This window comes from Acetobacter indonesiensis, assembly GCF_000963945.1.
Classification (GTDB): Bacteria; Pseudomonadota; Alphaproteobacteria; order Acetobacterales; family Acetobacteraceae; genus Acetobacter; species Acetobacter indonesiensis.
Genome location: NZ_BAMW01000015.1, coordinates 173,015 through 230,317, shown reverse-complemented (window position 1 = coordinate 230,317; position 57,303 = coordinate 173,015). Strand labels below are relative to the sequence as shown.

The window sequence follows — 57,303 nt, the reverse complement described above, 5'->3', positions numbered from 1 at the left end:
GACCCACGCGCCACTTCGGCCCGCAGCATATCGCCAGTAGAAATCTGAACCAGTCCGTAGCGTTCTTCCAAACGCTTGGACTGCGTTCCCTTCCCGGCACCAGGCGGTCCCAGAAAAATAATGTTCATCTGCGGATGATCCTTTGTTTTTTACCACCCCGCGAACGACGCATCAGCCCCTGATACTGGTGCGCAACAAGGTGAGACTGCACCTGCGTGACCGTATCAATCGTCACCGAGACGATAATAATCAGGCTGGTACCACCAAAATAGAACGGCACATTATAACGGCTGATAAGGATCTGAGGCAGCAGACAGACCAAGACCATATAAGCAGCGCCGATTGTGGTCAGACGCGTCAGAATACGATCAAAATATGTCGCCGTAGCTGCACCAGGACGAATCCCGGGAATAAAGCCACCCTGCTTTCTCAGATTGTCCGCTGTTTCCGTGGGGTTAAACGTAACGGCCGCATAAAAATACGAAAAGAAGACAATCATGGCTGCATAAAACAGCATATAGAGCGGCTGTCCCTGCCCTAATTCCTCACCCAAAAAGGAAAGCCATCCAGGCATGGATTTGCCGTTCATGAAACCGGAGATCGTGACCGGGATCAACAAAACGGAAGACGCAAAAATAGGTGGGATAACACCCGCCGTATTAACCTTCAGAGGCATATGGGTGGAGTCACCACCAAACATTCTCTGCCCCATCTGACGCTTCGGATATTGGATCACAACGCGGCGCTGCGCTTGCTCCATAAAGACAATGAACGTGATGGTAATGGCCGCAAGAACCAGAAACACCAGAACAAAGAAGGGAGAAAGTGCACCCGTGTAGCCAAGCTGAAAAAGACTTGCGAGGGCATGAGGCAGGTTCGCCACAATACCAGCAAAGATAATCAGCGAAATCCCGTTACCCACGCCGCGTGACGTAATCTGTTCACCCAGCCACATCAGGAACATGGTGCCCCCGACCAGAGTGATTACGCATGACGCAAGGAAGAAAACGCCAGGATTTACAACCGCCGCACCCGCTGCGCTATGCATACTTTCAAGGCCGACTGCAATGCCATAAGCCTGAAATAACGCAATAAAAACAGTAAGGTAGCGGGTATACTGATTAAGCTTTTTACGCCCCTGTTCGCCTTCTTTTTTCAAAGCTTCCAGAGAGGGAACTGCCGTAGACATCAACTGCACGATAATAGAGGCAGAGATGTAAGGCATAATATTAAGGGCAAAAACGGTCATACGCCCCAGCGCGCCACCCGTGAACATGTTGAACATGCCCAGAATGCCACCCTGATGCTGTGCCAATAACTGGCCCATCACCGTTGCATCTACGCCAGGAACAGGAATGTAGGTACCGAGGCGATAAATAATCAGTGCACCCAGTGTGAACCAAATGCGCTTCTTGAGTTCTGTCGCCTTGGCCAAGGAGCCTACATTAAAGTTGGCAGCCAGCTGTTCGGCCGCGGAAGCCATGCATCCGTCCTTTCACACAAACAGCGTCACCACAGACTGCGGTGACGCTGGCATGATAGTCTAAGAGTTAACCCAGAAGAATTCTGGAAACACAGACCAGGTGAGAGCAGCTATGACCCTGCCCTCACCTATTCGCATCAGGATGCGCTGGCTTCAGCCGCTTTCGGCGCAAGGATCTTTACAGAACCTCCAGCCTTTTCGACTGCTGCCACTGCAGAAGCAGAAGCACCAGAAACTTCGAACGTGACAGCGCGTGTCAGTTCGCCTTCGCCCAGAATGCGCACGCCAGCATATTTGCCTGTACCAACCAGACCAGCCTGTTTCAGCAGATCTTCTGTTACAGCCGCACCAGCGTTCAGCTTACCGTCAGCAAAAGCTTTTTCAACTGCACCAAGGTTAACTGGCGCATACACCTTACGGAAGATGTTTTTGAAGCCACGCTTTGGCAAACGACGGTAGATAGGCAGCTGACCACCTTCAAAGCCGTTCAGGGACACACCTTCACGTGCTTTCTGCCCCTTAACACCTTTACCGGATGTCTTGCCTTTGCCTGAGCCGATACCACGACCCAGCCGCTTTTTACGATAACGAGAACCCTCGTTATCGCGAAGCTCGTTCAGATTCATATCAATCCTCCACCTTCACAAGGTGGGCCACTTTGCGGACCATACCCCGTGTGGACGGTGTATCTTCAAGAACCCGTTCCCGACCGATTTTATTCAGACCGAGACCAATCAGGGTTTCTTTCTGCCCAGGCTTGCGTCCATTAGCGGACGCAATCTGGATAACCTTGAAGGTTTTTGTTTCAGGCATCTACACCCTCCCCGGCTGAAGCAGCCTGATCGCGCTTACCGAAGATTTCAGCAACTTTCTTGCCGCGACGGTTTGCAACAGAACGTGGGCTGGCACAATTGGACAGAGCGTCAAACGTCGCCTTGACCATGTTGTGCGGGTTACGTGTGCCAAGTGACTTGGCAACAACGTCGTTAATACCCAGGCTTTCAAAAACTGCACGCATCGGACCACCAGCGATGATCCCGGTCCCTGCTTCTGCTGAACGCAGAACAACTTTACCAGCACCAAAGTGACCAGCAACATCATGATGCAGTGTGCGGCCTTCTTTCATCGGCACACGGATCATGCCGCGTTTGGCACGTTCCGTAGCTTTCCGAATAGCTTCAGGCACTTCACGGGCTTTACCAGCGCCGTAACCGACGCGGCCCTTCTGGTCGCCAACAACAACCAGCGCTGCAAAAGCAAAACGCCGACCGCCCTTAACAACTTTAGCAACGCGGTTGATGGTAACCAGCTTATCGACCAGTTCATCACCTTCGCGTTCGCGATCACGGCCGCCTCGACCGCCTTCTCTTGGTTCACGAGCCATTACGTGATCCTTTCCTCAGAAGGAGAGACCGCCCTCGCGGGCAGCCTCCGCCAGCGCCTTCACGCGCCCATGATAAAGATATGCCCCACGATCGAACACAACCTGAGAAACACCAGCGGCAACAGCGCGCTGTGCTACCAACTTACCAACAGCGTTAGCGCTGTCTTTGTTGGCACCTGTCTTCAGGCCTTCACGCAGTTCTTTATCCAGGCTGGAAGCAGCGGCGAGGGTACGCCCTGCAACGTCATCAATGACCTGCGCATAAATGTTCTTGCCAGACCGGAAGACCGACAGACGCGGACGACCACCAGCCTTGCGACGGAGCTGAAAACGGAGGCGATCGCGCCGCCGATTCCGCAGTTCCTGCTGAGTGCTCATTATTTCTTCTTGCCTTCCTTGCGGCGAATGGTTTCCGTCTCATAACGCACACCCTTGCCTTTGTAAGGCTCTGGTTTGCGATAGCTGCGAATATCAAGAGCAACCTGCCCTACGCGCTGCTTGTCGATACCTTCGACAACGATAGCGGTCGGACGCGGCGTGGAGATCTTGATACCCTGCGGAATCGGATAGACCACGTCGTGAGAGAAACCGAGGTTCATCACAAGGTTGGAACCCTGAACAGCAGCACGATACCCCGTGCCGTTGATTTCCAGAGTTTTAGAGAACCCTTCAGAGACGCCCTTAACAGCCGTAGCAATCAAGGCACGCGTCGTGCCCCACATCATGCGAGCCTGAGAGGCATCGTTCACGGGGCGAACCGCAACCTTACCATCTGCAATCTCAGCTTCGATATGAGAGGAAAGCGGAAGAGAAAGCTCACCCAGCTTGCCTTTTGCCTTAAAAACACCGTCTGCAATCGAGACAGTCACTCCCGCGGGTACATCAACGGGATATTTGCCTACACGTGACATGTATCCCTCCTCAGAACACGCGACAGAGGACTTCACCGCCAACATTGGCAGCGCGAGCCTCGACATCGGAAAGAACACCACGCGGTGTGGACAGGATGGAAACACCCAGACCGGCACGCACACGCGGCAATTCTTTAATTTTAGAATACACACGGCGACCAGGACGGGACACACGGTGAATTTCTTTGATAACCGGTTCGCCTTCAGCGTATTTCAGCTCGATATGCAGCTGAACGATGCCCTTGCGGACTTCTTCACGCTTGTAGCCACGGATGTAGCCTTCACGCTGAAGTGCATCAAGAACGTTTGAACGCAGATTAGAAGCCGGAGACACACAGGCGGTATGACGCGCACGCTGTGCGTTACGGATGCGGGTGAGCATATCACCCAGCGGATCAGAAAGTGACATTGTGCGCCCTTACCAGCTAGCTTTAACCAAGCCCGGAATCTGGCCGGTAGAAGCCAGATCACGCAGTGCAATACGGCACAGCTCAAACTTGCGGTAGTTACCACGAGAACGGCCCGTAAGCTTGCAACGGAGACGCACGCGAACGCGCGAACCATTACGAGGCAGTTCAGCCAGCTTCAAAGACGCATCAAACCGATCTTCTACAGGAAGCGAGCGGTCCATCACGATGTTTTTCAGCGCCGCACGCTTTTCCTTGTCACGCGTTGCCATGCGAGCACGCTTGGCATTACGCGTGATGGCAGAAGTCTTAGCCATATATTTTTATCCTCCGGAACCCTTCGAAAACCTTCGATGGTTTTCCAAGACAACAACACCTGGTGACAGGTAGACGATTTTCCTCAGGCTGCAAAGGGAAGATCGAATGCTTTAAGAAGCGCTTTTGCTTCAGCATCCGTCTTTGCACTGGTCACGAACACAACGTCCATACCACGGATTTCGTCAACTTTATCGTAGTCGATTTCCGGGAAAACGATCTGTTCTTTCAGACCAAGCGCAAAATTGCCACGCCCGTCAAAACCCTTGTTAGCCGGCAGACCACGGAAGTCGCGAATACGCGGCATCGCAATCGTAACCAGACGATCAAGGAATTCGTACATCTGCGCACGGCGCAGTGTCACTTTACAACCAATTGGCAGACCTTCACGAATCTTAAACCCAGCGATTGCTTTCTTTGCCACTGTTTTAACTGGTTTCTGACCAGCAATCAGTGTCATTTCAGCAAAAGCAGCATCAAGCTTCTTCTGGTCACCCGCAGCTTCACCAACGCCCATATTCAGGACGATTTTTTCCAGCCGCGGAACCTGCATGATATTTTTGTAACCGAACTGCTCACGCAGCTTGGCACGCAATTCGCTTTCATAGCGTTCCTGAAAACGAGGAACGGAACGAACGTTCTTAGAGTCACTCATTCTCGCCCCCTCAGCCTTCAATGACTTCGCCGGTTGCTTTAGCAACACGAACTTTGCGCCCATCTTCCAATACACGGAAGCCAACACGAGTTGGCTTCTTGGAAGCTGGATCAACCAGCTTCAGATTGGAAAGGTGAACCGGGGCTTCACGAGAAATAATGCCACCTTCTTCACCCATACGGGTCGCTTTCTGGTGACGCTTCACAACAGCAACACCACGCACAATGGCGCGATTTTCTGCCGGACGCACAGAAAGAACTTCACCTTCGATTCCCTTTGAGGAACCGCTGATGACAACGACTGTATCGCCTTTTTTAATACGCGCAGCCATTTATAGCACCTCCGGCGCCAGAGAAATGATCTTCATGAACTTGCGCGCACGCAGTTCACGAACAACCGGTCCGAAAATACGGGTGCCGATCGGCTCCTGCTGCTTGTTGATCAGCACAGCTGCGTTCTTATCAAAACGGATTGCACTGCCGTCAGGGCGGCGAACCGGATAAGACGTACGGACGATAACAGCTTGGTGGACGTCGCCTTTTTTCACCTTCCCACGGGGGATGGCTTCTTTGACAGACACGACGATCACGTCGCCGACCGAGGCAGACTTCCGCTTGGAACCGCCCAGCACCTTGATGCACTGCACCTGACGCGCACCGGAGTTATCGGCAACGTCGAGGTTGGTCTCGGGATGGATCATGTTTCGATATCCTTACCTTACGCCGAAACGCCAGCAGCGGAGGCGTCTACGACCTCGCCATTGCGAGAAACAACAGCCCACGTCTTCCGGCGGGAAATCGGAGTGCACTCGATAATGCGCACCGTATCGCCCATCTTGCAGACATTTTCTTCATCGTGCGCTGCATATTTCTTAGAGCGACGGATGAACTTCTTATACAGCGGATGCATGACGCGACGTTCGACAAGAACCGTAACGGTCTTGTCCATTTTGTCGCTGGTCACACGTCCGGTAAGGACGCGCCTTGGCATCGTCCAACTCCCTTCAGGAAATGGCAGCAGATGTTTTCGCACCTGCCGCAGTCTTCTCATTTTGCGCCACAATCGTCTTGATGCGCGCAATTTCACGACGGATCACCCGAACGCGGCTCTGCCCTTCGGTCTGCCCGGTTGCCTGCTGGAAACGCAGATTAAGCTGTTCACGCTTCAGCTCAAGCAGAAGCGCGTTCAGTTCGTCTGACGTCTTGGCACGCAGATCAGCTGGCTTTGTTGCCTTTGCCATCTCACGCATCTCCAATTCGGGTCACAAACTTTGTCTTGATCGGCAGCTTCGCTGCACCGAGAGCCAACGCTTCACGCGCAACTTCAGGCGGCACGCCTTCGATTTCAAACAAAATACGACCAGGCCTCACGCGGGCCACCCAGTATTCAGGTGATCCCTTGCCGGAGCCCATACGCACTTCTGCAGGCTTTGTCGAGACCGGAAGGTCAGGAAAAATACGAATCCACACGCGACCGGCACGTTTCATGGCGCGCGTGATGGCGCGACGTGACGCTTCGATCTGACGTGCAGTGATACGTTCGGGCTGAAGAGCCTTCAGACCGAACGTGCCAAAGTTAAGCGTGGTGCCGCTTTTGGCGAGGCCGTGAATACGACCTTTATGCGCCTTGCGGAATTTAGTACGCTTTGGAGAAAGCATTGTCTTCTATCCTTCGCCTCAGCGCTGAGGGGCCTGTTCGGCCGCCCGGCGGTCCTGAGCCAGTGGGTCATGCGCCAGGATTTCACCTTTGAAGATCCAAACCTTAACACCGCAGGTGCCGTAGGTGGTCTTCGCTGTGGCTGTTCCGTAATCGATGTCGGCGCGCAGAGTGTGAAGCGGCACGCGGCCTTCACGATACCACTCGATACGAGCGATTTCCGCACCACCAAGACGACCGGAGCAGTTGATCCGGATACCCTGTGCGCCAAGACGCATAGCAGACTGGACTGCACGCTTCATGGCACGACGGAATGCAACGCGGCGTTCAAGCTGCTGTGCAATGTTGTCAGCAACCAGTGTCGCGTCGATTTCCGGCTTGCGGATCTCAACGATGTTGAGAGCCACTTCTGTGCCAGCCATACGGGTCAGCTCTTTACGCAGAGCGTCAATGTCCTGACCCTTCTTGCCGATAACCACGCCAGGACGTGCTGCGTAGATCGTCACGCGCGGCTTCTTGGCCGGACGTTCGATAACAACGCGAGACACACCAGCGCCAGAAAGCTTGCGACGCAGGAATGCGCGCAGCTTCAGGTCTTCATGCAGCAGGCGAGAATAGTCGCCATCAGCATACCAGCGGCTATCCCAGGTGCGATTGATACCGAGCCGAAGCCCGATCGGATTGACTTTGTGTCCCATACCTCAGGCCGCCTTCTGCTCAGTAGAAGCTGCTTCTGGCTCAGGAGCCCGTTCAGCAACAACGATCTTCAGATGGCTGAAGAATTTTTCAACACGGGCAGAACGACCACGACCACGCGCATGGAAGCGACGCATCACGATGGACTTCCCAACTTCAGCCGTCTTAACCACCAGCTGGTCAACATCCAGCTGATGATTGTTCTCTGCATTTGCAATCGCGCTTTCCAGAGTCTTTTTGACCTGCTGCGCAATGCGGCGCTTGGAGAACGTAAGAGTGGCTACTGCCTGAGACGCAGACTTGTTGCGGATAAGACCAGCAACAAGGTTCAACTTGCGGGGACTAACCCGAATGTTGCGCGTAACGGCCTGCGCTTCTGTTTCCGCGAGCGTGCGCGGCTGTTTCGGCTTGCTCATTTTAGCCCCGCTTCGACTTCTTATCAGCCCCGTGCCCGTGGAACGTACGGGTGGGAGAAAATTCACCGAACTTGTGTCCGACCATATTCTCCGTCACCTGCACAGGCAGGAACTTGTGACCATTGTAAACACCGAACGTCAGTCCAACGAACTGCGGAAGGATCGTGGAACGACGTGACCAGATCTTGATCACTTCGTTACGACCCGACGCACGGGACGCTTCAGCTTTGCTCAGCAGATACCCGTCGACGAACGGGCCTTTCCAGACGGAACGTGCCATCTTCTATTGCCCCTTACTTGCCGGTCTTGCGACGACGGATAATCAGACTGTCCGTACGCTTATTGACCCGAGTTTTGTAACCTTTGGTGGGCTTGCCCCACGGCGTAACCGGATGACGACCACCAGATGTGCGGCCTTCACCACCACCATGTGGATGGTCAACCGGGTTCATCACAACGCCGCGGTTGTGCGGACGACGACCCAACCAACGGGCACGACCGGCTTTACCCAGATGCTGGTTCATGTTGTCCGGATTGGACACAGCCCCAACAGTTGCCATGCATTCACCACGCACAACACGAAGTTCACCAGACTGCAGTTTGATCTGCGCGTAACCGGAGTCCTTACCAACGAGCTGGGCATAGGTGCCTGCAGAACGGGCCAGCTTACCACCAGCTCCCTGCTTCAGTTCGATGTTGTGCACAATGGTGCCGACCGGGATAGAGGCCAGCGGCATTGCGTTCCCTGGCTTAATGTCAACGCGCGTGCCAGCGATGACATTGTCACCCACTTTCAGACGCTGCGGAGCCAGAATGTAAGCCAGTTCGCCATCTTCATACTTCACCAGCGCGATGAAGGCGGTACGGTTGGGGTCATATTCCAGACGCTCAACCGTGCCCAGCACGTCAAATTTGCGACGCTTGAAGTCGACATAACGGTAAGACTGCTTGTGACCACCACCACGGAAACGCGACGTGGTACGACCGTTATTGTTACGGCCGCCAGTCTTGTTCTTACCTTCGGTCAGCTGCTTGACCGGCTTGCCTTTCCACAGATCGGCGCGATCAATCAGAACCGTGCCGCGAAGGCTCGGCGTGACGGGATTAAAGTGCTTCAGTGCCATTTGTTCCTACCCCACGTCACGCCAGTTTGGCGGTCAGGTCAATTGACTGACCTTCCGCAAGCTGGACGAACGCCTTCTTGATGTCAGAACGCTGCCCCATACGCCCTTTGAAGCGCTTGGTCTTGCCCTTCTGGACAAGGGTGTTCACACCAACAACCTTGACGCCGAACAGTGTTTCCACTGCAACCTTGATTTCAGGCTTGGTTGCCGTAATGGCAACTTTGAAAACAACCTGATTTTTTTCAGAAAGCGCAGTTGCCTTTTCCGTCACCAGCGGTGCACGAACAATGTCGTACATCGCTTCACGGGAAAGACGCTCGGCTTTCTTGCGCAGAGCAAGAATGTTGGTCATGCCAGGCGCTCCTTCAGACCTTCGAGACCTGCCTGGGTGATGGCCAGAACCTCGTGGTTAAGAATATCATACACGTTGGCGCCGATCGTAGGCAGAACGTCGATCTTCGGCAGGTTGCGCGCAGCGCGAACGAAGCCTTCATCAACAGCAGCGTCAACAATAAGGGCGGATTTCAGGCCGAGGTTTTTCAGCTTGACTGCCAGTTCGCTTGTGCGGGCAACGCCAGAAGCAGACTGCAGAACAATCAGCTTGCCGTCCTGTGCTTTCTGGGAAAGCGCAGAGATCAAACCCAGACGACGCACTTTCTTGGGCAGGTCGTAGCCATGATCACGGGAAACCGGGCCATGAACCACACCACCAGTGCGATACTGAGGTGCACGCAAAGAGCCCTGACGAGCACTACCCGTGCCCTTCTGCTTGTACGGCTTCTTTGTTGTACCAGACACAGCGCCCATGCCTTTTACAGCATGCGTACCAGCACGGCGTTTTGCCAGCTGCCAGTGAACAACACGCGCCATGATGTCTGCGCGCGGGGCAACAGCAAAAAGTTCGTCCGGAAGAGTAGCGGAACCTGCAGTGCCGTTATCAAGCGTTTTGATTTCGATTTCCATGACCTCAGCCCTCCGCCGTCACGAGAGCTGCCGGATATGGCGCGTCGACATGGCGGGCTTTTTTGATCGCATCGCGAACCAGAACGACCCCGTTTTTGGCTCCAGGAACGGAACCACGGATCATGATCAGGTTCTTTTCCGGATCAATCGCAGCGATTTCAAGATTCAGAGTAGTAATTCGCTCATCACCAAGATGACCAGCCATCTTCTTGTTCTTGAAGGTTTTACCAGGATCCTGACGGTTACCGGTAGAACCATGAGAACGGTGAGAGATGGACACACCGTGGGAGGCTTCCAGACCAGCGAAGTTCCAGCGCTTCATTGCGCCTGCAAACCCCTTACCTTTGCTGGTGCCTGTCACGTCCACTTTCTGGCCAACAACAAAGTGAGCAGCAGAAAGAGAAGCGCCAGCTTCCAGCGTAGCATCGTCAGCTACACGGAATTCAACCAGCTTCTTTTTTGGCTCAACCTTGGTGCGGGCAAAATGGCCGCGGTTCGGCTTGGTGACATTTTTTACCTTGGCGTTGCTCATACCAAGCTGAACAGCTGTATAGCCGTCCCGCTCCTGGGTACGAACATCAACCACCTGCACGGCATCAACATGCAGGACGGTAACAGGCACATGCGTGCCATCTTCCTTGAACAGTCGGGACATGCCCAACTTCTTTGCGATTAATCCGGTGCGCATCGTCTGGACCTTAAAGTTTGATCTCGACATCCACGCCAGCGGCGAGGTCGAGTTTCATGAGAGCGTCCACGGTCTGCGGAGTTGGCTCGACAATATCGAGCAGGCGGCGATGAGTCCGAATTTCGAACTGTTCGCGGCTCTTCTTATCCACGTGGGGAGAGCGGTTTACAGTAAACCGTTCGATATGCGTCGGCAGCGGGATAGGACCCCGAACCCGCGCACCCGTACGCTTCGCCGTGTTTACGATCTCTTTTGTGCTGTTGTCCAGCACGCGGTGATCGTACGCCTTTAGGCGAATGCGGATGTTCTGGTTGTCCATTGTTTCTTAGTCCAACACTTTACTTGTCCGGGGAAACCCGGCCGCCAAGTAAGACCCCGGCTGATTGACTCAGCCGGGGCCATACAGTCCTAGGCTACTATCCGAATTATTCGGTGATAGAAGCCACAACACCTGCACCAACGGTGCGGCCACCTTCGCGAATAGCGAAGCGGAGACCTTCATCCATGGCGATCGGTGCAATCAGTTCAACATCCATGGCGCAGTTATCGCCAGGCATAACCATTTCCGTGCCTTCCGGCAGGTGCACAACACCCGTTACGTCAGTCGTACGGAAGTAGAACTGCGGACGATAGTTGGTGAAGAACGGCGTATGACGGCCACCTTCTTCCTTCGTCAGGATGTAAGCTTCTGCCTTGAACTTCTTGTGCGGGGTGATTGAACCCGGCTTTGCAAGAACCTGACCACGCTCAACGTCTTCACGCTTCGTGCCACGAACCAGCGCACCAATGTTGTCACCAGCTTCACCGCGATCAAGCAGCTTACGGAACATTTCAACACCGGTAACAGTTGTCTTCACGGTGTCTTTCAGACCCACGATTTCAACTTCGTCACCAACGTTCACAACGCCACGCTCAACACGACCGGTCACAACAGTACCACGACCAGAGATGGAGAACACGTCTTCGATCGGCATCAGGAACGGACGATCAACAGGGCGTTCCGGCTGCGGGATGTAGGAGTCAACCGCATCCATCAGGTCACGCACGCGGTTTTCACCGATTTCCGGGTCACCATCTTCCAGCGTTACCAGAGCAGAACCCTTGATGATGGGGATATCGTCGCCAGGGAACTGATAAGAAGACAGAAGCTCACGAACTTCCATTTCAACCAGTTCAAGCAGTTCCGGATCGTCAACTTGGTCAACCTTGTTCAGGAAGACAACCAGCGCAGGCACACCAACCTGACGAGCAAGCAGGATGTGCTCACGAGTCTGAGGCATTGGGCCGTCAGCTGCAGACACAACCAGGATCGCGCCGTCCATCTGCGCTGCACCCGTGATCATGTTCTTCACGTAGTCAGCATGTCCAGGGCAGTCGACGTGTGCGTAATGACGGTTCGCGGTTTCGTATTCCACGTGTGCGGTGGAAATGGTGATACCACGAGCGCGTTCTTCAGGAGCCGCATCGATCTGGTCGTATGCCTTGAATTCGGCACCACCAGCCTTAGCCAGCGTCTTAGTGATTGCAGCGGTCAGAGACGTCTTGCCATGATCAACGTGGCCGATCGTACCGATGTTGCAGTGCGGTTTATTCCGCTCAAATTTAGCCTTAGCCATTTCTCTACTCCATGCCCCACGAATTTATCGGGATGCAGTTTCTAATAAGTGTGCTCTCACTCACCAGAGAGTGAACGCCATACCCCTGAGAAGATTACCAGCGATAGTGACTGAATGCTTTGTTTGCTTCAGCCATACGATGGGTATCTTCACGCTTCTTTACAGCAGCGCCACGGTTATTCACGGCGTCCATCAGTTCGTTGGACAGCCGGTCCTGCATGGTGTTTTCACCCCGCTTACGGGAGGCATCAATCACCCAGCGGATAGCAAGCGCCTGACGACGTTCTGCACGAACTTCAACAGGAACCTGATACGTCGCACCACCAACACGGCGGGAACGAACCTCTACAGCAGGCTTAACATTATCCAGAGCATTGTGGAACAACGCTACCGGATCAGCTGAAGCCCCACTCCGACGCACCAGCGCCTCGAGAGCTCCATATACAATCCCTTCCGCAGTGGATTTCTTGCCATCGTACATCAGGGCGTTCATGAAACGCGTGATAACGATGTCTCCAAACTTCGGATCAGGAAGAATCTCACGCTTAACAGCGCGGTGACGGCGGCTCATACCTTAACCTTCCCTTACTTCGGACGCTTAGCGCCATAAAGCGAACGCCGCTGGCGACGCTTAGCGATACCCTGGGTATCGAGTACACCGCGAAGGATATGGTAACGCACACCCGGAAGATCCTTTACGCGACCGCCACGGATTAGCACGACACTATGTTCCTGAAGGTTATGGCCTTCACCCGGAATATAGCTAACCACCTCATAACCGTTCGTCAGACGCACCTTGGCAACTTTACGCAGTGCGGAGTTCGGCTTTTTGGGCGTCGTCGTATAAACACGGGTGCAAACACCACGTTTCTGGGGGCAGCCCTGCAGTGCAGGCACCTTGTTGCGCTTAACCGCAGGCTTGCGCCCCTTGGCAATGAGCTGGTTGATGGTCGGCATGCGCCTTTCCCGATCCTTACACAGTTCGGCCGGCTAACCTTTTTATCGGCTGCCGACTGTCATTTAAAAATCCCACCGAGCAACAACACCCGTGTGGGGCTATCTTTACATCCGGCGTTACTTCCTGCCGGAAGCCTACCGCATGCTTAAACAGAGAATTAGATTTGCCCCTGCCCCTGCAATGGAGCGGAGCTGAGGGCTGCTACCTAACCCCGCACCCGCATGAAGTCAAGCATGGATGCGCGATTCTCTAAGGTTAGAGCCAATAAGACCAAAAAAGAAAAGGGACCAAGGCGTTAGCCCGGTCCCCCTTCGTTCTCATTAATAGTCTAGAAGACTATTTTATTCAGCAGCTGAAGACCGGCCAACACGCTGACGATCCTGAGACGCTGCAATCGCACGCAGACGGTTCATGACGCTACCTGTTCCGGCAGGGATCAGGCGACCGACAATCACGTTCTCTTTCAGGCCGTTCAGGGTATCAACCTTGCCGGCCGTCGCTGCTTCCGTCAGAACACGCGTGGTTTCCTGGAAGGAGGCAGCAGAGATGAAGGACTGCGTCTGCAAGGAAGCTTTGGTAATACCCTGCAGAACCGGCATGGCGAGAGCAGGACGCTCACCCGCATTCAGGCACTTCGTGTTTTCGATATCCAGCTCAATCCGATCAACGGTTTCGCCAATCAGGTAAGTCGTGTCACCAGGCTCCAGAATTTCCACTTTCTGAAGCATCTGGCGAACGATAACCTCAATATGCTTATCGTTAATCTTCACACCCTGCAGACGGTAGACATCCTGAATTTCATTAACGAGGTAATCGGACAGAGCCTCTACCCCCATGACCTTCAGAATATCGTGTGGCACGCGGGGACCGTCGACCAGCGGATCGCCTTTTTCTACAAAGTCGCCTTCCTGAACGGAAACGTGCTTGCCTTTCGGAATCAGATATTCAGTCTCTTCACCCGTTTCATCGTTTTTCACGATAATGCGGCGTTTGGACTTGTAATCTTTCCCGAACTCAACACGGCCTTCCATTTCAGCAATGATGGCGTGGTCTTTCGGACGACGTGCTTCGAACAGTTCTGCCACACGTGGCAGACCACCCGTAATATCACGCGTCTTGGACCCTTCACGCGGCAGACGTGCCAGCACGTCACCAGCATGCACCTCTGCACCATTTTCAATGGACAACAGCGTTTCAGGAGACAGGAAGTAACGGGCATCGCTGCCGTTATCCAGTTTCACAACTTCGCCGTTCGGACCTTTAAGCTGGAGACGTGGCCGTAGGTCAACGCCCTTACCTGCCTGCTTGTAGTCCACCACCACTTTTGAGGTCAGGCCTGTGACTTCGTCCATACGCTCAACAAGCGTGATGGAATCAATCAGGTCAAGATACTCAATCTTACCGGCTTTTTCGGTAATGATAGGCAGTGTGTATGGGTCCCACTCGGCCAGCTTCTGACCACGGACAACAGATGCGCCTTCGGTCGTGAGCAGACGCGCACCATACGGCACACGGTAGCGTGCTTTTTCCACACCAGCATCGTCGGTAAGTAGAATTTCACAGTTACGGGCCATGACAATCGGCACGTTCTGAGAGTTCTGCACAACGTTGCGATTACGGATAACCACTTTACCGTCTCGCAGGGCTTCAATCATGGACTGCTCAGCACCACGCTGCGCTGCACCACCAATATGGAAGGTACGCATTGTCAGCTGCGTGCCCGGTTCACCGATTGACTGTGCAGCAATAACGCCAACAGCTTCACCAATGTTGACCGGCGTGCCGCGTGCAAGGTCACGGCCGTAACAGTGGCCACAAACACCAACACGGCTATCGCATGTCAGCACTGAGCGAATGAAGACCGATTCGATGCCCGCATTTTCAATGCGCTCTGCATCAGCTTCTTCAATCAGCTTATTGCGTGGCAGCAGCACTTCCCCTGAAGCAGGGTCAATAATGTCAGCCGCAGCGGTACGTCCCAGAATACGTTCAGACAGAGACGCAACAACTTCACCGGCATCCAGAACTGCACGCACCGTCAGACCGCGTTCCGTACCGCAATCTTCCTCGATGATGATGCTATCCTGCGCCACGTCAACCAGACGACGGGTCAGATAACCAGAGTTAGCAGTCTTCAGAGCAGTATCGGCCAGCCCCTTACGTGCACCATGGGTAGACGTAAAGTAATCGAGAACCGACAGACCTTCTTTAAAGTTGGCGATAATCGGCTGTTCGATAATTTCACCAGACGGCTTGGCCATAAGACCACGCATACCGGCAAGCTGCTTCATCTGTGCCGGTGACCCACGAGCACCGGAGTGGCTCATCATCCAGACAGAATTGATCGGCTTACCAATTTCCTGACGAGAAATTTCCTTGGTCATAGCGGCCTGGACTTCGTCCGTGCAGCGTGACCAAGCGTCAACCACCTTGTTGTAGCGTTCGCCAGCCGTAATCAGACCATCCTGATACTGCTGTTCAAACTCTTTCACTTCAGCAGCCGTACGATCAACCAGCACTTTCTTTTCAGCCGGGATGATCATGTCATCCTTACCGAAGGAAATACCGGCTTTAGCTGCGTGACGGAAACCAAGAGCCATCAAGCGGTCACAGAAGATAACCGCTTCTTTCTGACCACAGTGACGGTAAACCGTATCAATCACGTCAGAAACAGCTTTTTTGGTCAGCTGCTTGTTGATGAGAGAGAACGGAATAGCATCGCTCTTCGGCAGGATCTGCGCGATCAGAACACGACCTGGAGTAGTGACGATGGTTTCGTAAACTTTCTGACCATCCTTTTTCACGCTTTCAAGGCGTGCACGGATTTTGTCATGCAGTTTAAGCGCACCGGCATTTAGAGCGTATTCAACTTCCCCGATGGAGGAGAAGGAAGGAGCACCTTCTTTAACCAGCAGACCTGTTGTTTCGTCATATTCGCTACGATCAGGCGTCGCGGCAAATTCTGGCAGTTCAAGGCTGAGGTAATAAAGCCCGAGAACAATATCCTGAGACGGCACAATAATCGGCTTACCGTTTGCCGGGCTCAGAATGTTGTTGGTGGACATCATCAGCACGCGTGCTTCGAGCTGAGCTTCAAGGCTCAGAGGCACGTGCACAGCCATCTGGTCACCATCAAAGTCCGCATTAAACGCGGTACAAACGAGCGGATGAAGCTGAATAGCTTTTCCTTCAACCAGCACCGGTTCGAAGGCCTGAATACCAAGACGGTGAAGTGTTGGCGCGCGGTTTAGCATCACCGGATGCTCGCGGATCACTTCTTCCAAGATATCCCAGACTTCTGGACGCTCTTTTTCCACCATACGCTTTGCAGCTTTGATGGTTGTAGCGTGACCGTATTTTTCCAGCTTGGAATAAATGAACGGCTTGAACAGTTCCAGAGCCATCTTCTTCGGCAAGCCACACTGATGCAGCTTGAGTTCCGGCCCAACCACGATGACCGAACGGCCAGAGTAGTCAACGCGCTTACCCAGAAGGTTCTGACGGAAACGGCCCTGCTTGCCTTTCAGCATGTCAGACAGCGACTTCAGTGGACGCTTGTTCGCACCTGTAATGGCACGACCGCGACGACCGTTATCAAACAGCGCGTCAACCGCTTCCTGAAGCATACGCTTTTCGTTACGCACGATGATATCGGGCGCACGCAGTTCCATCAGGCGCTTGAGACGGTTGTTACGGTTGATAACACGACGATAAAGATCGTTCAGGTCAGACGTTGCAAAACGGCCACCATCAAGCGGAACCAGCGGACGCAGTTCTGGCGGGATAACCGGCACCAGATCCAGAATCATCCATTCCGGACGAGAACCACTCTCAGCAAAAGCTTCAATAAGCTTAAGCCGCTTGACCAGCTTTTTACGCTTGGCTTCAGAGGTGGTTTCTTTCAGTTCCTGACGCAGCTCTACCTTTTCGGCATCACAGTCAATGCGTTCAAGAACCTTTTTGATGGCTTCAGCGCCGATGCCGACTTCAACGCCTTCTTCGCTGTATTCGTCCATGGCATCGAGGTACTGTTCCTCGGTCAGGAGAGAATACTGCTTCAGCGGCGACGTACCGGGTTCAAGAACCAGATAGTTCTCAAAATAGAGAACTTTTTCCAGATCTTTCAGCGTCATATCGACCATCAGGCCGATACGGCTTGGCAGCGACTTCAGGAACCAGATGTGCGCAACCGGGCTAGCAAGCTGAATATGGCCCATACGTTCACGACGCACTTTGGCCAAGGTTACTTCCACGCCGCACTTTTCACAGACAATACCGCGGAATTTCATCCGCTTGTATTTACCGCAAAGGCATTCGTAGTCTTTGATCGGGCCAAAGATACGGGCGCAGAACAGACCGTCACGCTCCGGCTTGAATGTCCGGTAGTTGATTGTCTCGGGCTTCTTGATTTCACCGAACGACCATGACCGGATCTGCTCTGGCGACGCCAACTGGATCTTGATCTGATCGAAGGTCATCGCCTGGCCGGTCTGGCCAAGAATTTTCATGAGTTCATTCATGTGCCGAAGCCCCCAGCGGGAAGTGGGGCGCCGAAATCGTCATTTCGGCTGCCCCTTCAAAATTAGAACGGAAAATGGTGCGGGTGCTCACCTTTATTCGGCCCCCTGCTCCAGCTCAACATTCAGACCAAGAGACTTCAGTTCCTTGATCAGAACGTTAAAGCTTTCCGGAATACCGGCTTCGAAATCATCCTGCTCACGCACAATGGCTTCATAAACCTTGGTTCGACCGGACACGTCATCCGATTTCACCGTCAGCATTTCCTGCAGCGTATAGGCAGCACCATAAGCTTCAAGCGCCCAGACTTCCATTTCACCGAAACGCTGGCCACCAAACTGCGCCTTACCACCCAGCGGCTGCTGCGTAACAAGCGAGTATGGCCCAATGGAACGTGCATGGATCTTGTCATCAACAAGGTGATGCAGTTTGAGCATATAGATGTAACCAACCGTGGTCTTACGTTCAAACGGTTCGCCCGTCCGACCATCGATCAACTGAGACTGACCAGATTTATCCACGCCAGCCTTTTCAAGCATAGCTTCGATATCCGGAATGGAAGCCCCATCGAACACTGGCGTGGCAATAGGCACGCCTTTGCGCAGGTTATTGGCAAGTTCTACCAGTTCGTCATTGCTCATGTTGGCAATATCGTCTTCGTAGATCTTGTCGCCGTAAACGTCTTTCAGACGATCAAGCAGTTCCTGACGCTTCTCACCGTTGCGCTGGTAGTCATCTACCAGATCACCGATGCCACGACCCAGATTTGCACAGGCCCAGCCAAGATGCGTTTCAAGAATCTGCCCCACGTTCATACGTGACGGGACACCAAGCGGGTTCAGCACGATGTCAACTGACGTGCCATCTTCAAGGAAAGGCATGTCTTCAACAGGAACCACGCGGGAGACAACACCCTTGTTCCCGTGACGACCAGCCATTTTGTCACCCGGCTGAAGCTTACGCTTCACGGCCACAAACACCTTGACCATTTTCATCACGCCAGGTGGCAGTTCATCACCACGCTGAAGCTTTTCAACCTTGCTGTCGAAACGGGCCTGAATTTTCTGCACGGAGGCATCAAATTCGCGACGCAGCGTTTCAAGCTCAGCCATGACTGCGTCAGACGCGACAACAATGTTCCGCCAAGCACCGCGAGGATGCTCGTCCAGCACTTCGTCTGTGATTTCCGTACCGGAGCGGATACCCTTAAACCCAGCACCAGCAACCTGACCCAGCAGTTTTTCACGCAGACGGCTGTAGAAAGAACGTTCCTGAATACCGCGTTCGTCATCACGGTCTTTGGACAGACGTTCAATTTCGGCCCGTTCAATGGCCATTGCTCGTTCGTCTTTATCAACACCACGACGAGAGAACACACGCACGTCAACAATTGTTCCGGTCGTGCCAGGGGGCAGACGCAGAGACGTATCACGCACGTCAGATGCTTTTTCACCAAAGATGGCACGCAGAAGTTTTTCTTCCGGCGTCATCGGGCTTTCGCCTTTTGGTGTCACCTTACCGATAAGAATATCGCCCGGATTCACTTCAGCGCCGACATATACAATGCCTGCTTCGTCCAGATTACGCAGTGCTTCTTCCCCAACATTGGGAATATCACGCGTAATTTCTTCCTGACCCAACTTGGTATCACGGGCCATGACTTCAAATTCCTCGATATGGATCGAGGTGAAGACGTCATCTTTCGCAATACGTTCGGAGATCAGGATAGAATCTTCGAAGTTGTAACCGTTCCAGGGCATGAACGCGACCAGCACGTTACGACCCAGCGCCAGTTCACCCAGCTCCGTTGATGGACCATCCGCAATGATGTCACCAGCACGCACCTGATTACCAACATGCACCAGCGGGCGCTGGTTGATGCAGGTTGACTGGTTGGAACGTGAATATTTACGCAAACGGTAAATATCAACGCCCTGCGTGGACCCATTGGCATCCGTTGCACGAACAACGATACGGGCACCATCAATCTGGTCAACAATACCGTCACGTTTGGCAACGATGGTTGCACCGGAGTCATGAGCAACAGCAGCTTCCATGCCCGTGCCAACCAGCGGCGCATCAGAGCGCACCAGCGGCACAGCCTGACGCTGCATGTTTGAACCCATCAGTGCACGGTTCGCGTCATCGTTTTCAAGGAACGGAATGAGCGCCGCAGCAACAGACACAAGCTGCTTTGGTGACACGTCACAAGCCGTCACTTCAGTCGGCGGCACAAGACGGAAGTCACCCCCACGACGGACAGAAACCAGATCGTCGGTCAGTGCACCATCAGAACTTTGCTTCGCGTCAGCCTGAGCAACGATCAGCTTTTCTTCTTCCATGGCGGAAAGATACTTCCAGCCATCCTGAAGAACGCCATCTTTCACCAGACGGTACGGCGTTTCAATGAAGCCGTATTTGTTCACCTTGGCATAGGTGGCCAGAGAGTTGATCAGACCGATGTTCGGGCCTTCAGGCGTTTCAATCGGGCAGATACGACCATAATGGGTCGGGTGAACGTCTCGGACTTCAAAGCCCGCGCGCTCACGGGTCAAACCGCCCGGACCAAGCGCTGAAAGACGACGCTTATGCGTGACTTCAGACAGCGGATTGGTCTGATCCATGAACTGGCTCAGCTGCGAAGAACCAAAAAATTCACGCACAGCAGCAGCGGCAGGTTTTGCGTTGATCAGGTCATGCGGCATGACCGTATCAATATCAACAGACCCCATACGTTCGCGGATGGCGCGCTCCATACGTAGCAGACCAACGCGATACTGGTTTTCCATCAATTCGCCCACAGAGCGAACACGACGGTTACCAAGGTTATCGATATCGTCGATCTGGCCGCGACCATCTTTCAGTTCACACATCACTTTGATAGTGCGCAGAATGTCTTCTTTACGCAGAACACGCATGGTGTCGGGAGCATCAAGATCCAGACGCATGTTCATCTTCACACGACCAACAGAAGACAGGTCGTAGCGATCTGCGTCAAAGAACAGACCATGGAACATGGCGTCTGCTGTTTCAGCCGTCGGCGGTTCACCCGGACGCATGACACGATAGATATCGATCAGCGCTTCATCACGAGAGCTGTTTTTATCAACCGTCAGCGTATTGCGGATCCACGGACCATTTGCACCGTCGATAGCCAGCAGCGGCAGCTCGGTAACCCCAGCTTCTTCCAGAGCCGTCAGGCGTGCTTCGGTGATTTCTTCACCTGCTTCGCCGTAGATTTCGCCGGTATCATAATTAACGATATCATGCGCAATGAAACGGCCCAGCAGGTCGATATCACCAACCAGCACTTCACGGGTTTTTTCTGCGATCTTACGCACAGCGCGGGCGGTCAGCTTGGCTTCTGCCTCAGCAACCACTTCGCCTGTTTCAGCATCAACCAGCGGAGCCAGCAGCTTCAGACCACGGAAAGAGTCCGCATCGAACGGACGCGCCCACCCTTTCTGGGTTTTGACGAACTTAACCGTGCCATAGAAGTAGGCGAGGATTTCATTATCATCCATGCCTTTGATGTCGAGCGCATCGACATCACCACCTTCGGCTGCTTTCGCTTTGCGGGCAGCTTCAGAAGCAGCACCTTCAAGCGCATACAGCAGAGTGGTGACTGGCAGTTTACGCTTACGGTCGATACGGACGTAAATCAGATCTTTGGCGTCAAATTCAAAATCGAGCCATGATCCACGATACGGAATAACACGCGCAGCAAAGAGATATTTGCCGGATGAATGGGTTTTACCCTTATCGTGATCAAAGAAGACACCCGGTGAACGGTGCATCTGGCTGACGATAACGCGCTCTGTACCATTGATGATAAAGGTACCGTTATCCGTCATCAGGGGCATGTCGCCCATGTAAACCGGCTGCTCTTTAATATCACGGATCGAGCGCGAGCCCGTATCTTCGTCAACATCCCACACGATGAGACGCAGAATAACCTTCAGCGGCGCAGAGAACGTCAGGCCACGCTGAATGCATTCTTCAACATCATATTTCGGCTCTTCGAATTCGTAACTAACGAACTCAAGCCGTCCCCGACCTGCAAAATCGTTAATGGGGAATACAGACCGGAAAACCTCCTGCAAACCCGTTGGCGTGCGCGCATCAGGCGCAACATTCGCCTGAAGAAACGTCTCGTAAGACGCGCGCTGCACATCAATCAGGTTCGGCATCGGAGCGATTTCGGGAATCCGCCCGAAACTCTTGCGAATCCGCTTCCGTCCTGTGAACGATTTGGTGATTGCGTTCATCGTCGCTCCTGCCCCGCCCTTGTCTCGGACCATCAGGCCTGCCGTTATCCCGCAAGCCTGATGGTCCGATCTCTTGATCTTCGGTCTTAACTCAACCGGGAAACCCGGCTTTTAACCCTGCTTCGAAACAGAACCCGAAACAGGCAAACGGGCAGAGGCAAACATACCTCCACCCGAAAACCTTTTCCACTACCCTGCCAAAGGCAGGATGATGGGTAACTTATTTAATTTCGACGCTTGCGCCGTTGTCTTCAAGAAGCTTCTTGATTTTTTCGGCTTCGTCTTTGTTAACGCCTTCTTTAACGGTCTTCGGTGCACCTTCGACCAGGTCCTTGGCTTCTTTCAGGCCCAGACCGGTGATGCCACGGATTTCTTTGATGACGTTGATTTTCTTGTCACCAGCCTTAGCCAGGATGACGTCGAATTCGGTCTTTTCTTCAGCCGGAGCAGCAGCGGCAGCAGCTGGACCAGCAGCGACAGCAACCGGAGCAGCAGCAGAAACGCCCCACTTTTCTTCCAGCAGCTTGGAGAGTTCAGCAGCTTCGAGAACGGTCAGAGCAGACAGTTCGTCAACGAGCTTGTTCAGATCAGCCATGATTAGACTTCCTAATATAAACACTGGTTTGCAAAGTGCAACCTCCCAGATGAAAGGCCGCACCAGAATGGAATCACGCTTTCTTGTGAGAGCGTGAGTTTAGGCGGCTTCCGCCTCACCCGTTTTGGCATAGGCCCCAAAAACCCGAGCAAGCTGGCCTGCCGGTGCCTGAACGACACCTGCGATACGCGTAGCCGGTGTGGAGATAAGCCCCACGAGCTGTGCGCGCAGCACGTCCAGAGACGGCAGTTCGGCAAGAGCCTTGATTCCGCTGGCGTCAAGCACCTGCGAACCAAGAGAACCACCGACAACTACTAGCTTGTCATTGGTTTTGGCGAACTCGACGATCACCTTCGCCACTGCCACAGGGTCCGCTGCCCACGCAAGCGCGGTCGGCCCCTTCAGCATTGGCGCAATGCCGTCGAACTGGGTCCCATCCAGGGCGAGAGTTGCCAGCCGGTTTTTCGCGACTTTATAGGTCGCTCCCGCTGCACGCACTTTGCGGCGCAGATCCGTCACATCAGCCACGGTCAGCCCGTCATTACGGGTAACCACAACCATGGACGTTTCGGCAAACACGGCGGCAAGGGAAGCTACAAAGTCCCGCTTTTCCGTACGGTTCAAATCCCGTCTCCGTCTTGTTCTTTCCGGCCAAAAGCCAGTTAGAACGGGTTGCCCTTAGAGCATCATGAAATCACGATGCTCTGCTCGCCTGTCCTGCAAACGGAATACCCGGAGCACGCCACAATACTGTAACCCGCAACCAGCATCCCCGTCTTACCACCCGCTGACCCAGAAAGGTCAATTACGGTCACACCGCGTGTGGTCTCGGACAGGTTCGGAAGAACGAACCAAAGATCATTCTTCCTATGGTATCACACCAGAACAGACCCGGCGTGACAGCATTTCTTACTCAGCCAGCGAAAGCTGAGACGTCCAGCTGAACGCCCGGACCCATGGTGGAAGATAGCGCAGCCTTTTTCAGGTAAACGCCTTTCGCACCAGATGGACGAGCCTTCTGCACTGCATCAATGAATGCGCGTGCATTTTCTTCCAGCTTGGCAGCATCAAAAGATGCCTTACCGATACCAGCATGAACGATACCGGCTTTTTCTGCACGGTATTCAACCTGACCGGACTTAGCTGCTTCGATAGCACCCTTAACGTCCATGGTCACGGTGCCCAGCTTCGGGTTCGGCATCAGACCACGCGGACCGAGGATCTTACCAAGACGACCCACCAGAGCCATCATGTCCGGAGTTGCAATGCAGCGGTCGAAGTTGATTTCGCCAGCCTGCACTTTTTCCATCAGGTCTTCAGCGCCGACAACGTCTGCACCAGCAGCCTGAGCTTCTTCAGCCTTGGCACCACGTGCAAACACACCAACGCGCAGCGTCTTACCCGTGCCGTTTGGCAGGGAAACGAAACCACGAACCATCTGGTCAGCATGACGCGGGTCGATACCCAGGTTGAGGCAGATTTCAACCGTTTCGTCGAATTTGGCGGTTGCGTTGCTCTTTACCAGAGCAATAGCAGCATCCAGCCCATAAGCCTGACCACGCGTCACTTTTGCCTGCGCAGCGGCAATACGCTTATTGTTGGCCATACTCTCAGCCCTCCACCGTCAGACCCATGGCACGAGCGGAGCCGATCAGCATCCGAACTGCACCATCGATGTCGTTGGCGTTCATGTCTTTGAACTTCTGCTCAGCGATTTCACGCAACTGAGCCATGTTCACCTTACCCACAGCGGCGCTTTTACCAACTGTTGGGCTACCCTTGGAAATCTTGGCAGCCTTCAGCAGGAAATACGTGTTCGGCGGGGTTTTGGTGATGAAGCTGAACGTACGGTCTGCATAAGCGGTGATGACGACCGGAATCGGCATACCTGGCTCAAGACCCTGGGTCTTGGCGTTAAATTCTTTACAGAACTGCATGATGTTCAGACCACGCTGACCGAGCGCGGGACCAACTGGCGGCGAAGGATTCGCTTTACCAGCCGGAATCTGAAGCTTGATGTAGCCAACAACTTTTTTGGCCATATCCGGGACTCCTCTTGTTGAACCCGAACCGCGGTTCTTTCGACCTCGTCCTTGCCATGGTTATGGCGCAGAAAAAGCCTCCCGCGTTCCGATAGGAAAGGCGCGCTTACCGGTGCGCTGACGGTCTGTCAAGTGGCTGACCTGTTTTTGATGCGGCATCAGTCGCGCCAGTCAGGTCAGATGCAGCAGGGTCAGCCTCGGTATCAATCCCCGCCAAAGGCTTGGCATGCCGCAGATTGCCATACTGAAGCGGATGGAACGGCATGATCTGGTCAGGCTTGGGCAATTCAGCCCGCGACCAACCGCCGCCCAGCGCCCGCACAAGCTGCACACGCGCATCGACCGCGCGTGTCTGGACCTGCACCAGCGCAATACGGGCCTGCAAGGCTGCAACCTGCGCCACAACAACATCCAGATAGTTGGTCAGGCCGCCGGTATACAACGCCATGGTCATGCTTTGTGTGCGCAAGGCTGCGTCAACTGCACTGCTTTGCTGCGAGGCTTCTGTTTTTAACCGGGTGGTGCGGGTCAGATTGTCCTCGACCTCCTGAAACGCATCCAGCACCGTTCCACGATACAAATCTTCTTCCTGCCGATACTGGGACCAGTTGCGCTGCAACTCAGCACGCCGCAAACCGCCCTGAAACAGTGGCATCAGAGCCTGCACCCCAAACTGGTACATGGAGTTTGAGAGCGATGCGAGATCAAACCCGTTATCCATGAAGCCCGTCATGGCGTTGAACGTAACGTGCGGATAAAACGCAGCACGCGACACACCAATGGCTCGGTTAGCCTGCGCCATACGACGTTCTGCTGCCGCAATATCGGGCCTACGCTCCAGCAGCGTTGTTGGCAGCGCCACGGGTGGCTGGGCGTCAGCAAAGTTCAGATGAGTGGTGGGCGCAATGTGAAAGGAAGCCGGCGCCTGATTGACCAGAACGGCGATGGCATGCTCCATCACCTCGCGCTGGGTTTCAATCTCGGTTTCCTGCGCCTGCGTGGTATAAAGCTGCGCTTCAGCGCGCGAGACATCCATACCGGGCGCAATAGCGCCCGCCAGCCGCATTTTGGTTACCTGCACGGCTGTCTGATAATAGCGGATTGAATCCTTATACACTGCCGCCTGCGCGTCCAGACCACGCAACAGCACATAGTCGCTTGCCAGTTCAGCCTGAAGGCTAAGACGAGCCAAGGCGTATTCGGCTGCGGCTTCCTGCGTGCGCTGCTTGGTCATGCGCACTTTATTGCGAATGGCAGACCAGAAATCAGGCTCCCATGAGGCCGTGGCCGAATATTGCTCGGACGACATATACATCGGCCCCTGCGAGCCTGCACCGCGCCACAGCCGATGCTGCGAGCCTTTGTATTTGTTGCCTGACGCAGCCCCATTCAGTTGGGGATAGAGGTGTGACTTCGCCTCCATGGCGACGTCACGCGCCTGCATGAAGGCTTCAGCCTGCGCCTGCAAATCCGGGTTCAGGCGCATGGCCTGATCTTCCAGCCTGTTCAGTTCCGGGTCACCCAGCATGGTCCACCAATCAGAACGGATGGCGGCGTCATTCGGGTTTGCAGAACGCAATACGCCGGTCTGTCCCCAGCTTTCCGGCAGCTTTAGCGGCGTTGGTTTATAACGGGGTGCCATATCGCACCCCGACAGCATGGTTGCCAGAGACAAGCCCAGCAGAAACCCACCCTGCCTGATTTTGCGAGAGGAGACGCTCCGGGTCATTGACGCCCTCCGGCCTCTGGGCCCGGGCGATCATCTTCCGGCATGGCGCGCGTGTCGTTCTTGCTGGCGTCGTCCTGTGCTTCTGGCTTGGATGCAGGCTTTTTGGGCGGGACATTGTAACCCGGTGTACCCTTCACAATACGAACTTCCTGCCCGTCCAGCAGCCCGGCGGATGGGTTGTTAATCACCCGGTCAGTTTTCTTCACACCACGCAAAATCTGGAGTGTTGTGCCCAGATTGGTCCCCACCGTCACGTTCACCAGATGCACATGGTTGGTGTCATCCACCAGTGCGACCTGTGTGCCCTCCGCACGGAAAACCAGCGCGCCTTCTGGCAGAATAAGCATATCCGGATCACCCGGAGCCCGGAAATGCGCAGTGGCATACGAATTCGGCCAAAGTTCACCCGATTTATTGTCGAGCGTCAGTTCCGTTGTCACTGTTCGCGTGGACGCATTGAATGCGGTTGCAGTAGCCAGAAACTTGGCCTTGAACGTGCGGTCCGGATATTGCGGGATGCTGAGATCAGCCTCCAGACGGGGCGAAATGATATCCGCATAATCCTGCGGCACGGCCACGAACACACGCATGGCGTGTACGTCAGCTACGCTGAACAGTTCCGTCGCATTGCCGTGGGCATCAACGTCGCCGCGGCCTGCGTTCACATAGTCGCCTACGTCTGCAAAACGGGATGTCACCACCCCATCAAACGGTGCGACAATTTTCTTGAAGCCTTCAAGGGCAGCAAACCGCTCAACATCATGCTCGGCCGCTTCCACCTGCGCTTTCTGCGCCTCGGCGTTTGCAGCCTGAACATCGACCTCCTGCTGCGACACAGCCTGTGTGCCTTGCAGCGCCTTCCAGCGTTTGGCGGTAATCTGTGCCAGTTTATAACGCGCCTGCGCCACGTTCAGATTGGCTTTGGCCGCGGCATACTGCGCATCCAGTCCCGGCGTATCAATTTCAGCCAGAACATCGCCCGTTTTGACGACGGCCCCAAAGTCTTTGTACCACATTTTCACGTAGCCAGAGACCTGCGCGTAAATAGGGGCCTGATACCAGGCGGCAATGTTGGCAGGCAGCGAAAGCTTGCGTTCGGTCGGGCCCGGTTGCGGGTAAATGACCTGAACCGCAGGAATCGCATCCTTCGCGGTTTCCTGTGCCAGGTTCATGTAGTGCGAATGACGCTCCACAATCCCCACAACCGCAAGGATAACGGCAACCCCACCCACAACAGCAATCCCCAGCTTGCGACGGGATGAGGAAGGCACGTTCTGGCTGTCATGACGCTCAGTGTGATCATGACCGCCTTCGTTCTGCGCGCTCATGCGCTTTCTCCCTCTTCAGTCGTAACCGGCTTTTTCCGATTATGCAGCATTGCGAACACGCAGGGCACGAACAGCAGCGTTGCCACCGTTGCCACCAGCAGACCGCCCATAACGGCCTTACCCAGCGGTGCGTTTTGTGAATTACTCAAGGACATCGGCAACATACCGATAATCATGGCAGAGGCCGTCATCAGCACCGGGCGAATACGTTCAAACCCGGCTTCAATGGCGGCCAGTATGGCATCGCCATGCTCTTCCAAGCGCTCCCGCGCGAAGGAGACCACGAGGATGGCGTTTGCCGTTGCTGTTCCCATGCACATGATGGCCCCTGTCAACGCCGGCACAGACAATGTTGTGTGCGTCAGGAACAGGCTCCAGGAAATACCAGCCAATGCACCGGGCAGAGCCGTAATGATAATGAACGGATCAAGCCAGGACTGAAAATTAACAACAATCAGCAGGTAAACCAGCAGCACGGACATCGCGAGACCACCGAGCAACTGCACGTAGGCACTGTTCATGGTCACAGCCTGCCCACGCACATCCATGGTTGAGCCGCGGGGCAGATCGGCCCGCAACTCATCCACAATGCGGCTGACTTCACGGGAGACCGTACCAAGGTCAATGCCTTCGTTCGATGCGTAAATATCAAACACCGGCATGATGTTATAGTGCGCGACCTCGCCGGGGGTACCAGTCTGCTCAATATGGCTCAGACCACCCAGAATCTGTGGGTTCTGACCGGATGGGTTCCCATCCCCTTTATCAATGGGGGTAATTTCCAGATCGTTAAGCGTTTGCAGGAAGGTTGCTGGTGTCTGGATATCAATCAGATGCGACACACCCGTTTTTGTATCCAGCCAGTAAACCTGCCCGACCTGAGAACTACCAGACAGAGACACCAATGCGTTATTAGCGACGTCTGATTCCGTAATCCCTGTTCCCAGCGCGTAGGTTCTGCGCGCATTAACGCGCAGCGTTGGCGTGGTCATGGGCTGCTGCACGGAAATATCGGTCAGGCCTGTAACATGCCGCAACCGTTCGGCCAGCCGGTTTGCAAAGCGGAAGTTGTCCGCCAGATTACGCCCAACCACCTGCACATCGATAGGAGACGGCAGGCCGAAGTTCAGAATCTTAGCGGTCAGGTCACCCGGCAGGAAGGAGATCTGGGTGCCGGGAAACTTTTCTTTCAGGTTACGCCGCAGCTTCTTGCGGTAATCCGCCACGGGTGAGTTCGGATCTTTCAGCGAGACTGTCAGATCGCAATCCTGCGTGCCAACGGTTGGGGTCGGGATAAAAGCCTGATTGAGCGGACTGAACGGCAAGCCACAGTTGTCAACAATGCTTTCAACCTGCCCCGGCAGCGTGCGTTCAATTTCATCGTTCACCAACTGCGAAATTTTGCCCGATTCAGACAGCTTGGTGCCCAGCGGTGCCCGCATATGAATGGCCATGGTGTCGGAGTTGATTTCTGGGAAAAAATCCTGCCCGACGAAGAACAGCAGTCCCAGCGACCCGATGGAGCACAGCACAAACACCGGCACAAATGTGGTGCGGATGGACACAAGATGCTTCAGCAGATCCTGATATCCATGCCGGAACTGCTCAAACCGGCGCTCAAACCCTTTCTGGAACCGGCCAAAAATGGTCTTCGGCTGTTGTGGCCCATGGGCATGCGCCGCAACCTGTGCGGCCAGCATGTATTTCGCCATGGTCGGCACCAGTGTCCGGGACAGAATGAAGGAGGCAAGCATGGCGAAAATAATGGCTTCCGCCATGGGCATGAACAGCCAGCCTGCAACCCCGGTCAACTGGAACAGCGGCATCCACACAATACAAATGCAGAGCGTGGAGACAAAAGTCGGGATAACAATCTGGTTGGCCGCATCAATAATCGCGGTTTCCAGATCCTTATCCATCTCAAGGTGAGCATCGATATTTTCGATCATCACCGTGGCGTCATCCACCAGAATACCAACGGCCAGCGCAAGACCACCAAGCGTCATGACGTTAATGGTCTGACCAACCCAGCCAAGCCCGATAATGGAGCACAGCATAGCCAGCGGGATGGATGTGGCGATAATAACCGTTGACCGCCATGAACCAAGGAACAGCAGCACCACAAGGCCGGTCAGACAGGCTGCGGTGAACATTTCACGCAGCACGTCCTCCACTGATTCCTTCACGAAGGTGGAGGCATCATTCAACACCTTGATGCTAACCCCCGGCGGCAGGGTCTGGGTAATGCCGGGCAGCAGCTTTTTCACGCCTGCCACAACATCCAACGTAGAGGCATCGCCGCTTTTCATCACGACAATCAGCACGCCCTGCTGGCCTTTGACCAACACAAGGTTTGTCTGCGGTGGCCCACCCTGATGTACCCACGCAACGTCTTGCAGGCGCACCACCGCCCCGCCCACCTGTTTGATGGGCAGCATGTTCAATTCATCAAGGGTGCGGGGGGAAGCGTTGGTCTGCACCATCCAGTCAAACGTGCCGATCCGCTGGTCACCTGCTGGCAGCACAATGTTCTGACTGTTCAAAGCCTTTGACACATCGACCGGAGACATCTTGTGCGCCAGCAACTTGATGGGATCGAGATCAACCATCACGTTACCGGGCTGACCGCCATATGGATTAGGAATAGCCGCCCCCGCAACCGATACCAGCGCCGGGCGGATCAGGTTGGAGGACATGTCATAAATCTGGGATGCCGTCATGGACGTAGACGACACCTGCAACGTGATAACCGGCACTGAGGACGCATTGTAGGTCAGAACCAACGGGGGGGTGGAACCCGTTGGCATCTGCTTGATCACGGTCTGCGAAACGGAGGTGATCTGCGTCTGTGCAACTGCCGTATCCGTTCCGGGCTGGAAGAAGATTTTTACAATCCCGCGCCCGTAGTAAGACTGACTTTCAATGTGTTCGATATTATTAACTGTCGCCGTCAAAGCACGTTCGTAATAATAGACCACACGGCCCGACATATCTTCCGGCATCAGGCCGGTATAGGTCCAGACAACCGCCACAACCGGAATTTTGATGCTGGGGAAAACGTCTGTGGGTGTCGTGAACACTCCCCTGATGCCAAACACCAGAATGAGAATGGAAAGAACCACAAACGTATATGGCTTCTTGAGCGCCGTAACGACAATCTCATTCATGCGCAGTACCTCCGGTAACCACGCACAAACGGGTGCATCCAGATGAATCAGTCATAATCTATCTGAGATACAGATATCCCCCTTACACGCCAATAAAAATGCTTTTAATTAGACAGAGTATCCGTCTTTGTCATTGAAATGTAATGCGAAAACAGGTGCCGCGCCCGTCAGGTCCTTCCTCTACCGCAACGGATGCCTCATGCAGGTGCGCTATTGCCGATACCAGGCTAAGCCCCAGCCCGTTACCCGGTACGTGCCTGCTTTTGTCTGACCGATAGAAACGCGACAGAACAGCCTCACGCTCCTCCCGCGCTATACCAATACCGGTATCAGCCACTGTCAGCACCGCCCCACCCGCCGGACGACGCAACACGGCAACAGTGACCTGACCACCCTCCGGCGTGAATTTGATGGCATTATCAACAAGATTGGCCAGCAGTTCGATCAACAGATGTCGGTCTCCGTCAATCGTAACAGCCGATGGGCCACGCTGGGTCAGCAGATGGATGCCTTCTGTTTCGGCAATGGGTTCGTATAGATCCACAACGTCAGCAACCAATTCTCCCAGATCAAGCACGGCGAAGCCTGCCCGCCTGCGGCTGCTTTCAATTTCGGCTATACGAAGAAGTGCTGTGATAATGGCAAGGCATTGGTCGAGATCATCCACCGCACGGGCAACAGCCCCCTCCAGAGCCTCTTGCTGGCTGCCGGTTGAGAGTGCCCGCTCTAGCTTGGCCCGAACACGAGAGAGCGGTGTGCGCAAATCATGGGCGATATCGTTCCCGACTTCACGCATACCGTCCATCAGGCGTTCCAGCCGATCAAGCATGCGATTCACGCTTCCTGCCAGACGCTCCAGATCATCCCGCTCCTTACCGGCGGGCAAGCGTTCATGAATATCGCCAGCCATGATCAGGTCTATTGCTTCGTGCATGTCTTTCACACGCGACAAAGCACGATGGCTGAGCACCATCCCCAACAGCAACGCGAACAGAAGCGTGGGCACCGCAGCCAACACGGTAGCATGCCGCAACATCAGTTTCTGCTCTGCCAGCAAATGGAAGCTACGTCCCAACACCAGAATATTGCCGTCCGTCAGCGTAACGGCCAGCAACCGCATAGGGTAAGGTGCCCCTTCTTCGGGGTAGATTTCAATATTGTGGGGTTTACCGTCCGCCTTCAGGCCACGGGGCCATGATCGGAGGTCCCCGGTAATAACGGCATGGCCAGAATCAAACAAACCGGCGCTGCTGATCACCAGCCGCATATCATCCGTCGCACGTTTACGAATAACGTATTCCAGATGCTCCGGGGTCATTTCAGACAGAAGCCGCGCTTCGCCCCGCAGCAACTCGGTCGAGCGGTGAGATTCCACCGCCTCCATCTGCGTGTAAACCAAGGCAAACTGCATCACCATGACGCCTGCCATGGCGGCAACAGCCATCAGTGTCAGGCGAAAGGCGGCAGTGCGGAAAAGTTCAGTCAGGAACACGTAGCAGGAATCCGGTACCGCGAATGCTCCTGATCAGCGGCTCTTCACCGGGGGCATCAACCTTACGGCGCAATTTGCCAATATGCACATCCACCAGATTGGTGCGCGGAATGAAGCGATACTGCCACACATCTTCCAGCAGCATGGAGCGCGTCAGCACCTGATCCGGTCGGCGCATCAGATATTCCAGCAACCGGAACTCACGCGGCAGCAACTCTATTTCACGCCCGTCGCGCCACACCCGACGCTCAATCAGGTCCATCTCCAGCGGCCCGACACGCAGCCGTGTGTTGCGGGTATCGTCCGGACGTCGCATCAGGGCTTCGACACGGGCCAGAAGTTCTTCCATTGCAAAGGGCTTGCTGAGGTAGTCATCCCCACCCGCTTTCAGCCCTGTGACACGGTCATCAACCGCTGACAAAGCTGAAAGAACCAGAACGGGTGTGCGGATACCCCGCTGGCGCATGGTTTCAATAACCGTCAGCCCATCCATTCCGGGCAGAAGGCGGTCAACCACCATCACATCCACCCCGCCCGCCAGCGCAGCCGCAAGCCCGGCATCGCCCGTGGCGCGATGCTGGACGTCAAAACCATGGCCGCTGAGTTCGGCAACGATTTCTTCTGCAATCGTGCTGTCATCTTCAATCAGAAGAACGGCACCGCGTGGCAGAGTATCATGCCCCGTATCGTGCCCAGCGTGTGCTGTTTCCAGTGCTGTTTCGTCTGTCATGTCTCTTCTGATGCTGCCTTCTGGTGTGTCATGCCAGTAAATTCCATTTCAGAATGCGGCATGTTGGCCTGAAACGGTGTCTGCCGGTCAGGCTGCGTGGGGGAAGCATGATCGACCTGAGGCTGATCAGCCAGACTTTCCTCTGGCCCATCAAGCTCTTTCAGACGGCGGCTGACAACCCGCGTACGCCGACGGGCTTCCTCAATGGAAGAGGACATGGCCTGCGCATTGCGTGACAGCTTTTCAAGCACACCATCCATCTTGATCATCTCCTGTCGGGTAGAACCCAACAGACGGGCGATGGTTTCGGTACGGTCTTCCAGCGCCAGCGTCACGTAACCCAGATGCACAGTCCGCAACATGGCGGGCATAAGGGCTGGCCCCATGATCATGACACGGCAGGTACGGCTGATTTCATCAAACAGACCGGGAATACGGGCGGCTTCTGCATACAGGCCATCCGTTGGCAGATACAGCACGGCAAATTCAACCGTTTTGGGAGGCTGAATATATTTCGCAGCAATTTTTCGGGCTTCGAGCCTGACAGTATTTTCCAATGCCTTTCTGGCCACTTTTTCGCCAGCGACATCGCCATCTTCCGCTGCGTTCAGCAGGCGCTCATAAGCTTCCGTCGGAAATTTGCTATCCACGGGCAAGACAGGCGGCGTTGCGGCCCGCACAGGCATTCGTATGGCAAACTCCACCACGTCATTCCCCGGTCCCAGACGCACGTTGGACTGATAAGCGCCCTCAGGCAGCACATCGTCCAGAATGGCCTTCAGTTGCGCCTCACCCCACCCACCGCGGGTTTTGACGTTACTAAACAGGCGCTTGAGGTCGCTGATCTGGGCTGTCATGGCCCGCACTTCCCCCATTGCTTTCTGCATCGCGCTAAACTGCTCAAGCACACGCTGGAAGGAGGTCTGCATCTGGCGTTCAACCGCTTCATGCAGTTGTTCCGTCACTGCGGTGCGGATAGCCCCAAGCTGGCGTGCCGACGTTTCCGCCATTTCGCGCAAGGCTTCGGCCTGTGCTGCACGGGCTTCAGCCTGCTCGCGCCCCATACTGCCAGCAATCTGGCCCAACCGTTCAGCCATTTCAGCGCGCATCTGCTCAATGCGCCCCACCATACTGCGCTCCATCTCGGCAAGACTGCCTCTTTGATGGGCGGTTTCTGAGCGCGTGGTCGCTGCTTCACGCTCCATCAGCACATACAGTCGCGCCAGTAGGTCACTGTCTGCACTCTCTTTTTGGGCTGGACGCAGCAGGCGCGTGATCACACCACCGAGTACCAGGCACACCACCGCAACGCCAAGCAGAAGCAATGCATTATCCATGGGCTGTTTTCCTTAGCGTCTGCTTAAAAAAGAGGCTTGCATGCAACAGTTGAACACCCATCACTTTCCATTATCACGACAATGCAATGACACCGCGTAAAAATAGGTGTTAAGCTTTTTACCGCGCAGATAACGTCTTTATAAGAATAACGAACAAAACAGGAAACCTTCCGCGTGTCCCTGCCTAGCCCGACCCATTCCTCGTCCCGTCATAAATCCTTGTATCTTCAGGTTATTGTTGCCGTTGTTACAGGCGTTTTGGTTGGCTATTTCTTCCCCAATATCGGTGCGTCCCTCCGCCCCCTGGGCGATGGTTTTGTCAAACTGATCAAGATGGTCATTGCCCCGGTCATTTTCCTGACAGTGTGCACTGGCATTGCAGGCATGGCCGACCTGAAACAGACAGGACGTGTGGCCGGTAAGGCCATGACCTATTTTCTGTTCTTCTCTACCCTTGCGCTGATTTTAGGCATGATTGTCGCCAATGTGGTGCGGCCGGGTGCGGGTCTGCACATCAAGCGGGAATCTCTGGATTCAGGGGCTGTTGCATCCTTTGTGACAGAAGCCCATTCGCATTCGTTCACCGAATTCCTTATGCGCATCATCCCGTCCACAACGGCGGGAGCCTTCACATCGGGTGAGATTTTGCAGGTGCTGCTGGTGGCCATTCTGTTTGGCATCAGTCTGGCACAAATGGGCACTGCGGGGGAAAAAGTCCTAGACCTGTTCCGTAGCCTGACGTCGCTGGTGTTTGGCGTGGTGCGCCTGGTTATGTATGCAGCCCCGATCGGCGCATTCGGTGCCATGGCCTTTACTGTTGGTAAGTTTGGTGTGGCGTCTATCGGCCACCTGTTTGAACTGGTGCTTGCCTTCTACGTCACGGCCATTCTGTTTGTCTGTGTCATTCTGGGCACCATCACGCGCCTGATGGGCTTCAGCATTCTGCGACTGCTCAGCTACCTGAAGGAAGAACTTCTGATTGTTCTGGGCACAAGTTCTTCTGAATCTGCCCTGCCCGGCCTGATCACCAAACTTGAAAATGCAGGCTGTCCACAAGGTGTGGTGGGGCTGGTTGTTCCCATGGGCTACTCCTTCAATCTGGATGGCACCAATATTTACATGACGTTGGCCGCCCTGTTCATTGCACAGGCAACTGACGTGCATCTTAGCCTAGGTGAACAGGTTGCCCTGTTGCTGGTAGCGATGGTGAGTTCAAAAGGGGCAGCCGGTGTTACCGGCGCAGGCTTTATTACGCTTGCGGCCACGCTTTCCGTTGTGCCGAGTGTTCCGGTAGCGGGTATGGCGCTTATTCTGGGTATTGACCGCTTTATGTCTGAATGCCGGTCACTGACCAATCTGGTTGGGAATGCCGTAGCCGCCATTGTTGTCTCGCGCTGGGAAAACTCGCTTGATACGGTTCAGCTTCATGCGGCGCTTGATAAAAAATCGTCGGTAGAAAGCTGAGCCTTCACATAAAAATCATCCCTGAAACTTCTGCGCCAGAAGCCGCTTAAGCATTCAAAATAACAGGAGAACCGGAATGACCACGGCGCAGCGTCTTCGTGGTATTCTGGCAGGATCTGCCGGAAACCTGCTGGAATATTATGACTGGTATGTTTACTCATCTTTCACCATTTATTTCGCGCATGCTTTTTTTCCCCGTGGCAATGAAACCGCAGAACTTCTGAACGCTGCTGCCATTTTTGCTGTTGGCTTTTTCATGCGGCCCATTGGCGGGTGGCTTCTTGGCGCTGCCGCAGACCGTTATGGCCGCCGTGCCGCACTGACCATTTCCGTTACCGCCATGTGTCTGGGGTCTCTGGCCATTGCGGTCTGCCCGACCTATTCGCAAATTGGATTACTGGCACCTGCCGTGCTGCTGTTAGCCCGTCTTGTGCAAGGATTAAGTCTGGGCGGCGAATATGGGGCCTCTGCCACCTATCTGGCTGAAATGTCAGACCCGCATAATCGTGGTTTCTGGTCAGGGTTTCTGTACGTCACACTGGTGATGGGGCAGTTGCTGGCACTGGTTATCCTGCTGCTGATGCAATATGTCTTCCTGACCCCACAGCAGATTGAGTCATGGGGCTGGCGTGTGCCCTTCCTGCTGGGCGCGCTGGGGGCCGTGCTGATTTTCTGGCTCCGTCGACAGATGCAGGAAAGCGAACGCTTTGAACGCAGCCACGAAAAACAGGAAAAAGGCGGTCTGGCTGTTCTGCTTCAGCATAAACGCTCGGTCCTGACCGTTTGCGGCATGACGCTGGGTGGCACCGTGGTGTTCTACACCTACACCATTTATATGCAGAAATACCTTGCTAACACGCTGGGCTTTCCCAAAGACACCGCAACGCTCGTGTCCTCTGCTTCTCTGCTGGCCTTTGCCCTGATGCAGCCTGCATTTGGTGCGTTGTCTGACCGCATTGGACGCAAGCCACTGCTGCTATATTTTGGGGTTCTGGCATCTTTGGGCACAGTGCCTTTGCTGACCATGCTGTCAGGTGTCAGTTCCCCATGGGCCGCATTTGGGTTGATAACCGGGGCACTGTTTATTGCCTCGGGTTACACTTCCATTAACGCCATTGTGAAAGCAGAACTATTCCCCACGCAGGTGCGGGCGCTGGGGGTCGCATTGCCCTATGCCGTCACCGTCTCGATTTTCGGCGGCACGACCGAATATATTGCGCTGTGGTGCCGTCAGGCCGGGCACGATATCTGGTTTGCCTATTATGTTTCGGCTTGTGCGGCTGTCACCCTGATTACGGTTCTAACCCTGCGTAAAACCGATAAAATCAGTGAAGAAAACAACGTATCCGCCCAATAAAACATTACGATTATTTTAGGAAAAGGCCAAAAAGGCCCACAATGGGCCTTGAAATTGCCATGAGCAGGTTCGTTACTTGAAGTCATAGAAGCGGGGTGCTTCGACACTCCCTTCCTGTTTTAAGGAGGCATGTATCATGCGCCGTATGACTAAACTTCTTCTTGCTCTGCCTATTATCGCTGGTACGGCGCTGGCAACTGTTCCAGCAGCTGAAGCACACCCCGGCCCCCACTGGGGTGGTGGGCCGCATTGGGGTGGCCCGCCCGGACCGCGCGGCGGTTACTGGGGCGGTGGGCCACGCCACTGGCATAGAGGCGGTAATGGTGGTGCCATAGCGGGTGCCCTGATTGGCGGCCTGGCTGTTGGGGCTCTGGCAGGTGCCGCCGTGGGTGGTTACGCAGCCCCGCCCCCTGTCGCTTATGCGCCGCCACCCCCGCCCCCACCGCCGGTTTATGCGGTTCCGGCGGTACCAGTGGCCCCGGCACCAGGTTATTACTATAGCGCACCTGGAGCCTATTATTCTGGCTGGTAACGCGCGCTGATTAGTCTGCTTAGCGTCACAAAAGGCAAACCCCGCTTCACGGCGGGGTTTGTTTTATTGGTGTTATAGTTTCTGGGTGGCTTCAAGCACGGCCTCAATATGCCCTGGCACTTTGACCTTATGCCAGATGCGGGCAATCTTGCCGTCAGCGCCTACCAGAAAGGTTGTGCGGTCAATGCCCATATAGGTTTTACCGTAGAGCGATTTTTCACCCCACACACCGTACGCCTCCGTCACGGCACCGGTATCGTCAGAGGCAAGCGGAAAAGTCAGATCATATTTATCAGCAAAGGCATCCAGTTTTTTAACCGGATCACGGGAGACGCCGATAACGGTTAACCCGGCCCCTTCAAACTGTTTCAATGACTCATTAAATCCGCAGGCTTCCTTGGTGCAGCCCGGTGTATCCGCCTTCGGGTAGAAATACAGCACGAAGGGCTTTCCCTTCAGATCAGTCAGGCTGACATGACGGTCCCGACTGGCGGGCATTGAAAAATCCGGGGCGACATCGCCTTCCTGCAAAACCTGTTTTTCAGCCATGCTTTAAGCTCCCTTCTGTAAAATCAAACAAAAACTGCCATTAACCGTAGCCGCGCAGAACTGTGACCGGAAGACACAAAGAGGCCATTCGTCCACTGACCATGTACCCATGATCCCGCAGTCACGCGTCCTATCTTGAAACGCGCAAGATCAACCTGCACGGCGTGTTTACGTGCTGTATGTTAAAGCATTCCATTGCTGGGTGTTTCCACCAGCACTTCTGCAAAAGCATCCCCTTCCGCTACCGGGCCAATCAGCCGTGTGAAACAGGCTCGCACGCCTTGGGCTAATGCAGACGTTCTAGTCAGCAACGTCGCCAGATTATCCATTTTCATGGCGCGCAGCAGAATCGTCAAAGCCGCAGGGGACAACTCTTTTTCCAGATCAAGCGGCGGCACTGGCCCACATAACAGGCGCAGCAAGCATTGCAGGCGTCGCCACAGGGCATCTGCCTCTAGCAAAAGGGCAACATCATCCTTTTGCAGCAGCTTTTCCTTGCCTAACCGGGCCAAAGCCTTGCGCGTGCAGGTATCACGTGCGGCTTTGTTGGCTGCCACCAGTTGCAGACTCTGCGCTATAAATTCGACCTCCATAAGGCCACCAACACGCCGTTTGATGTCCCACGGGCTAGAGGCTGGGAGATCTCGCGCCAGACGCGCCCGCATGATTCGGGCATCGTCAAGCAGGGTGGCAGCCGCAACTGGCAGCGCCAACATTTTGCCATCAAGAATACGCCCCAGATCATCCTGCAACGCACGCTTCAGGGTTGCTGGCGCACTGATAATGCGGGCACGCGTTAAGGCCATGCGTTCCCACGTCCAGGCCGCCTCGGTGTGATATTTCAGGAAGGCACGCCGCGCTACAGCAACCGGACCCGCCGCGCCAGAAGGACGAAGTCGCATATCAACAGCATACAACGGCCCTTCTGGGCCAGGGGCCGTCAGAGCGCCAATAAAGGCATGTGCCAACCGGGTATAATATTGTGCCACGGCAACCGACCGCGCAGCGGGTAACGGGAAGCCCTCCGGTGTTCGGGCGGGTGGGGTTTGCGGAACAACACTTGCCTGCACCTCTTCCGGGTGGTCGAACACCAGCAGCAGATCAAGGTCTGATCCGGGCATCATTTCCCGTGACCCAGCCTTACCCATGGCAACAACGGCCATACCGCCGCCCGGTACGCGGCCATACCGCCGTATATGATCTTTCTCAACCGCCAGCTTCAGCACCATCATGATGGTATCGGCCAAGGCTGTTCTGGCCCGTTCGGCTTCGTCCTCGCCCATGCGCGCTTCAAGCACGGCAACGGACAACCGAAACTCCTCACCTCGCAGCAAGGGACGGAGGGCTGTTACCAGTTGCTCCGTGCTTTCAGCCTCGGCGGCCAACTGGCGCAGGCGGGCTTGAACGTTGCGGCCTTCTTCGGGTTCGGGCTCTAGCAAGCCTTCAAGGGCCGAGGGTTTGTCCGCCAGATGATCAGCCAGAAACGCCGAGGCATCAAACAGAGCCGCAATACGGTCAATCAGCGCCGGGTTACGTTCAAACAGCGACAAAAGCTGCACACCTGCATGCTGGCGCGCAAGCAGGGCATCAAAGCGGCGCAAACACGCCAGAGGATGACTGCGCGCCGCAAAACTGGCCAGCAACGCAGGCAACAATACCCGCAACAATGCGTGTGCGCGTTCGGACCGCAAAGCCCGGAGACTATGTCCCTGCCAGCGGGCCAGAACCTGCGCTGCCTCAACAGCCTGTTCTGCCGGAAAGCCAAGGTTTTGAAGGAGTGCTGGCGAATTGTCATCGTCAGGGGCTACGGCAAGCAGTGCAGTTTCTGCGTCTTCCGTGGCTTGAGGCTGACTGACAAAGTGACGCTCAAAAATCCGCCGTGCCTCCCGCATACGCGGCAGAAGATCAAGCGCCAGTGCCTCACCATCGGCGTAATTCATGAACACGGCAAAGGCATGAAATGCCTCCGCCTGATCTGGCAGAGAATGGGTCTGGTGGTCTGCCCGCATCTGTAAACGGTGTTCGGCATCACGCAGCAGCCGATAAGTGCGCGCCAGAATCTCCGCTTCCTCACGCGGGATATAAGCGGAACCCACCAGTTTTTTCAGCGCGCCAAACGTCGTTTTTTCACGCAAGGCGGGTACCCGGCCGCCCCACACCAACTGCATGGCCTGGGCAATGAATTCAATTTCCCGAATACCACCCTGCCCCAGTTTCAGATTATGGCCCAACAGCCACTGCATACTGGCCTGCGGGTCTGCCAGCACACTATCAGGCATATCGGCCAACCCGGTACGGCCGACATTTCGGTAGCGGTCAATCCGCGCCTTCATGGTGTGGATATCGTCAATCAGGGCAAAATCGAGGTGCCGCCGCCACACAAACGGGCGGATAGCTGCTAGAAAATCACGCCCGACCTTCAGGTCTCCCGCCACAGGGCGCGCCTTGATCATGGCGGCGCGTTCCCACGTCTGGCCTAGGCTTTCATAATACAGAATTGCGGCCTGAACGGACACGGCGGCGGGGGTTGACGATGGGTCTGGCCGTAGCCGCAGATCCGTTCGGAAAACGTAGCCATTCGCATCCCGCGCTTCCATGAGGCTCACAAGATCGCTAGTCATACGAATGAACACACGCCGCACAGCGTCTGGCTGCTTGTGAACCGACGGGTCATATAGCACCATCAGATCAATATCGGAGGAGAAATTCAGTTCCCGTGCCCCGAGCTTTCCCATTGCCAGAACAAAAAAACCACTGCCGTATGTCGGGCGTTTGGGGTCACGTAACTGAAGCTGACCGGATTGATGGGCGACCCATAACAGATGCCTGACTGCGACCTCCAACGCGCTTTCAGCCAAACGGCTGAGAGCCTGCGTTACGTCCTCCAGCGGCCAGAAACCGCCCAGATCAGCCACGGCGCACAGCAGGGCCACGTTTTTTTTGGCCTGCCGCAGGGTGGCGGCAACATAGTCTCGCCCAGATGTAATGTCACACTCGGCCAACGCCGCAAACGCGTCTTTGGCGCAGGCCTCGGGCCCCTTCTGCAACAACGCGGCAAAGGAACACGGATCTTGCCGCGCCAGATCACACAGATACGGGCTGTTACCACCAAGACAATCGACCAGCCCCATGGCCCCCGGCAGATCAAGCACCGCCTGAAGCCCCACCCCACAGAGGGCCTGCTTTATATCCTCCTCAAAATTACGCGCCGCCTGCGTGTCGGCCGCCACCGGCCAACAGGCATCGGGCCAGACACGCGTGCGACGGCCACCCCGAGGCTCACGAACATCTTTGAACAGAGATTGAATAACAGGCGTCATGGTTTGACCATCATGGTGAAGGACGAAGGGTTGCTGCGTTGACTTCCACAGGTCAAGACCTGCCGCGCCCGCTGCATAAGCGGGCGTTACGTATTTTGACAGTTCTGGCGTTTGCGGTGCTGCTTGTGCCCATGCTGTGCGTTGCCGCCCTGCTGGTGCGCATGATGTTTGGCCCCGTCAATATTATGCCTCTGGCCCGGCCGTTTCTGCCCGTAACCGTCATGCAGGGCGCAAAAGGACAGCCACCAGCAGCGCAGTTGACGCTCGGCAGGGCCGAACTCCGCTGGAACGGTCTGCGGGACGGGTTAAGCACGCCCGTCATGCTTGATTTGCATGATCTGCGTATCCTCAAACCCGCGGCATCCGCACCCGATACCATTCGGCAGGCCCGCGTTACGCTTGACCCACTGGCGCTGGCGCACGGCACTCTTTCCCTGCACACGGTTGAACTTGAAGGGGCGCATCTGGCCCTGCGCCGCCGAAAAGATGGCAGCATCGGATTAGATACCGATGCAACGTCCCCCAAACATCAAGACACCAGTAAGGAAGGGCTTGATACCCTCGGCCTACAGCGTCTGCGCATCCACAATGCCGAAGTCACGGTCAATGACCAACTCACTGGCACGCAATGGGTCGCCTCGCCGTTTGAAGGCAATCTGAATCTGGTGCCCCTGGCGGGCAAGAACGGTTTTACGGGTTCAGTCGTGCTCAGTATTGTTGGCACACAAAGTGACGCCGCGCGGCTGGACCTGAAAGCCGAAGGGACGCAAACCCCAAACAATACCGTAACGTGGCATCTTGCCGTAGCCCCTACTCAACCGGCAGCTTTTGGCAGTCTGGCACCTGCACTAAAACCGATAACCAACATTATCAGTTTACAGACTGATACAGTCTTTGCGCCTGCCAGCCATAGCGGCTGGCTTTTGCCACAAGGGATGGACCTTCTGGCCGATATTGGGAAGGGAGCGTTTGATGCTGCCGGGTCACACTATCTCCTGAACCACGGCACGGCTGGTGTGCATCTTGACCTGAATCATGCCTCCGCCACGCATATTCCCGCGACCATTACGCTCAAAACTCTGCAACTTGATCTGCTTGACCCAGACCAGCCTGATACGCCGTCTGCCGGAATAACCGTTCAGGCCAGTGGCAGCCTGCATGCGTCTGACCTGTTCAGCCCACAGGCTCTTTCCGGTCAGGCCAGTGTGGATATTCCGCAGGTCGATTTTGCCAATATCAGTCAGTTCTGGCCTGAAAAAGCAGCCAAAGGCGGACGGAAGTGGGTCAAAACCAACATCACGGAAGGGATTGCCCACGGGCTGCATGTTGGTGTCACAGCGCACAGCAGCACAGGCTGGAATGGCATTCAGGTTACGGGGGCCACAGGCGGGGTCGATGCCACGGGCCTGACCGTGCATTGGTTGCGCCCGGTCTCCCCCTTGCATGGGCTTGATGCCCATCTGGGAATAGATGGGCTGGATACGCTCACCATCACATTTGACCACGGTTACCAACTGGTTGACCGTGCGGACAAGAACGTGGGGGCAACTGGCACGGGCCGCATTGAGGCTGGCCCCGGCTCCATGCTGATTACGGGCCTAAGCAAGAAAGATCAGGACGGGACAATCAAGACAGCCCTGCGCGGTAACCTGCGCGATGTTCTGGCTTTACTGGCAGAACCACGGCTTCATTTGCTGTCACGCCACCCTATCAGCTTCACCAAGCCATCAGGCAATGCAGTGCTTGATCTCTCCCTGACATTACCTCTGGAAAGTGATGTCACCACGGATCAGATGACCATCAATGCCCATGCAGATTTAACGCGCACCTATCTGGGCAATGTTGTCATGGGGCGCGCTATTACGGATGGCCGGATTCAAATAGACGCCACGACACAGAACCTGAACGTGAAGGGCCATGCCCTGCTTAGCGGTCTGTCCTCTGACGTGACATATTTTATGGATTTCCGGTCTCTGGCCCCGACGCAGGTGGCTGAAAAAGCCCACGTTCTGACGCATATTACCCCGGCATCGGCTACTGCCGCCGGGTTTGCGGTGGGTGACCATTTCTACGGCAGCGCAGACCTTCAGACTGACTATACCCGTCTGGCCAACAATCAGGGCAATGTTGACCTCAACCTGAACCTGACGCCTGCCAAAATTCTTATCCCGCTTTGGCACAAGGCGGCGGGGCGGCCCGCACAGGTGTCTGCTCAACTAGCCATGCAGGACGGGCACATTACCGCCGTAAACAAAATTCTGGCGACAGGCCCCAATCTGGACGTCCGGGGACAAGCCCAGATACGCCCTAACCGGCCGCCTGAACTGGTGATATCCTCGTTCCGTATTGATCGGTCTTCCGGCCATGCCAACCTTATCCTGCCTTATGCCGCCAAGGACAAAACCATCCGCGTCGGTGTTTATGCCGATACACTTGATTTAGCTCCCTTGATGGAAGGCGACCCGACAGCCCCCAAAAAGCCAGCCAGTGCCGGGTACCATGTGCCAGAGGCCGCAACAGGCACCATTCATGGACCACCCGGGAACGCATGGGTTATTGATCTGGAGGCGAATGATCTTTTCTACAGCCAGACCAAACAGCCCCTGAGTGCGGTGCGTGCCCATTTTGAACATAACGGCATGCGGTTGGAGCGGATGCATTTTACCATGCGTGGTCCATCCCCTGTTGCCATGCAGCTTTCGCCAAATGGCAGCAAACGCAGCCTGCACGTCACTATCCCTGACATGGGGGGCTTTCTGTCTGCGCTGAATATTCTACCCAATGTTGATGGCGGGCAAGCAACCCTACAGGGTGCATTTGATGACACACAGGCCTCGGCCCCGTTTAAGGGTGTTCTGGCTGTCAGCCCGTTCGTGCTGAAGAAAACCCCCAACACGGTGCTGATCGCGCGAAATCTGTCACTTTATGGCTGGATAAACGCCCGCAAAGCCCCCGAATTTGAGATCACCCATTTGCAGATGCCCGTCACGTTTGCAGACGGTGTTCTGGCAATTCAGGACGGACGCGCTGGGAATGATGCATTGGGCGCAACGCTTGAAGGCAAGATTGATCTTGACCACAGCAAGCTTGATCTGAACGGAACGGTTGTGCCTGCCTTTGCGCTAAACCGCCTGCCCGGCAGACTGCCCGGCATCGGGCGGCTGTTCAGCCCCGAAAAAGATGGGGGACTGGTCGCTATGAAATTCGGGCTTTCCGGCAAGCTGGAAAACCCTGAATTGCATGTAAACCCGTTTTCCATTTTCCTGCCGGGCGTGCTGCGCAAACTGTTCTGACACACAACGCCTGCACCGTGATTTACAAGAATTACGGACGATCGGGCGTGTGAGTGTCTGAACCGCGGACCCCGGCATCGGGGATATCCGCATCGCTTTCCGTCAGGTAAACCGTGTCATGCAGCGGGGCCTGCACATGGGCGGTAATGATCCCGGCCTTAACCGCAGCCCGGAAGCCACTTTCATCATCCTCAAACCCGCTATCCAGCCCGTTTCCGCTCACGTCGCCCACCGGCTGAAACGTGACTGTGGGCTGTGGCTGCACGGGGTTCACAAGCCAATGCCGGGTGCGGGACACCACCGTTGAGGCATCTGCCATGCCGCAAGGCTGCATCTCGGTCAGCGTTACGGTTTCTGTGGTCACAAATCCTTCGGCCTGCGCTGGCTGCTTTCGTCCGTTAGCCGGGCTATGCGCCACAAAAATGGTGCCGGAAGGGATAACCATCAGGGTATCCGGTTTATCCTGCGGGCGATGCGCAAAGCAGATGGCAACACCGCCCTGCCCATCCAAGGACGGAGCAACGTCCTGCACCCCTCCACTCGCGGGACCGGATGGCGATGGGCCCGCTGGTTGAGCATATGCGTCCCATCCCGTCGCGCCGGTTGCTGTCACCAAGACCACCGCCAAAGTGCTAATGGTTGTTCTGGCGTTGCGCCGCGCCATGCCGTTCTCCTCTTCTCATGGAGGATACGGGCGGCATTATGGTGTGGCTGGTGCTTCCGTTTTCAGCCCTGCGGGGACAGCAAACACGCTATCCGGCTGGGCCGTGCGGCTGACAGTCAAGGCCCGAACCGTAATCTGGCCACCCTGTGCAACCTGTAACAAAATGCCATCTGCCGTATAACACACATCACTTGAATGCCCGTCCGCATCCTTTGTGCGCCACAATGTGCATTGTTCACCCGCCACTACGGAACCACCCAAACGCGCATAGGTGCCCGTCATGGCTGGTTTACCCGGTGGCGTCAGTCCCTGACTGGGGGCGGGCATCACGCTTTCCCGTTTCCTGCCTTCATCCACCACTGTCAGGGTATGATCAGGCCAGGATGTAATCATGAAAACAGGCGAATTTTCCGGATCAAGACGCTGACGCAGCGAAGATACCTGCCAGCGCATCCTCTGTTTCATAACGGCATCTCCGGTCGGAGAGGTCACTTCGTACAGGACATCTGTATCAGCCGATGGCGTGATGAAAGGCGCATCCTGTGCCTGTGCTGGCGCCACTGTTACACCGCACCAAACCAACAGGCCGGCAATGAGAGCTCCCCCCGAGACGCAAAGCGCATGCACTGCTCTGCTTCTCTTGGGCTGCGATAAGCCGGTTTTATCGGCCTGTGCCAGCCTCACCCTATGGCGTCTCATTGTGTAGCATCATCCTGTGCGGGACGCGATGCAGCCGCAGAGGGCACCTGCGTTGTCGGGCCAACACCGGGAATAACACTGCCAGATGGCCCCGAACCCTGATCCGTTTTGGCCGGCCCCATTTCAGGATTGGCCGAACCATGCGGTGAATGGGGTGTAATTTCCTGATACCCGGCAGGCGGCATGAACGCGCTGGCCGGAACATCATCATAGGAAATATGTGTCGCTTTCAGGTGTCCATTCAGACCATCTACGTCCACACCATCCTGCTCAAGCACAAAGCCATCATCGGTGACACATGCCGAACCTGTTCCTGCGTTCGACTGGACGCTCCAGATTGTGCAGGGCTGCCCTATGACCTGAGACTGCCCCTTGCGCGCAAACTGCATGGACATATCAAGCAGGAACGGACTGCGCGCCACTTCCTGCTGCACCAGACGGGTGTAGATTTTCCGGTCATCCAGAATAATCAGCACTTCCTGCGCGGCACGGTTAATAATGACAGAACCACGACTGTCATCCCCTTCCATGCTTTTCATGTAACGGATGCGCAGCAGACCGCCATCGCCTGAAAACAGAACCTGCACATGGCGTTCTGGCAACGGACCAGCCGGTATTTTCCCTGCCTGCACCAGATCAGCCGGGGGTTTGGGCTGGAACACATAATCAATCACGGCATCGCGCGATGGCGTCAGGCGCGGATGGTCAGGTTGGGCAGGCGCACAGAACGCAGATGGCGCAGCAATGCTACCCAAAGCCAGCGGGGAGGCCACCATCGTCAGGCAGCACAGGGTCAGCAGGCGGGTTTTCTTCTGGCCCGGCTGTCTTATCGTCATACTTGTCTCTCTTCCCACTGTCTTATCGTCAGGCTGCTTCATTCCTACAGGCTTCATGCCAGAGTGCCAGCCTTTGTTTATCTGTCAGGCCCGTTGTCAGGCTGTCTGAAAAATCTTTTAACTGCCGCTTCGCATAGTGCGAATTTCAGCCTCAAGCACATCAGGGGCCACTGTGCCATGCCAACATGGCAGCATATGGACAGCGCGCTCCAATGTTGACTTGTAGTCCGCTGCCGGGATTTCCACCCCGCCAAACCTAGTCAAATGGTCTGTGCCAAACTGTGTATCCAGCACCAGAAACCCAGACAGTCGCAAGCGGGCAACCAGATGCACCAACGCCACCTTGGAGGCATCGGTCACACGGCTGAACATACTTTCCCCAAAAAATGCACCCCCAAGTGCTACGCCATACAGGCCGCCAACCAGTTCACCATTCTGCCGACATTCCACACTATGGGCGTATCCTTTGTCATGCAGGGCGCAGAAAAGCCGGAATATCTCACTATTGATCCATGTCTGCTCGCGGCCCGGTGCCGGGGCGGCACATCCCTTCATCACACCGGCAAAATCCTGATCGACCGTCACATCAAACCGGCCCGACAGCACCGTACGCCGCAACCGGCGCGGAAGATGAAACGCCTCAAGCGGCAGCACACCGCGGGGGTCTGGGTCATACCATTGCAGATCCTCATCCTCGGCATCGGCGGCCATGGGAAACAACCCTATGGCGTACGCCCCCAGCATGAGTTCTGGCGTCAGTCCCTGTTCAGACATCTGGTGTCACTGCCCCCTGATACGTGCGGGTCTGCTGAATGCGGCAGTCACTGAAATGTTTACAGGCAAACACAACCGACCCCTTTCTTTTCCGTTGGCTGCACCACATGGTTTTCCATCCGGTTCATGCTACTGTGCTGGCACGGAAACTCAATCTTGTCTCATCAGCAAGGGCTGTCCATATGTCTGCCGCCAAACCCCGCATCCTTCGCTCCGTCCGCCTGCTGAATGCGGCTGAAAAACGAATTGAGGCCGATTTCACCGCCCCGCCAGCCCCGGCCGAACCTCTTGACACAGCGGCCATCCTGAAACTTGCCCACGAATTTCAGCCTGTTGCCATTCTGGTCACGCACCATGCGCCCCTGAAAGGGGCTGACATTGCGGCCCTGCCAGACAGCGTAAAGCTGATTGCCACAGTCAGCGTCGGGCTTGATCATCTGGATGTTCCGGCCTTGCTGGCACGCGGCATAGCTGTTTCCAACACGCCTGATGTGCTGACAGACTGTAACGCAGATCTAGCCATGATGCTGATTATTGCCGCATCCCGTCGTGCTGCCGAGTATTACACCCTGATGAAAAAGGGGTGGGGCCACACGTTGGGCATGGATGAAATGCTGGGCCACCGTGTCACGGGCAAAACACTGGGCATTATTGGCATGGGCCGTATTGGGCAGGCAGTGGCCCGTCGGGCGCGTGGGTTTGAGATGAACGTCATCTATCACAACCGCCGCAGACTGGATGCCGCGCAGGAAGAAGGAGCAACCTATTATGCAACGCTGGAAGACATGCTGCCCAAGTGCAACATCCTTAGCTTGCACCTGCCCGCGGCACCCTCTGGTGGGCCGTTGATGACAGCCCGCACACTGGCACTGTTACCGCGTGGGAGTGTGCTGGTAAACGCCGCCCGTGGTGCCTTAATTGATGAAACGGCCCTGATTGACGCGCTACGATCCGGCCATCTGTTCGGTGCCGGGCTGGATGTGTTTCAGAACGAACCGAACCCGGACCCAAGGCTAATCAGCCTGCCGAACGTCTTCGCCACGCCGCATGTGGGTAGCGCCACGGTTGAAACCCGCACGGCCATGTGCATGCTGGCCCTTGATAACGTGGCTGCTCTTGTTGCTGGCCAACCGCTCCCTACCCCCGTGACTGCTTGAGGAGACCTGATTTTATGCCAATGACCCTCCGCCTTGCCTGTCTGATTGGGATTGGCGTGTGTGCGCTGCTTGACCTGATTGCGCCCCATTATCACCTGACGGCAGAACTGATCGGTGGTGGGCTGCTGGTGATTGCCGTGGTGGCTACACTCATCATGGATGAAACACCTCCAGCCCCCAAACCCCGCGTTGCACGGGAAGAAAGCTGAACAAACCAGCCTCGGCAACCTATGTTCCGCTTTAATTTTGGGCAAAAAAAGGGCGGCCAGATTATCTCTGGTCGCCCTTTCGTCTGTCTTGGATTGTCTTGGCGTTTATTCGGCGTTTGCCCGTGCAACCACCTGTTCACGCAACGCAACGGCCGTATCACGCACAACGGGACCATGCTCACGCTCTAACCGGCGAATGGTAAAGTGCGCCCGTGCCAGCGCCCGGTAATGATTAAGAAACGCAGTGTTCAGTGACGCACCACACAGCGCCCCCGCCACTGGCATAAGCTGAAGGGACACTTTCTGCCCCAATGCCAGACCATAGTGCGAAGCCACTTCCGCAATCAGCATGACAACGGGCCGGCCACGCAACAGGGCACGGGCCGAGAAGTAGCCCAGTTCGCTTTCATCCGTCTGACGCACGTTGGGGAAGGCGCGAAGGGCGAAAACCTCAAGACAGGCGCGCCGTGCATCCGGGTCAGACAAATCCTCCCCTTCTTCGCGCGCAATGCGGCCGATTTCACGCATGATGGTTAGCGTCGTGAAGCCAATATCAGGGGCAAGACCAGCAAGACCGGCAAACCCGCCAACAGCCCCGGATAGGGCAACGGCTGCTTGCAGGGCTGGTGTGCGCCAACGCTTGATATCGGCTGATGCATCCTCGCCAGACCGCAGGCCCAGAATGGCAACGTCAAACGCGCGCGCAATCGATGCCTCTGCCAGCCCTTTCAGCTTGTCTTCAATGCCCGGAGCCATACCCAGCCCGCGCATACCCAGCCGTGCAGCGTGCCCAACAGCCCCCCCCATCAGGTCTGCAAGCCTGACGAGCACCCCTTTGCCGGACTCAACCTGCGCCAGAGCCTGCTCAAGTTCGCCCAGATCCTGCCCGGTGAGCTTAAGCGGGACGATACCATTGCCCGTCATATCTACAGTGCTCATCTGTGCCCTTTCTGCTGTCTGAAAACCCTGCCTGAAAGAGATGCAGGGCCTTGGCGCACATCTGCGCCCATAATCAGTAACTTATGAGGAGCATAATAATCATAGCGGCCATGAAAAGCGACATGACCGGCGTGCAGCCGTGCTTGCCTCACGTATCTGCTAGTCAAAAAGCCTGAACGGCGCAGAAGTTGCCCACACAGCGCAAAACACAGCGTTGTAACAGCAGCCTGAAAGACCTACAGACAACGGCATTCACATCCCGCCTGCGCACTGACTGCGCCATAAGGAGTCGAGCAATGTCTGTCAGGGTCTGTTCTCCCTCGCGTTCTTCCCGTTTTTCACGGCTGCGGTCGGTCGCGGGACTTGCCACCGTTCTTGCTACCCTTGGCCTGACGGCCTGCGCACAGGAAACGCCCGAGCAGAAAGCCTATCAGCAGGCGCTGCAAACCGCGCAGACTGACCCCGATTTCTGCTATTCAAACCGCTATGATGGGGTACTGGCACAGGCGTGGCAGCGGGCACATGATGCCAATGCTGACACCCAGCAGGATAAAGCTACGGGCACCACAACGCCCACACCGTCAGTTGTGGTCACTGGGGCAACGGTCATGCCGGAACTCAGCGTGCCGCCGTATAGCCAACGCTCCTGCCGCCTAAGCGTAAAGGTTGGCGATGCCGCGCCTGAAACGGGCTTTCTGACCTTCACCTATCTGGTGCGCAATGCCGTAACCGAGTCCGCTCTGGCCGAATGGCATCCGGATAAAGAAGTCGTACAGAAATATGACGCCACGATGCAGCAGATTAAATCAGGTCTGGACATGAACGACCCTGACCTGAAAGCCTGCATTGCGCGCTACCCAGCCCTGCAACCCAACACAACAGACCCAATGGTGCAGAAGGCCGCCTTTGACGTGCGTGCACATCTGGTTCGCCGGTGTCTGGCCAATAAAGCAGCCCTGAAAAACCTGTATTCAGACCTGTATTTCATTCATCGCTAAAAATACGGTCTGACCTTCATGATCCGGCCCTGCCAAGCGTAAAAGGCAGGGTTCACTTCATTCTCCCACAAGGAGCCTCCTCACATGACCACCTATCGCAGCCTGTCTTCTGACTTTGTTGTCGCCCCGCAGATTACCACGGCCGATGTTGCCGCTATTAAAGATGCAGGCTTCAAGACCATTATCTGCACCCGTCCGGATGCTGAAGACCCCGGCCAGCCCTCGGCTGAAAGCATTGGGGAAGCTGCCCGCGCTGCCGGTCTGTCTTTCATTTCCATCCCGGTAAACGCAGGTCAGGCTCCATCGTCCGACGCTGTGATTGAGATGCAGGAAGCCCTGAACACGCTCCCCGGCCCAGTCTTCGCTTATTGCCGTTCAGGCAATCGGGCTGGTCAGTTATGGACGCTGGCCACACAGGGCTGAACTCGGCGTCATCGAAAGAACAAAAGGCGGCTCATCTTGAGCCGCCTTTTGTGTATTTACAGAGCATGTCTCATGACCACAGCACCCTGCCTCTTACGGCAGCTCCCCCCGAGGCCAGCACCCTTATTACGGGCTAGCGCACAGGTTCTTTCCACCCACCCATCCTGCAGAGAATATCCCAATGGTCGGCAGAAACCGGGCAGACTGACAGACGGGATTGCCGCACCAGCGCCAGATCTTCCAGTTCTGCACTCTGCTTGATCTCAGCAAGGGTGACAGGTTGTGGCATTGGGCCAACAGCTTTTACATCGACACACACCCATTGTCCTGTTTCTGCCGTTGGGTCCGGGTAGGCTTCACGCACAACTTCCACCACCCCAACAATGGCCCGCTGCACGTTTGAATGGTAGAAAAAGGCCCTATCGCCGTTTTTCATAGCAGCAAGGTTTTTCTTGGCCTGATGGTTCCGCACACCGGTCCATGGTTCGACACCATTGGCCACTTGCTCGTCCCAACTGAAGGCGTCGGGTTCGCTTTTTATCAGCCAGAACGCCATGATTATTCTACCAATGCGCCGTCACGGAATACGGTACGCAGCGGGCGGACCACCACACTTTCAAACAGGTTCACGTGTGCATACGGATCTGCCGCAGCAAATCCTTCAGCTTCTGCGCGATCCTGCACGTCTATCAGCACCAGGCTGCCGCAGGGTTTGCCGTTCACATCCAGTTGAGGGCCTGCAAACTGAATTGCAGCCTTATACTGTTCCAGAAACGCCAGATGCTTTTCACGCGTGGCAAGCCGTGTTTCCAGCGCGCCCGGACGGTCTGTGCAGATGATGGCAAACAGCATGTCTTTACTCCGTTGTGTTGTGTGGGCAGGACGCCCATGAACAACTGCCTCGTGTCAAGAGGCATATAATGATATAGGACAGAGCGCGAGCACACTTATCCGCGCCCCCCACCATAGCCGGATGATGTTGCGGCTCTTCTGGTTGTGACACACGAAACGGACTGACATTTGAGCGCCTCACCGACCCTTGTCGCGCGTACCGGCAGTTTTTTCCACCGGTATGCCAATCCCGGCCGGTTTCTGAAGCTGGGCGCACGCATCCAGCCCTGGCTGACATGGACCGCACTTCTTTTCACTCTGGCTGGCCTTGGGTGGGGATTGTTCTATTCCCCCGCTGACTGGCAACAGGGCGATTCCGTCCGCATCATGTATGTGCACGTGCCCGCAGCCATTCTGGCGTCAGGCGGCTATGCGGCATTGGCTGTGTGCGGGCTGTTATCGCTGGTGTGGCGTCACCCGCTGGCTGACCTTGCCGCAGTTGAAATCGGGCCAGTTGGTGCGTGCATCACTGCTCTGTGTCTGGCCACCGGCTCGCTATGGGGTAAGCCCATGTGGGGCACATGGTGGGTGTGGGATGCACGGCTGACGTCCGTTCTGGTGCTGTTTTTCCTTTATCTGGGTCATATCGCCCTGATCCGCGCTTTTGATGACCCCCAACGTGGCTATCGTGCGGCTGCCATTCTGGCTCTTGCCGGGGCGGTTGATCTGCCAATTATCAAATTCAGTGTTCAGTGGTGGAACACACTGCACCAACCAGACAGCATTACGCTGACAGGTGCCCCCACCATGTCCAGCAGCATGTTGTGGCCACTGGCTCTCTCCATGGTTGGTATCTCTCTGGGGTTTGCCGCTATTGTCGTTGCCCGCCTGCGTGCCGCCGTGATGGAAAGCCGTATTCGCAGTATTCTCTCCAGCCCACGCCGCCGGGGGGGCTCCGCATGACCCACCTTCCGTATATTTTGGCCAGTTACGGCCTTTTTACCGGTATCGCGCTGGTACTGGGCTGTGGCGCTGCCTTCCGCCTGAAAAAGGCACGCACCCGTCTGGCGGCACTTGACCGCACTTCACCCCGGCCATCAGGAGCCGCCCCCTCTCCATGACCCGCAAGTCCCGCCGTCTCTGGCTGATTATCGCCTGTATTGCCTGCCTTGGGGCCGCCGCAGCCCTTATGTTGCGCGCTTTTTCCTCTGATATTGTGTTTTTCGTGACACCATCGCAGGTCGAAACCAAGCCGCCCCCGGCTGATCGCACGGTAAGGCTGGGTGGCATGGTGGTTGCGGGGTCCGTCAAGCGTGAAAAACATGGGGAAACCCCGGTTGCCCGCTTTGACGTAACCGACGGGCAAGCCGCCGTTACAGTCCGCTACGAGGGCATTCTGCCCGACCTGTTCCGTGAGGGACAAAGCGTTGTTGCCGTTGGCAGCATGCAGAAAGATGGTTTTGTCGCCAGTGAAGTACTGGCCAAGCATGATGAAACCTACATGCCCAAGGAAGTGGCCGAAGCCCTGAAAAAATCTGGCAAGTGGGACCCACGCTTCGGGCCGCCCCCCAGTGCTGCAAGCTGGAACAGCATGACCGTGCAGGACGCGAAAAAAGACCTGTCCGGCAAAAATTCTGCGGCTTCCAACCCAGCCCAGACACCAGCTTCCGCACCGGCTCCTGCCGCAAACTGACCCTGTAATATCGTTACCCTGCTACCGGGAGGCACCCCCCTGATATGCTGAGCCCCGAACTCGGACATTATGCTCTGGCACTTGCCTGTATTTTTGCTGCTGCCCAGGGCATCCTGCCTTTGATTGGCGCTCATCGCCGGGACAGACGCGTGATGATGTTGGCCCCAGGCCTTGCTCTGGGGCAGCTTTTTGCGCTGGCCATTTCCTTCCTCTGCCTTGTTTACGCGGCCGTCACGGATGACTTTTCCGTCCAGAACGTGGCAGCCAACAGTGCGGTCACCAAGCCGCTGCTTTATAAAATCACTGGTGTGTGGGGCAATCACGAAGGCTCCGTTCTGCTCTGGGCGCTTATTCTGGGCATTTGTGGCGCAGCCGTCGCCGCCTTTGGCCGCAATCTGCCATCTGCCTTACGGGCGCGTGTCATTGCCGTTCTGGGCGCTGTCGCTGCCGGGTTTGAACTGTTCTGCCTGACAACGTCAGACCCCTTTGCCCGCGTGTGGCCTGCCCCCATGGATGGCCAAGGCATGAACCCCCTGTTGCAGGACCCGGGTTTGGCCTTTCATCCGCCCATTCTCTACACAGGCTATGTCGGGTTTGCCGTCCCCTTCGCGTTTGCCATAGCGGCCCTTATGGAAGGGCGGGTTGATGCAGCATGGGGGCGCTGGGTACGCCCTTGGGCCGTGGCCGCATGGTGTTTTCTGACATGCGGTATCGCGCTGGGGTCATGGTGGTCTTACTATGTGCTGGGCTGGGGCGGATACTGGTTCTGGGACCCGGTTGAAAACGCATCGCTTATTCCGTGGCTGACAGGCACCGCGCTGATCCATTCCGCCATTGTGGTTGAAAAGCGCGAAGGGCTGAAAATATGGACAGTGCTTCTGGCCATTGCCACTTTCTCGTTCTCGTTGTCTGGCACGTTTCTGGTGCGTTCGGGTATTCTGAACTCCGTCCATGCCTTCGCCAATGACCCAGCCCGCGGCATTTTCATTCTGGGGCTTTTGGGGGTTGTTATTGGTGGCTCTCTGGCTTTGTTTGCCTATCGCGCCCCCGCGCTAACGGCAGGTGGGTTGTTTGCCCCGGTATCACGCGAGGGCGCGCTGGTGCTGAACAACATTCTGCTGTGCTCCATTTGCGCAGTCGTGGTGACGGGCACCATGTATCCCCCTTTCATGTCCCTGCTGTTTGACCGCACGATTTCCGTGGGCAAACCATTTTTTGATGCCACCACCATTCCTCTGGCGCTGCCGTTGTTCGTGTTCATGGGGTTTGGCCCCATGTTGCCATGGAAACGCGCACAGCTATGGCCGGTGCTTCAGCGCCTGTGGTTAGCCGCTATTGTTACTGCTATTGCTTTTCTGGTGGCCGCATTTGGCGTTTCAGGTGTGTTGCCTGTGCTGTCTTGTGGTGTGGCTGTCTGGATTATTGCCGCAAGTATTACGGATATTACAGAACGTGTGCGGCTGTTCCGCATGCCCTTGGCTGGCAGTCTGCAACGCGCCCGTATGCTGCCGCGCTCCGTTTTTGGTACTGCTCTGGCGCATGCCGGGGTGGGCGTCACCGTTCTGGGGCTGGCCGCCATGTCACAGGCACAGCATAAAATTGTGGAAGTGCCGGTGGGCACAACCGAGCATCTGGCAGGATACGACTGGACCCTGACCAACGTAACACAGGAACCGGGCCCCAATTATTCCGCGTTAGTCGCAACCATCGAAATTCATCATAACGGCAGATTGGTGACGGTGATGCACCCGTCAAAACGCAGCTTCAACAGCCAGAACCAGACCACAACGGAAGTTTCCATCCATACCAATCTGCTGGCTGACCTTTACGGCGTTCTGGGGGACAAACACGGCACGGACGCGGCACCCACCTATGTTCTGCGTCTGCACTATAATCCGCTGGCTCCATGGATGTGGCTTGGCGCACTGATTATGGCCATTGGCGGTGCCTTGTCCCTGTCAGACCGCCGCATGCGTGTGGGCGCACCGCGCCGCGCCAAACTTTCATCAGAAACGGTAACAGCAGCATGAGCACCTCTCCTGACAACGAGAACCTCACCCGCCGACGGCTGATGATGGGTCTTCCCTTGGCCGGGGCTGCTGTTCTGGGTGTTGGTTTCTGGAAAATGCTGGCGGGCATGCAGCGCGGGTCTTTCAATCCGCATGATATTAACGCCCCGGTGCTTAACCGCCCTGTGCCGGAATTTACGGTGCCAGATCAGGCTCCGGGTCAAGGCTTTTCAGCGCAGGATCTACGCGGCCTGACCAAACCCGTTCTGGTCAATTTCTTTGCGTCATGGTGCATTCCGTGTCTGGCAGAAATGCCTACATTGATGAGCCTGAAAGACGACCTGACCTTATGGGGCATTGCCTACAAGGACAGACCTGAAAACGCGGCAAACTTTCTGAAACACTCCGGCAATCCCTTCACCCGGCTGGGAAGCGACCATGATGGCCGTATTGGTATGGAGTGGGGCATTTCAGGCGTGCCCGAAACTTTTCTGGTCGGCCCCGGTGGCATTATCCGCTGGCACACCGCCACACCATTGGATGTCGATACCATTCGCAACACGCTGATACCGTTGCTTGAAAAGCTGAAAGCATCATGATGCCTCTGCTTACCCCCTTGCGCCGACTGCGGCGCATGTTGCCTGCCCTGCTTGTGGGCGTGAGCATTCTGCTGGCACCCGTCCTTGTTCTGGCAGTGGATGACCCGTCTGAAATGCTGCCAGACCCCAAGCAGGAAGCACGCGCTGAAGCCATAGGCTCCCAGTTGCGGTGTCTCGTGTGTCAGAATGAATCGATTGAAGATAGCGGAGCCGGTCTGGCGCGTGACCTGCGCAAAGTTGTGCGAGAACACGTCGCAAAAGGCGAAACTGACAAACAGATTATGGACTGGATGGTTGACCGTTATGGCAACTTCATCCGCCTTAGCCCGCCCCTTTCGGTTGGCACGTTGTTGCTGTGGAGCATGCCTGTGCTTGCCCTACTTCTTGGTCTGACAACGGCATTTTTCGCTTATCGCAGACGCGCTGCCGCCCCGGCAGCCCCCCCGCCACTTTCAGACGATGAAAAAGCGCGTCTTGCC

General features: G+C 55.6%; 61 protein-coding genes (2 of these 61 only partly in view). 14 read left to right on the top strand and 47 right to left on the bottom strand.

Features of this window, described 5'->3' with window-relative positions; genetic code table 11:
• From Abin_RS05975 to Abin_RS05790, 38 genes are all read right to left on the bottom strand, one after another.
• Nucleotides 1–128 carry the beginning of an adenylate kinase gene (locus tag Abin_RS05975; RefSeq protein WP_048845419.1) on the bottom strand. The gene continues 523 nt to the left of window position 1, outside the view, so only the first 128 of its 651 coding nucleotides appear in the window; the start codon lies at nt 126–128; its stop codon lies off the left edge, out of view.
• Entirely contained in the window at nt 125–1,483 is a 1,359-nt protein-coding gene (gene secY, locus Abin_RS05970; protein ID WP_048845418.1) for a preprotein translocase subunit SecY, read from the bottom strand. The genes Abin_RS05975 and secY overlap by 4 nt, the downstream gene beginning before the upstream one ends.
• A 137-nt stretch (nt 1,484–1,620) precedes the next feature.
• Nucleotides 1,621–2,109: a 50S ribosomal protein L15 gene (gene rplO / locus Abin_RS05965; protein WP_048845417.1), complete on the bottom strand. Its 489-nt coding sequence runs from the start codon at nt 2,107–2,109 to the stop codon at nt 1,621–1,623.
• A 1-nt stretch (nt 2,110) separates the two neighbouring features.
• Nucleotides 2,111–2,296 carry a 50S ribosomal protein L30 gene (gene rpmD / locus Abin_RS05960; protein ID WP_048845416.1) on the bottom strand — a complete coding sequence of 62 codons (186 nt, stop codon included), beginning with the start codon at nt 2,294–2,296 and terminating at the stop codon, nt 2,111–2,113.
• Nucleotides 2,289–2,867 (bottom strand): 30S ribosomal protein S5, encoded by a 579-nt coding sequence (gene rpsE / locus Abin_RS05955; protein ID WP_048845415.1) that lies wholly within the window; start codon nt 2,865–2,867, stop codon nt 2,289–2,291. Before rpsE ends, rpmD begins: the two co-directional genes overlap by 8 nt.
• 15 nt (nt 2,868–2,882) lie before the next feature.
• Nucleotides 2,883–3,245: a 50S ribosomal protein L18 gene (gene rplR / locus Abin_RS05950; RefSeq protein WP_048845414.1), complete on the bottom strand. Its 363-nt coding sequence runs from the start codon at nt 3,243–3,245 to the stop codon at nt 2,883–2,885.
• On the bottom strand, nt 3,245–3,778 hold the full coding sequence (gene rplF / locus Abin_RS05945) for a 50S ribosomal protein L6 (protein ID WP_048845413.1): 534 nt from the start codon (nt 3,776–3,778) through the stop codon (nt 3,245–3,247). Before rplF ends, rplR begins: the two co-directional genes overlap by 1 nt.
• Before the next feature lie 10 nt (nt 3,779–3,788).
• Nucleotides 3,789–4,187: a 30S ribosomal protein S8 gene (rpsH, locus tag Abin_RS05940; protein WP_048845412.1), complete on the bottom strand. Its 399-nt coding sequence runs from the start codon at nt 4,185–4,187 to the stop codon at nt 3,789–3,791.
• Nucleotides 4,188–4,196: 9 nt separating this feature from the next.
• Nucleotides 4,197–4,502 carry a 30S ribosomal protein S14 gene (gene rpsN, locus Abin_RS05935; protein WP_048845411.1) on the bottom strand — a complete coding sequence of 102 codons (306 nt, stop codon included), beginning with the start codon at nt 4,500–4,502 and terminating at the stop codon, nt 4,197–4,199.
• A gap of 83 nt (nt 4,503–4,585) precedes the next feature.
• Entirely contained in the window at nt 4,586–5,155 is a 570-nt protein-coding gene (gene rplE / locus Abin_RS05930; RefSeq protein ID WP_048845410.1) for a 50S ribosomal protein L5, read from the bottom strand.
• 10 nt (nt 5,156–5,165) lie between these two features.
• A complete protein-coding gene (gene rplX, locus Abin_RS05925; RefSeq protein ID WP_048845409.1) occupies nt 5,166–5,486 on the bottom strand; it encodes a 50S ribosomal protein L24 in 321 nt (106 codons plus the stop codon).
• A complete protein-coding gene (gene rplN / locus Abin_RS05920) occupies nt 5,487–5,855 on the bottom strand; it encodes a 50S ribosomal protein L14 (protein ID WP_006557767.1) in 369 nt (122 codons plus the stop codon). It lies immediately after the preceding gene.
• Between the two features lie 17 nt (nt 5,856–5,872).
• A complete protein-coding gene (gene rpsQ / locus Abin_RS05915) occupies nt 5,873–6,145 on the bottom strand; it encodes a 30S ribosomal protein S17 (RefSeq protein ID WP_048845408.1) in 273 nt (90 codons plus the stop codon).
• A gap of 13 nt (nt 6,146–6,158) precedes the next feature.
• The gene (gene rpmC / locus Abin_RS05910; RefSeq protein WP_048845407.1) at nt 6,159–6,395 is read right to left on the bottom strand and encodes a 50S ribosomal protein L29; all 237 of its coding nucleotides are present in this window, start codon (nt 6,393–6,395) and stop codon (nt 6,159–6,161) included.
• A gap of 1 nt (nt 6,396) precedes the next feature.
• The gene (gene rplP / locus Abin_RS05905) at nt 6,397–6,813 is read right to left on the bottom strand and encodes a 50S ribosomal protein L16 (protein ID WP_006557764.1); all 417 of its coding nucleotides are present in this window, start codon (nt 6,811–6,813) and stop codon (nt 6,397–6,399) included.
• An 18-nt stretch (nt 6,814–6,831) separates the two neighbouring features.
• Nucleotides 6,832–7,509, bottom strand: coding sequence for a 30S ribosomal protein S3 (gene rpsC, locus Abin_RS05900; RefSeq protein ID WP_006557762.1), 678 nt, complete (start codon nt 7,507–7,509; stop codon nt 6,832–6,834).
• A 3-nt stretch (nt 7,510–7,512) separates the two neighbouring features.
• Nucleotides 7,513–7,923 (bottom strand): 50S ribosomal protein L22, encoded by a 411-nt coding sequence (rplV, locus tag Abin_RS05895; RefSeq protein ID WP_048845406.1) that lies wholly within the window; start codon nt 7,921–7,923, stop codon nt 7,513–7,515.
• Between the two features lies 1 nt (nt 7,924).
• On the bottom strand, nt 7,925–8,203 hold the full coding sequence (gene rpsS / locus Abin_RS05890; RefSeq protein ID WP_048838100.1) for a 30S ribosomal protein S19: 279 nt from the start codon (nt 8,201–8,203) through the stop codon (nt 7,925–7,927).
• 13 nt (nt 8,204–8,216) lie between these two features.
• Complete coding sequence (gene rplB, locus Abin_RS05885) at nt 8,217–9,047, bottom strand: 50S ribosomal protein L2 (protein WP_048845405.1); 831 nt, start codon at nt 9,045–9,047, stop codon at nt 8,217–8,219.
• Nucleotides 9,048–9,063: 16 nt separating this feature from the next.
• Nucleotides 9,064–9,399 (bottom strand): 50S ribosomal protein L23, encoded by a 336-nt coding sequence (locus Abin_RS05880; RefSeq protein ID WP_048845404.1) that lies wholly within the window; start codon nt 9,397–9,399, stop codon nt 9,064–9,066.
• Nucleotides 9,396–10,010, bottom strand: coding sequence for a 50S ribosomal protein L4 (rplD, locus tag Abin_RS05875; protein WP_048845403.1), 615 nt, complete (start codon nt 10,008–10,010; stop codon nt 9,396–9,398). Before rplD ends, Abin_RS05880 begins: the two co-directional genes overlap by 4 nt.
• A gap of 4 nt (nt 10,011–10,014) precedes the next feature.
• A complete protein-coding gene (rplC, locus tag Abin_RS05870) occupies nt 10,015–10,698 on the bottom strand; it encodes a 50S ribosomal protein L3 (protein ID WP_048845402.1) in 684 nt (227 codons plus the stop codon).
• 10 nt (nt 10,699–10,708) lie between these two features.
• The gene (gene rpsJ / locus Abin_RS05865; RefSeq protein WP_007282720.1) at nt 10,709–11,017 is read right to left on the bottom strand and encodes a 30S ribosomal protein S10; all 309 of its coding nucleotides are present in this window, start codon (nt 11,015–11,017) and stop codon (nt 10,709–10,711) included.
• A 106-nt stretch (nt 11,018–11,123) separates the two neighbouring features.
• Entirely contained in the window at nt 11,124–12,314 is a 1,191-nt protein-coding gene (tuf, locus tag Abin_RS05860; RefSeq protein ID WP_048845401.1) for an elongation factor Tu, read from the bottom strand.
• A gap of 94 nt (nt 12,315–12,408) precedes the next feature.
• Entirely contained in the window at nt 12,409–12,885 is a 477-nt protein-coding gene (gene rpsG, locus Abin_RS05855; RefSeq protein ID WP_048845400.1) for a 30S ribosomal protein S7, read from the bottom strand.
• 14 nt (nt 12,886–12,899) lie between these two features.
• On the bottom strand, nt 12,900–13,271 hold the full coding sequence (gene rpsL, locus Abin_RS05850) for a 30S ribosomal protein S12 (protein WP_003622698.1): 372 nt from the start codon (nt 13,269–13,271) through the stop codon (nt 12,900–12,902).
• Between the two features lie 342 nt (nt 13,272–13,613).
• Complete coding sequence (rpoC, locus tag Abin_RS05845; protein WP_048845399.1) at nt 13,614–17,792, bottom strand: DNA-directed RNA polymerase subunit beta'; 4,179 nt, start codon at nt 17,790–17,792, stop codon at nt 13,614–13,616.
• A 93-nt stretch (nt 17,793–17,885) separates the two neighbouring features.
• The gene (gene rpoB / locus Abin_RS05840; protein WP_048845398.1) at nt 17,886–22,058 is read right to left on the bottom strand and encodes a DNA-directed RNA polymerase subunit beta; all 4,173 of its coding nucleotides are present in this window, start codon (nt 22,056–22,058) and stop codon (nt 17,886–17,888) included.
• A gap of 220 nt (nt 22,059–22,278) precedes the next feature.
• A complete protein-coding gene (rplL, locus tag Abin_RS05835; protein ID WP_048845397.1) occupies nt 22,279–22,653 on the bottom strand; it encodes a 50S ribosomal protein L7/L12 in 375 nt (124 codons plus the stop codon).
• Between the two features lie 99 nt (nt 22,654–22,752).
• Complete coding sequence (rplJ, locus tag Abin_RS05830; RefSeq protein ID WP_048845396.1) at nt 22,753–23,277, bottom strand: 50S ribosomal protein L10; 525 nt, start codon at nt 23,275–23,277, stop codon at nt 22,753–22,755.
• 289 nt (nt 23,278–23,566) lie between these two features.
• Nucleotides 23,567–24,259, bottom strand: a complete 693-nt coding sequence (gene rplA, locus Abin_RS05825) for a 50S ribosomal protein L1 (RefSeq protein WP_048845395.1) — start codon at nt 24,257–24,259, stop codon at nt 23,567–23,569.
• Nucleotides 24,260–24,263: 4 nt separating this feature from the next.
• On the bottom strand, nt 24,264–24,695 hold the full coding sequence (gene rplK, locus Abin_RS05820) for a 50S ribosomal protein L11 (RefSeq protein ID WP_048845394.1): 432 nt from the start codon (nt 24,693–24,695) through the stop codon (nt 24,264–24,266).
• Nucleotides 24,696–24,801: 106 nt separating this feature from the next.
• The gene (locus Abin_RS05815; protein WP_371862206.1) at nt 24,802–26,355 is read right to left on the bottom strand and encodes an efflux transporter outer membrane subunit; all 1,554 of its coding nucleotides are present in this window, start codon (nt 26,353–26,355) and stop codon (nt 24,802–24,804) included.
• A gap of 65 nt (nt 26,356–26,420) precedes the next feature.
• Nucleotides 26,421–27,752: an efflux RND transporter periplasmic adaptor subunit gene (locus Abin_RS05810; RefSeq protein WP_084593484.1), complete on the bottom strand. Its 1,332-nt coding sequence runs from the start codon at nt 27,750–27,752 to the stop codon at nt 26,421–26,423.
• Nucleotides 27,749–30,919, bottom strand: coding sequence for an efflux RND transporter permease subunit (locus Abin_RS05805; RefSeq protein ID WP_048845392.1), 3,171 nt, complete (start codon nt 30,917–30,919; stop codon nt 27,749–27,751). Before Abin_RS05805 ends, Abin_RS05810 begins: the two co-directional genes overlap by 4 nt.
• A 130-nt stretch (nt 30,920–31,049) precedes the next feature.
• Nucleotides 31,050–32,411, bottom strand: coding sequence for a sensor histidine kinase (locus tag Abin_RS05800; RefSeq protein WP_052948171.1), 1,362 nt, complete (start codon nt 32,409–32,411; stop codon nt 31,050–31,052).
• Complete coding sequence (locus Abin_RS05795; RefSeq protein WP_244894906.1) at nt 32,398–33,141, bottom strand: response regulator transcription factor; 744 nt, start codon at nt 33,139–33,141, stop codon at nt 32,398–32,400. The genes Abin_RS05800 and Abin_RS05795 overlap by 14 nt, the downstream gene beginning before the upstream one ends.
• Nucleotides 33,138–34,478 (bottom strand): DNA recombination protein RmuC, encoded by a 1,341-nt coding sequence (locus tag Abin_RS05790; RefSeq protein ID WP_048845391.1) that lies wholly within the window; start codon nt 34,476–34,478, stop codon nt 33,138–33,140. Before Abin_RS05790 ends, Abin_RS05795 begins: the two co-directional genes overlap by 4 nt.
• Nucleotides 34,479–34,652: 174 nt before the next feature.
• Between Abin_RS05790 and Abin_RS05785 the strand changes: the two genes are divergently transcribed.
• From Abin_RS05785 to Abin_RS05775, 3 genes are all read left to right on the top strand, one after another.
• Complete coding sequence (locus Abin_RS05785) at nt 34,653–35,942, top strand: dicarboxylate/amino acid:cation symporter (RefSeq protein WP_048845390.1); 1,290 nt, start codon at nt 34,653–34,655, stop codon at nt 35,940–35,942.
• Nucleotides 35,943–36,018: 76 nt separating this feature from the next.
• Nucleotides 36,019–37,299: an MFS transporter gene (locus Abin_RS05780; RefSeq protein ID WP_048845389.1), complete on the top strand. Its 1,281-nt coding sequence runs from the start codon at nt 36,019–36,021 to the stop codon at nt 37,297–37,299.
• 136 nt (nt 37,300–37,435) lie between these two features.
• Entirely contained in the window at nt 37,436–37,831 is a 396-nt protein-coding gene (locus Abin_RS05775; RefSeq protein WP_048845388.1) for a hypothetical protein, read from the top strand.
• Between the two features lie 72 nt (nt 37,832–37,903).
• Here Abin_RS05775 and bcp read toward each other — a convergent pair whose 3' ends face one another.
• Both bcp and Abin_RS05765 read right to left on the bottom strand, forming a co-directional pair.
• The gene (bcp, locus tag Abin_RS05770; RefSeq protein ID WP_048845387.1) at nt 37,904–38,380 is read right to left on the bottom strand and encodes a thioredoxin-dependent thiol peroxidase; all 477 of its coding nucleotides are present in this window, start codon (nt 38,378–38,380) and stop codon (nt 37,904–37,906) included.
• A 182-nt stretch (nt 38,381–38,562) separates the two neighbouring features.
• Nucleotides 38,563–41,700, bottom strand: coding sequence for a bifunctional [glutamine synthetase] adenylyltransferase/[glutamine synthetase]-adenylyl-L-tyrosine phosphorylase (locus Abin_RS05765; protein ID WP_048845386.1), 3,138 nt, complete (start codon nt 41,698–41,700; stop codon nt 38,563–38,565).
• Nucleotides 41,701–41,738: 38 nt separating this feature from the next.
• On the opposite strand from Abin_RS05765, the gene Abin_RS05760 reads away from it, so the two are divergent.
• Nucleotides 41,739–44,993 carry an AsmA-like C-terminal region-containing protein gene (locus Abin_RS05760; protein ID WP_048845385.1) on the top strand — a complete coding sequence of 1,085 codons (3,255 nt, stop codon included), beginning with the start codon at nt 41,739–41,741 and terminating at the stop codon, nt 44,991–44,993.
• 31 nt (nt 44,994–45,024) lie between these two features.
• On the opposite strand, the gene Abin_RS05755 is transcribed toward Abin_RS05760, so the two are convergent.
• The 4 genes from Abin_RS05755 to aat all read right to left on the bottom strand — a co-directional run bounded on the left by Abin_RS05755 (nt 45,025) and on the right by aat (nt 47,966).
• Complete coding sequence (locus tag Abin_RS05755) at nt 45,025–45,657, bottom strand: hypothetical protein (protein ID WP_052948170.1); 633 nt, start codon at nt 45,655–45,657, stop codon at nt 45,025–45,027.
• A gap of 36 nt (nt 45,658–45,693) precedes the next feature.
• A complete protein-coding gene (locus tag Abin_RS05750; RefSeq protein ID WP_255319261.1) occupies nt 45,694–46,356 on the bottom strand; it encodes a hypothetical protein in 663 nt (220 codons plus the stop codon).
• Complete coding sequence (locus Abin_RS05745; protein WP_048845384.1) at nt 46,353–47,192, bottom strand: DUF4412 domain-containing protein; 840 nt, start codon at nt 47,190–47,192, stop codon at nt 46,353–46,355. The genes Abin_RS05750 and Abin_RS05745 overlap by 4 nt, the downstream gene beginning before the upstream one ends.
• Before the next feature lie 117 nt (nt 47,193–47,309).
• A complete protein-coding gene (gene aat, locus Abin_RS05740) occupies nt 47,310–47,966 on the bottom strand; it encodes a leucyl/phenylalanyl-tRNA--protein transferase (protein WP_048845383.1) in 657 nt (218 codons plus the stop codon).
• A gap of 182 nt (nt 47,967–48,148) precedes the next feature.
• On the opposite strand from aat, the gene Abin_RS05735 reads away from it, so the two are divergent.
• Both Abin_RS05735 and Abin_RS05730 read left to right on the top strand, forming a co-directional pair.
• Nucleotides 48,149–49,123 (top strand): 2-hydroxyacid dehydrogenase, encoded by a 975-nt coding sequence (locus Abin_RS05735; protein ID WP_048845507.1) that lies wholly within the window; start codon nt 48,149–48,151, stop codon nt 49,121–49,123.
• 14 nt (nt 49,124–49,137) lie between these two features.
• A complete protein-coding gene (locus Abin_RS05730; protein ID WP_255319260.1) occupies nt 49,138–49,332 on the top strand; it encodes a hypothetical protein in 195 nt (64 codons plus the stop codon).
• Between the two features lie 105 nt (nt 49,333–49,437).
• Here the strand turns inward: Abin_RS05730 and Abin_RS05725 are convergent, their stop codons facing one another.
• Nucleotides 49,438–50,271 carry an EcsC family protein gene (locus Abin_RS05725; RefSeq protein ID WP_048845382.1) on the bottom strand — a complete coding sequence of 278 codons (834 nt, stop codon included), beginning with the start codon at nt 50,269–50,271 and terminating at the stop codon, nt 49,438–49,440.
• A gap of 296 nt (nt 50,272–50,567) precedes the next feature.
• Here Abin_RS05725 and Abin_RS05720 point away from each other — a divergent pair, with 296 nt between their 5' ends.
• Both Abin_RS05720 and Abin_RS05715 read left to right on the top strand, forming a co-directional pair.
• Nucleotides 50,568–51,269, top strand: coding sequence for a hypothetical protein (locus Abin_RS05720; protein WP_048845381.1), 702 nt, complete (start codon nt 50,568–50,570; stop codon nt 51,267–51,269).
• Between the two features lie 84 nt (nt 51,270–51,353).
• Nucleotides 51,354–51,692 (top strand): TIGR01244 family sulfur transferase, encoded by a 339-nt coding sequence (locus Abin_RS05715; RefSeq protein WP_048845380.1) that lies wholly within the window; start codon nt 51,354–51,356, stop codon nt 51,690–51,692.
• 133 nt (nt 51,693–51,825) lie between these two features.
• Here Abin_RS05715 and Abin_RS05710 read toward each other — a convergent pair whose 3' ends face one another.
• Entirely contained in the window at nt 51,826–52,248 is a 423-nt protein-coding gene (locus tag Abin_RS05710; RefSeq protein ID WP_048845379.1) for an EVE domain-containing protein, read from the bottom strand.
• Nucleotides 52,249–52,250: 2 nt separating this feature from the next.
• Entirely contained in the window at nt 52,251–52,544 is a 294-nt protein-coding gene (locus Abin_RS05705; protein WP_048845378.1) for a YciI family protein, read from the bottom strand.
• Nucleotides 52,545–52,712: 168 nt separating this feature from the next.
• On the opposite strand from Abin_RS05705, the gene Abin_RS05700 reads away from it, so the two are divergent.
• The 6 genes in view from Abin_RS05700 to Abin_RS05675 are tightly spaced (at most 44 nt apart) and all read left to right on the top strand, a layout consistent with a single transcriptional unit that may run on beyond the window.
• A complete protein-coding gene (locus Abin_RS05700; protein WP_048845377.1) occupies nt 52,713–53,486 on the top strand; it encodes a heme ABC transporter permease in 774 nt (257 codons plus the stop codon).
• Nucleotides 53,483–53,644, top strand: a complete 162-nt coding sequence (locus Abin_RS05695; RefSeq protein WP_170237846.1) for a hypothetical protein — start codon at nt 53,483–53,485, stop codon at nt 53,642–53,644. Before Abin_RS05700 ends, Abin_RS05695 begins: the two co-directional genes overlap by 4 nt.
• Nucleotides 53,641–54,216 (top strand): cytochrome c maturation protein CcmE, encoded by a 576-nt coding sequence (ccmE, locus tag Abin_RS05690; RefSeq protein ID WP_048845376.1) that lies wholly within the window; start codon nt 53,641–53,643, stop codon nt 54,214–54,216. Before Abin_RS05695 ends, ccmE begins: the two co-directional genes overlap by 4 nt.
• A gap of 44 nt (nt 54,217–54,260) precedes the next feature.
• A complete protein-coding gene (locus Abin_RS05685; RefSeq protein WP_048845375.1) occupies nt 54,261–56,246 on the top strand; it encodes a heme lyase CcmF/NrfE family subunit in 1,986 nt (661 codons plus the stop codon).
• Nucleotides 56,243–56,824: a DsbE family thiol:disulfide interchange protein gene (locus Abin_RS05680; protein ID WP_048845374.1), complete on the top strand. Its 582-nt coding sequence runs from the start codon at nt 56,243–56,245 to the stop codon at nt 56,822–56,824. Before Abin_RS05685 ends, Abin_RS05680 begins: the two co-directional genes overlap by 4 nt.
• Nucleotides 56,824–57,303, top strand: partial view of a cytochrome c-type biogenesis protein gene (locus tag Abin_RS05675; RefSeq protein WP_048845505.1) — the 5' portion only. Its footprint extends 18 nt past the window's final position; 480 of the gene's 498 nt are visible here — the first part of the coding sequence; the start codon lies at nt 56,824–56,826; the stop codon falls past the right edge of the window. Before Abin_RS05680 ends, Abin_RS05675 begins: the two co-directional genes overlap by 1 nt.

Coding starts and splice junctions, on each gene's coding strand:
- secY (WP_048845418.1), bottom strand. CDS start 1,483: ATGGCTTCCGCGGCCGAACAGCTGGCTGCCAACTTTAATGTAGGCTCC.
- rplO (WP_048845417.1), bottom strand. CDS start 2,109: ATGAATCTGAACGAGCTTCGCGATAACGAGGGTTCTCGTTATCGTAAA.
- rpmD (WP_048845416.1), bottom strand. CDS start 2,296: ATGCCTGAAACAAAAACCTTCAAGGTTATCCAGATTGCGTCCGCTAAT.
- rpsE (WP_048845415.1), bottom strand. CDS start 2,867: ATGGCTCGTGAACCAAGAGAAGGCGGTCGAGGCGGCCGTGATCGCGAA.
- rplR (WP_048845414.1), bottom strand. CDS start 3,245: ATGAGCACTCAGCAGGAACTGCGGAATCGGCGGCGCGATCGCCTCCGT.
- rplF (WP_048845413.1), bottom strand. CDS start 3,778: ATGTCACGTGTAGGCAAATATCCCGTTGATGTACCCGCGGGAGTGACT.
- rpsH (WP_048845412.1), bottom strand. CDS start 4,187: ATGTCACTTTCTGATCCGCTGGGTGATATGCTCACCCGCATCCGTAAC.
- rpsN (WP_048845411.1), bottom strand. CDS start 4,502: ATGGCTAAGACTTCTGCCATCACGCGTAATGCCAAGCGTGCTCGCATG.
- rplE (WP_048845410.1), bottom strand. CDS start 5,155: ATGAGTGACTCTAAGAACGTTCGTTCCGTTCCTCGTTTTCAGGAACGC.
- rplX (WP_048845409.1), bottom strand. CDS start 5,486: ATGGCTGCGCGTATTAAAAAAGGCGATACAGTCGTTGTCATCAGCGGT.
- rplN (WP_006557767.1), bottom strand. CDS start 5,855: ATGATCCATCCCGAGACCAACCTCGACGTTGCCGATAACTCCGGTGCG.
- rpsQ (WP_048845408.1), bottom strand. CDS start 6,145: ATGCCAAGGCGCGTCCTTACCGGACGTGTGACCAGCGACAAAATGGAC.
- rpmC (WP_048845407.1), bottom strand. CDS start 6,395: ATGGCAAAGGCAACAAAGCCAGCTGATCTGCGTGCCAAGACGTCAGAC.
- rplP (WP_006557764.1), bottom strand. CDS start 6,813: ATGCTTTCTCCAAAGCGTACTAAATTCCGCAAGGCGCATAAAGGTCGT.
- rpsC (WP_006557762.1), bottom strand. CDS start 7,509: ATGGGACACAAAGTCAATCCGATCGGGCTTCGGCTCGGTATCAATCGC.
- rplV (WP_048845406.1), bottom strand. CDS start 7,923: ATGAGCAAGCCGAAACAGCCGCGCACGCTCGCGGAAACAGAAGCGCAG.
- rpsS (WP_048838100.1), bottom strand. CDS start 8,203: ATGGCACGTTCCGTCTGGAAAGGCCCGTTCGTCGACGGGTATCTGCTG.
- rplB (WP_048845405.1), bottom strand. CDS start 9,047: ATGGCACTGAAGCACTTTAATCCCGTCACGCCGAGCCTTCGCGGCACG.
- Abin_RS05880 (WP_048845404.1), bottom strand. CDS start 9,399: ATGACCAACATTCTTGCTCTGCGCAAGAAAGCCGAGCGTCTTTCCCGT.
- rplD (WP_048845403.1), bottom strand. CDS start 10,010: ATGGAAATCGAAATCAAAACGCTTGATAACGGCACTGCAGGTTCCGCT.
- rplC (WP_048845402.1), bottom strand. CDS start 10,698: ATGCGCACCGGATTAATCGCAAAGAAGTTGGGCATGTCCCGACTGTTC.
- rpsJ (WP_007282720.1), bottom strand. CDS start 11,017: ATGGACAACCAGAACATCCGCATTCGCCTAAAGGCGTACGATCACCGC.
- tuf (WP_048845401.1), bottom strand. CDS start 12,314: ATGGCTAAGGCTAAATTTGAGCGGAATAAACCGCACTGCAACATCGGT.
- rpsG (WP_048845400.1), bottom strand. CDS start 12,885: ATGAGCCGCCGTCACCGCGCTGTTAAGCGTGAGATTCTTCCTGATCCG.
- rpsL (WP_003622698.1), bottom strand. CDS start 13,271: ATGCCGACCATCAACCAGCTCATTGCCAAGGGGCGCAAGCCTGCGGTT.
- rpoC (WP_048845399.1), bottom strand. CDS start 17,792: ATGAATGAACTCATGAAAATTCTTGGCCAGACCGGCCAGGCGATGACC.
- rpoB (WP_048845398.1), bottom strand. CDS start 22,058: ATGAACGCAATCACCAAATCGTTCACAGGACGGAAGCGGATTCGCAAG.
- rplL (WP_048845397.1), bottom strand. CDS start 22,653: ATGGCTGATCTGAACAAGCTCGTTGACGAACTGTCTGCTCTGACCGTT.
- rplA (WP_048845395.1), bottom strand. CDS start 24,259: ATGGCCAACAATAAGCGTATTGCCGCTGCGCAGGCAAAAGTGACGCGT.
- rplK (WP_048845394.1), bottom strand. CDS start 24,695: ATGGCCAAAAAAGTTGTTGGCTACATCAAGCTTCAGATTCCGGCTGGT.
- Abin_RS05815 (WP_371862206.1), bottom strand. CDS start 26,355: ATGCTGTCGGGGTGCGATATGGCACCCCGTTATAAACCAACGCCGCTA.
- Abin_RS05810 (WP_084593484.1), bottom strand. CDS start 27,752: ATGAGCGCGCAGAACGAAGGCGGTCATGATCACACTGAGCGTCATGAC.
- Abin_RS05805 (WP_048845392.1), bottom strand. CDS start 30,919: ATGAATGAGATTGTCGTTACGGCGCTCAAGAAGCCATATACGTTTGTG.
- Abin_RS05795 (WP_244894906.1), bottom strand. CDS start 33,141: ATGACAGACGAAACAGCACTGGAAACAGCACACGCTGGGCACGATACG.
- Abin_RS05790 (WP_048845391.1), bottom strand. CDS start 34,478: ATGGATAATGCATTGCTTCTGCTTGGCGTTGCGGTGGTGTGCCTGGTA.
- Abin_RS05780 (WP_048845389.1), top strand. CDS start 36,019: ATGACCACGGCGCAGCGTCTTCGTGGTATTCTGGCAGGATCTGCCGGA.
- Abin_RS05775 (WP_048845388.1), top strand. CDS start 37,436: ATGCGCCGTATGACTAAACTTCTTCTTGCTCTGCCTATTATCGCTGGT.
- bcp (WP_048845387.1), bottom strand. CDS start 38,380: ATGGCTGAAAAACAGGTTTTGCAGGAAGGCGATGTCGCCCCGGATTTT.
- Abin_RS05765 (WP_048845386.1), bottom strand. CDS start 41,700: ATGACGCCTGTTATTCAATCTCTGTTCAAAGATGTTCGTGAGCCTCGG.
- Abin_RS05755 (WP_052948170.1), bottom strand. CDS start 45,657: ATGGCGCGGCGCAACGCCAGAACAACCATTAGCACTTTGGCGGTGGTC.
- Abin_RS05750 (WP_255319261.1), bottom strand. CDS start 46,356: ATGAGACGCCATAGGGTGAGGCTGGCACAGGCCGATAAAACCGGCTTA.
- Abin_RS05745 (WP_048845384.1), bottom strand. CDS start 47,192: ATGACGATAAGACAGCCGGGCCAGAAGAAAACCCGCCTGCTGACCCTG.
- aat (WP_048845383.1), bottom strand. CDS start 47,966: ATGTCTGAACAGGGACTGACGCCAGAACTCATGCTGGGGGCGTACGCC.
- Abin_RS05735 (WP_048845507.1), top strand. CDS start 48,149: ATGTCTGCCGCCAAACCCCGCATCCTTCGCTCCGTCCGCCTGCTGAAT.
- Abin_RS05730 (WP_255319260.1), top strand. CDS start 49,138: ATGCCAATGACCCTCCGCCTTGCCTGTCTGATTGGGATTGGCGTGTGT.
- Abin_RS05725 (WP_048845382.1), bottom strand. CDS start 50,271: ATGAGCACTGTAGATATGACGGGCAATGGTATCGTCCCGCTTAAGCTC.
- Abin_RS05720 (WP_048845381.1), top strand. CDS start 50,568: ATGTCTGTCAGGGTCTGTTCTCCCTCGCGTTCTTCCCGTTTTTCACGG.
- Abin_RS05715 (WP_048845380.1), top strand. CDS start 51,354: ATGACCACCTATCGCAGCCTGTCTTCTGACTTTGTTGTCGCCCCGCAG.
- Abin_RS05710 (WP_048845379.1), bottom strand. CDS start 52,248: ATGGCGTTCTGGCTGATAAAAAGCGAACCCGACGCCTTCAGTTGGGAC.
- Abin_RS05705 (WP_048845378.1), bottom strand. CDS start 52,544: ATGCTGTTTGCCATCATCTGCACAGACCGTCCGGGCGCGCTGGAAACA.
- Abin_RS05695 (WP_170237846.1), top strand. CDS start 53,483: ATGACCCACCTTCCGTATATTTTGGCCAGTTACGGCCTTTTTACCGGT.
- ccmE (WP_048845376.1), top strand. CDS start 53,641: ATGACCCGCAAGTCCCGCCGTCTCTGGCTGATTATCGCCTGTATTGCC.
- Abin_RS05685 (WP_048845375.1), top strand. CDS start 54,261: ATGCTGAGCCCCGAACTCGGACATTATGCTCTGGCACTTGCCTGTATT.
- Abin_RS05680 (WP_048845374.1), top strand. CDS start 56,243: ATGAGCACCTCTCCTGACAACGAGAACCTCACCCGCCGACGGCTGATG.